Origin of the sequence: Streptomyces sp. NBC_01750, from assembly GCF_035918095.1 — a bacterium.
Classification (GTDB): Bacteria; Actinomycetota; Actinomycetes; order Streptomycetales; family Streptomycetaceae; genus Streptomyces.
In genome coordinates this window covers 1,373,099-1,428,995 of sequence record NZ_CP109137.1, presented here as the reverse complement: position 1 = coordinate 1,428,995, position 55,897 = coordinate 1,373,099, and the positions used below count along the sequence as shown (strand labels likewise).

The 55,897-nt window shown below is 70.4% G+C and carries 52 protein-coding genes, 1 pseudogene and 1 riboswitch (2 of these 54 cut by a window edge); of the genes and pseudogenes, 20 read left to right on the top strand and 33 right to left on the bottom strand.

Features of this window, described 5'->3' with window-relative positions:
• The 4 genes from OG966_RS06280 to fxsT form a co-directional block, all read left to right on the top strand.
• Positions 1 to 217, top strand: partial view of a YbaK/EbsC family protein gene (locus OG966_RS06280; protein ID WP_326648431.1) — the 3' end only. 338 nt of this gene lie to the left of the window's left edge; 217 of the gene's 555 nt are visible here — the last part of the coding sequence; its start codon lies off the left edge, out of view; it ends in the stop codon at positions 215 to 217.
• A 593-nt stretch (positions 218 to 810) separates the two neighbouring features.
• Complete coding sequence (locus OG966_RS06275; RefSeq protein ID WP_326648430.1) at positions 811 to 3,225, top strand: FxsB family cyclophane-forming radical SAM/SPASM peptide maturase; 2,415 nt, start codon at positions 811 to 813, stop codon at positions 3,223 to 3,225.
• A gap of 85 nt (positions 3,226 to 3,310) precedes the next feature.
• On the top strand, positions 3,311 to 4,645 hold the full coding sequence (locus OG966_RS06270) for a TIR-like protein FxsC (RefSeq protein ID WP_326648429.1): 1,335 nt from the start codon (positions 3,311 to 3,313) through the stop codon (positions 4,643 to 4,645).
• Positions 4,642 to 8,613, top strand: coding sequence for an FxSxx-COOH system tetratricopeptide repeat protein (gene fxsT, locus OG966_RS06265; protein ID WP_326648428.1), 3,972 nt, complete (start codon positions 4,642 to 4,644; stop codon positions 8,611 to 8,613). The genes OG966_RS06270 and fxsT overlap by 4 nt, the downstream gene beginning before the upstream one ends.
• A gap of 36 nt (positions 8,614 to 8,649) precedes the next feature.
• Here fxsT and OG966_RS06260 read toward each other — a convergent pair whose 3' ends face one another.
• The 3 genes from OG966_RS06260 to OG966_RS06250 all read right to left on the bottom strand — a co-directional run bounded on the left by OG966_RS06260 (position 8,650) and on the right by OG966_RS06250 (position 10,877).
• A complete protein-coding gene (locus OG966_RS06260; protein WP_326648427.1) occupies positions 8,650 to 9,513 on the bottom strand; it encodes an alpha/beta fold hydrolase in 864 nt (287 codons plus the stop codon).
• 106 nt (positions 9,514 to 9,619) lie between these two features.
• Complete coding sequence (locus OG966_RS06255; RefSeq protein WP_326648426.1) at positions 9,620 to 10,441, bottom strand: aminoglycoside N(3)-acetyltransferase; 822 nt, start codon at positions 10,439 to 10,441, stop codon at positions 9,620 to 9,622.
• A gap of 28 nt (positions 10,442 to 10,469) precedes the next feature.
• Positions 10,470 to 10,877, bottom strand: a complete 408-nt coding sequence (locus OG966_RS06250) for a CoA-binding protein (protein ID WP_326648425.1) — start codon at positions 10,875 to 10,877, stop codon at positions 10,470 to 10,472.
• A 62-nt stretch (positions 10,878 to 10,939) separates the two neighbouring features.
• Between OG966_RS06250 and OG966_RS06245 the strand changes: the two genes are divergently transcribed.
• From OG966_RS06245 to OG966_RS06235, 3 genes are read left to right on the top strand one after another with little or no spacing between them, the layout of a single operon-like run.
• The gene (locus tag OG966_RS06245; protein ID WP_326648424.1) at positions 10,940 to 11,566 is read left to right on the top strand and encodes a YigZ family protein; all 627 of its coding nucleotides are present in this window, start codon (positions 10,940 to 10,942) and stop codon (positions 11,564 to 11,566) included.
• A gap of 42 nt (positions 11,567 to 11,608) precedes the next feature.
• The gene (locus tag OG966_RS06240; protein WP_326648423.1) at positions 11,609 to 12,775 is read left to right on the top strand and encodes an exonuclease SbcCD subunit D; all 1,167 of its coding nucleotides are present in this window, start codon (positions 11,609 to 11,611) and stop codon (positions 12,773 to 12,775) included.
• Positions 12,772 to 16,143: an SMC family ATPase gene (locus OG966_RS06235; RefSeq protein WP_326648422.1), complete on the top strand. Its 3,372-nt coding sequence runs from the start codon at positions 12,772 to 12,774 to the stop codon at positions 16,141 to 16,143. Before OG966_RS06240 ends, OG966_RS06235 begins: the two co-directional genes overlap by 4 nt.
• Here the strand turns inward: OG966_RS06235 and OG966_RS06230 are convergent.
• The gene (locus OG966_RS06230; protein WP_326648421.1) at positions 16,133 to 16,579 is read right to left on the bottom strand and encodes an Lrp/AsnC family transcriptional regulator; all 447 of its coding nucleotides are present in this window, start codon (positions 16,577 to 16,579) and stop codon (positions 16,133 to 16,135) included. The two genes, OG966_RS06235 and OG966_RS06230, sit on opposite strands and share 11 nt — an antisense overlap.
• Positions 16,580 to 16,673: 94 nt before the next feature.
• On the opposite strand from OG966_RS06230, the gene OG966_RS06225 reads away from it, so the two are divergent.
• Positions 16,674 to 17,156 carry a rhodanese-like domain-containing protein gene (locus OG966_RS06225; protein ID WP_326648420.1) on the top strand — a complete coding sequence of 161 codons (483 nt, stop codon included), beginning with the start codon at positions 16,674 to 16,676 and terminating at the stop codon, positions 17,154 to 17,156.
• A gap of 210 nt (positions 17,157 to 17,366) precedes the next feature.
• Here the strand turns inward: OG966_RS06225 and OG966_RS06220 are convergent, their stop codons facing one another.
• Together OG966_RS06220 and OG966_RS06215 are read right to left on the bottom strand one after the other, a co-directional pair.
• Entirely contained in the window at positions 17,367 to 19,049 is a 1,683-nt protein-coding gene (locus OG966_RS06220; protein ID WP_326648419.1) for a DUF885 domain-containing protein, read from the bottom strand.
• Positions 19,050 to 19,130: 81 nt separating this feature from the next.
• Positions 19,131 to 19,625 (bottom strand): Lrp/AsnC family transcriptional regulator, encoded by a 495-nt coding sequence (locus tag OG966_RS06215; RefSeq protein WP_326648418.1) that lies wholly within the window; start codon positions 19,623 to 19,625, stop codon positions 19,131 to 19,133.
• A 59-nt stretch (positions 19,626 to 19,684) separates the two neighbouring features.
• Between OG966_RS06215 and OG966_RS06210 the strand changes: the two genes are divergently transcribed.
• Positions 19,685 to 20,884, top strand: a complete 1,200-nt coding sequence (locus OG966_RS06210) for a trans-sulfuration enzyme family protein (RefSeq protein ID WP_326648417.1) — start codon at positions 19,685 to 19,687, stop codon at positions 20,882 to 20,884.
• On the opposite strand, the gene OG966_RS06205 is transcribed toward OG966_RS06210, so the two are convergent.
• From OG966_RS06205 to OG966_RS40760, 6 genes are all read right to left on the bottom strand, one after another.
• Positions 20,820 to 22,232, bottom strand: coding sequence for a GNAT family N-acetyltransferase (locus tag OG966_RS06205; RefSeq protein WP_326648416.1), 1,413 nt, complete (start codon positions 22,230 to 22,232; stop codon positions 20,820 to 20,822). The genes OG966_RS06210 and OG966_RS06205 overlap by 65 nt on opposite strands.
• A gap of 286 nt (positions 22,233 to 22,518) precedes the next feature.
• The gene (locus tag OG966_RS06200) at positions 22,519 to 22,857 is read right to left on the bottom strand and encodes a winged helix-turn-helix domain-containing protein (RefSeq protein ID WP_326648415.1); all 339 of its coding nucleotides are present in this window, start codon (positions 22,855 to 22,857) and stop codon (positions 22,519 to 22,521) included.
• The gene (locus OG966_RS06195; RefSeq protein ID WP_326648414.1) at positions 22,854 to 23,276 is read right to left on the bottom strand and encodes a hypothetical protein; all 423 of its coding nucleotides are present in this window, start codon (positions 23,274 to 23,276) and stop codon (positions 22,854 to 22,856) included. Before OG966_RS06195 ends, OG966_RS06200 begins: the two co-directional genes overlap by 4 nt.
• Before the next feature lie 56 nt (positions 23,277 to 23,332).
• Complete coding sequence (locus OG966_RS06190) at positions 23,333 to 24,910, bottom strand: alkaline phosphatase D family protein (protein WP_326648413.1); 1,578 nt, start codon at positions 24,908 to 24,910, stop codon at positions 23,333 to 23,335.
• Between the two features lie 161 nt (positions 24,911 to 25,071).
• Complete coding sequence (gene pdxR / locus OG966_RS06185) at positions 25,072 to 26,526, bottom strand: MocR-like pyridoxine biosynthesis transcription factor PdxR (RefSeq protein ID WP_326648412.1); 1,455 nt, start codon at positions 26,524 to 26,526, stop codon at positions 25,072 to 25,074.
• 11 nt (positions 26,527 to 26,537) lie between these two features.
• Positions 26,538 to 27,161, bottom strand: a complete 624-nt coding sequence (locus OG966_RS40760) for a hypothetical protein (RefSeq protein ID WP_442806830.1) — start codon at positions 27,159 to 27,161, stop codon at positions 26,538 to 26,540.
• On the opposite strand from OG966_RS40760, the pseudogene OG966_RS40755 reads away from it, so the two are divergent.
• A pseudogene (locus OG966_RS40755) lies at positions 27,073 to 27,366 on the top strand (EamA family transporter); the annotation flags it as partial. The gene OG966_RS40760 and the pseudogene OG966_RS40755 overlap by 89 nt on opposite strands.
• Positions 27,367 to 27,450: 84 nt before the next feature.
• Here the strand turns inward: OG966_RS40755 and OG966_RS06175 are convergent.
• Positions 27,451 to 28,281: an alpha/beta fold hydrolase gene (locus OG966_RS06175; protein ID WP_326648410.1), complete on the bottom strand. Its 831-nt coding sequence runs from the start codon at positions 28,279 to 28,281 to the stop codon at positions 27,451 to 27,453.
• A 169-nt stretch (positions 28,282 to 28,450) separates the two neighbouring features.
• On the opposite strand from OG966_RS06175, the gene OG966_RS06170 reads away from it, so the two are divergent.
• Positions 28,451 to 29,335: an RNA polymerase sigma-70 factor gene (locus OG966_RS06170; protein WP_326648409.1), complete on the top strand. Its 885-nt coding sequence runs from the start codon at positions 28,451 to 28,453 to the stop codon at positions 29,333 to 29,335.
• A gap of 249 nt (positions 29,336 to 29,584) precedes the next feature.
• Positions 29,585 to 30,349, top strand: a complete 765-nt coding sequence (locus tag OG966_RS06165) for a GntR family transcriptional regulator (protein WP_326648408.1) — start codon at positions 29,585 to 29,587, stop codon at positions 30,347 to 30,349.
• Positions 30,350 to 30,468: 119 nt separating this feature from the next.
• Here OG966_RS06165 and OG966_RS06160 read toward each other — a convergent pair whose 3' ends face one another.
• Positions 30,469 to 31,626, bottom strand: a complete 1,158-nt coding sequence (locus OG966_RS06160) for an ROK family transcriptional regulator (protein WP_326648406.1) — start codon at positions 31,624 to 31,626, stop codon at positions 30,469 to 30,471.
• A gap of 91 nt (positions 31,627 to 31,717) precedes the next feature.
• Positions 31,718 to 33,007, bottom strand: a complete 1,290-nt coding sequence (locus tag OG966_RS06155; protein WP_326648405.1) for an ATP-binding protein — start codon at positions 33,005 to 33,007, stop codon at positions 31,718 to 31,720.
• Positions 33,008 to 33,216: 209 nt separating this feature from the next.
• Between OG966_RS06155 and OG966_RS06150 the strand changes: the two genes are divergently transcribed.
• Positions 33,217 to 33,636 (top strand): hypothetical protein, encoded by a 420-nt coding sequence (locus OG966_RS06150; RefSeq protein ID WP_326648404.1) that lies wholly within the window; start codon positions 33,217 to 33,219, stop codon positions 33,634 to 33,636.
• Here OG966_RS06150 and mug read toward each other — a convergent pair.
• From mug to OG966_RS06135, 3 genes are read right to left on the bottom strand one after another with little or no spacing between them, the layout of a single operon-like run.
• Positions 33,633 to 34,172: a G/U mismatch-specific DNA glycosylase gene (mug, locus tag OG966_RS06145; RefSeq protein ID WP_326655097.1), complete on the bottom strand. Its 540-nt coding sequence runs from the start codon at positions 34,170 to 34,172 to the stop codon at positions 33,633 to 33,635. The two genes, OG966_RS06150 and mug, sit on opposite strands and share 4 nt — an antisense overlap.
• Positions 34,169 to 35,611, bottom strand: coding sequence for an adenylosuccinate lyase (gene purB, locus OG966_RS06140; protein WP_326648403.1), 1,443 nt, complete (start codon positions 35,609 to 35,611; stop codon positions 34,169 to 34,171). The genes mug and purB overlap by 4 nt, the downstream gene beginning before the upstream one ends.
• 59 nt (positions 35,612 to 35,670) lie before the next feature.
• Positions 35,671 to 36,450: an SGNH/GDSL hydrolase family protein gene (locus OG966_RS06135; protein WP_326648402.1), complete on the bottom strand. Its 780-nt coding sequence runs from the start codon at positions 36,448 to 36,450 to the stop codon at positions 35,671 to 35,673.
• A gap of 58 nt (positions 36,451 to 36,508) precedes the next feature.
• Here OG966_RS06135 and OG966_RS06130 point away from each other — a divergent pair, with 58 nt between their 5' ends.
• Together OG966_RS06130 and OG966_RS06125 are read left to right on the top strand one after the other, a co-directional pair.
• On the top strand, positions 36,509 to 37,513 hold the full coding sequence (locus OG966_RS06130; RefSeq protein ID WP_326648401.1) for a maleylpyruvate isomerase family mycothiol-dependent enzyme: 1,005 nt from the start codon (positions 36,509 to 36,511) through the stop codon (positions 37,511 to 37,513).
• A 51-nt stretch (positions 37,514 to 37,564) separates the two neighbouring features.
• Positions 37,565 to 37,816 carry a holin gene (locus tag OG966_RS06125; RefSeq protein ID WP_326648400.1) on the top strand — a complete coding sequence of 84 codons (252 nt, stop codon included), beginning with the start codon at positions 37,565 to 37,567 and terminating at the stop codon, positions 37,814 to 37,816.
• Here OG966_RS06125 and OG966_RS06120 read toward each other — a convergent pair.
• The 5 genes from OG966_RS06120 to OG966_RS06100 all read right to left on the bottom strand — a co-directional run bounded on the left by OG966_RS06120 (position 37,813) and on the right by OG966_RS06100 (position 44,311).
• Positions 37,813 to 38,826: a hemolysin family protein gene (locus OG966_RS06120; RefSeq protein WP_326648399.1), complete on the bottom strand. Its 1,014-nt coding sequence runs from the start codon at positions 38,824 to 38,826 to the stop codon at positions 37,813 to 37,815. The two genes, OG966_RS06125 and OG966_RS06120, sit on opposite strands and share 4 nt — an antisense overlap.
• Positions 38,823 to 40,160: a hemolysin family protein gene (locus OG966_RS06115; RefSeq protein WP_326648397.1), complete on the bottom strand. Its 1,338-nt coding sequence runs from the start codon at positions 40,158 to 40,160 to the stop codon at positions 38,823 to 38,825. The genes OG966_RS06120 and OG966_RS06115 overlap by 4 nt, the downstream gene beginning before the upstream one ends.
• Positions 40,161 to 40,321: 161 nt before the next feature.
• Positions 40,322 to 40,744: a GNAT family N-acetyltransferase gene (locus OG966_RS06110; protein ID WP_326648395.1), complete on the bottom strand. Its 423-nt coding sequence runs from the start codon at positions 40,742 to 40,744 to the stop codon at positions 40,322 to 40,324.
• Positions 40,745 to 40,926: 182 nt separating this feature from the next.
• Positions 40,927 to 43,491, bottom strand: coding sequence for an ABC transporter permease (locus tag OG966_RS06105; RefSeq protein WP_326648394.1), 2,565 nt, complete (start codon positions 43,489 to 43,491; stop codon positions 40,927 to 40,929).
• Between the two features lie 7 nt (positions 43,492 to 43,498).
• Complete coding sequence (locus OG966_RS06100; protein WP_326648393.1) at positions 43,499 to 44,311, bottom strand: ABC transporter ATP-binding protein; 813 nt, start codon at positions 44,309 to 44,311, stop codon at positions 43,499 to 43,501.
• Between the two features lie 163 nt (positions 44,312 to 44,474).
• Here OG966_RS06100 and OG966_RS06095 point away from each other — a divergent pair, with 163 nt between their 5' ends.
• Together OG966_RS06095 and OG966_RS06090 are read left to right on the top strand one after the other, a co-directional pair.
• The gene (locus OG966_RS06095) at positions 44,475 to 44,765 is read left to right on the top strand and encodes an antitoxin (protein ID WP_326648392.1); all 291 of its coding nucleotides are present in this window, start codon (positions 44,475 to 44,477) and stop codon (positions 44,763 to 44,765) included.
• Positions 44,762 to 45,133 carry a fic family toxin-antitoxin system, toxin component gene (locus OG966_RS06090; RefSeq protein WP_326648391.1) on the top strand — a complete coding sequence of 124 codons (372 nt, stop codon included), beginning with the start codon at positions 44,762 to 44,764 and terminating at the stop codon, positions 45,131 to 45,133. The genes OG966_RS06095 and OG966_RS06090 overlap by 4 nt, the downstream gene beginning before the upstream one ends.
• A 19-nt stretch (positions 45,134 to 45,152) precedes the next feature.
• On the opposite strand, the gene OG966_RS06085 is transcribed toward OG966_RS06090, so the two are convergent.
• The 4 genes from OG966_RS06085 to bioB all read right to left on the bottom strand — a co-directional run bounded on the left by OG966_RS06085 (position 45,153) and on the right by bioB (position 49,383).
• A complete protein-coding gene (locus tag OG966_RS06085) occupies positions 45,153 to 45,824 on the bottom strand; it encodes a class I SAM-dependent methyltransferase (protein ID WP_326648390.1) in 672 nt (223 codons plus the stop codon).
• A 276-nt stretch (positions 45,825 to 46,100) separates the two neighbouring features.
• Complete coding sequence (bioD, locus tag OG966_RS06080) at positions 46,101 to 46,814, bottom strand: dethiobiotin synthase (protein WP_326648389.1); 714 nt, start codon at positions 46,812 to 46,814, stop codon at positions 46,101 to 46,103.
• A 129-nt stretch (positions 46,815 to 46,943) separates the two neighbouring features.
• Entirely contained in the window at positions 46,944 to 48,239 is a 1,296-nt protein-coding gene (locus OG966_RS06075; RefSeq protein ID WP_326648388.1) for an adenosylmethionine--8-amino-7-oxononanoate transaminase, read from the bottom strand.
• On the bottom strand, positions 48,232 to 49,383 hold the full coding sequence (bioB, locus tag OG966_RS06070; RefSeq protein ID WP_326648386.1) for a biotin synthase BioB: 1,152 nt from the start codon (positions 49,381 to 49,383) through the stop codon (positions 48,232 to 48,234). The genes OG966_RS06075 and bioB overlap by 8 nt, the downstream gene beginning before the upstream one ends.
• A gap of 146 nt (positions 49,384 to 49,529) precedes the next feature.
• On the opposite strand from bioB, the gene OG966_RS06065 reads away from it, so the two are divergent.
• Positions 49,530 to 50,675, top strand: a complete 1,146-nt coding sequence (locus OG966_RS06065; protein ID WP_326648384.1) for an 8-amino-7-oxononanoate synthase — start codon at positions 49,530 to 49,532, stop codon at positions 50,673 to 50,675.
• On the opposite strand, the gene OG966_RS06060 is transcribed toward OG966_RS06065, so the two are convergent.
• Together OG966_RS06060 and OG966_RS06055 are read right to left on the bottom strand one after the other, a co-directional pair.
• Positions 50,668 to 50,883 carry a DUF397 domain-containing protein gene (locus tag OG966_RS06060; RefSeq protein ID WP_326648382.1) on the bottom strand — a complete coding sequence of 72 codons (216 nt, stop codon included), beginning with the start codon at positions 50,881 to 50,883 and terminating at the stop codon, positions 50,668 to 50,670. The two genes, OG966_RS06065 and OG966_RS06060, sit on opposite strands and share 8 nt — an antisense overlap.
• Positions 50,884 to 50,894: 11 nt before the next feature.
• Positions 50,895 to 51,752: a helix-turn-helix domain-containing protein gene (locus OG966_RS06055; protein ID WP_326648381.1), complete on the bottom strand. Its 858-nt coding sequence runs from the start codon at positions 51,750 to 51,752 to the stop codon at positions 50,895 to 50,897.
• A gap of 277 nt (positions 51,753 to 52,029) precedes the next feature.
• Between OG966_RS06055 and OG966_RS06050 the strand changes: the two genes are divergently transcribed.
• A complete protein-coding gene (locus tag OG966_RS06050) occupies positions 52,030 to 52,461 on the top strand; it encodes an ATP-binding protein (protein ID WP_326648380.1) in 432 nt (143 codons plus the stop codon).
• Positions 52,462 to 52,479: 18 nt separating this feature from the next.
• Here the strand turns inward: OG966_RS06050 and OG966_RS06045 are convergent, their stop codons facing one another.
• Positions 52,480 to 53,391, bottom strand: a complete 912-nt coding sequence (locus tag OG966_RS06045) for a LysR family transcriptional regulator (RefSeq protein WP_326648378.1) — start codon at positions 53,389 to 53,391, stop codon at positions 52,480 to 52,482.
• 83 nt (positions 53,392 to 53,474) lie between these two features.
• On the opposite strand from OG966_RS06045, the gene OG966_RS06040 reads away from it, so the two are divergent.
• On the top strand, positions 53,475 to 54,104 hold the full coding sequence (locus OG966_RS06040; protein WP_326648377.1) for a LysE family translocator: 630 nt from the start codon (positions 53,475 to 53,477) through the stop codon (positions 54,102 to 54,104).
• 105 nt (positions 54,105 to 54,209) lie between these two features.
• On the opposite strand, the gene OG966_RS06035 is transcribed toward OG966_RS06040, so the two are convergent.
• The 3 genes from OG966_RS06035 to OG966_RS06025 form a co-directional block, all read right to left on the bottom strand.
• A complete protein-coding gene (locus OG966_RS06035; RefSeq protein ID WP_326648376.1) occupies positions 54,210 to 54,692 on the bottom strand; it encodes a C40 family peptidase in 483 nt (160 codons plus the stop codon).
• A gap of 3 nt (positions 54,693 to 54,695) precedes the next feature.
• Positions 54,696 to 54,851, bottom strand: a riboswitch (cyclic di-AMP (ydaO/yuaA leader).
• 345 nt (positions 54,852 to 55,196) lie between these two features.
• Positions 55,197 to 55,505 (bottom strand): hypothetical protein, encoded by a 309-nt coding sequence (locus tag OG966_RS06030; protein WP_326648375.1) that lies wholly within the window; start codon positions 55,503 to 55,505, stop codon positions 55,197 to 55,199.
• A gap of 7 nt (positions 55,506 to 55,512) precedes the next feature.
• Positions 55,513 to 55,897 carry the 3' portion of an ATP-dependent Clp protease proteolytic subunit gene (locus tag OG966_RS06025; protein ID WP_326648374.1) on the bottom strand. Its footprint extends 251 nt past the window's final position, so 385 of the gene's 636 nt are visible here — the last part of the coding sequence; its start codon lies beyond the right edge, outside the window; the stop codon is at positions 55,513 to 55,515.

The following is a 55,897-nucleotide window of genomic DNA, read 5'->3' as shown; positions in this document are numbered from 1 at the left end:
CTGCATGGACACAGCGACCGGGGCGACCGGTATGGAGTACGGCGGGATCACACCGATCGGGCTGCCGGCCGACTGGCCGCTGCTGGTGGACTCGGCCGTCGTCGATACCGAGTGGGTCCTGATCGGCAGTGGGCGGCGACGCGGCAAGTTGATCGTTCCCGGCAAGGCCTTCGCGGCGCTTCCGGGAGCGGTGGTTCTCGCGGGCTTGGGTGTCTAGCCGGCGCGGGAGGAGGGGCTGAAGATCTCGATCCAGCACCATTTTTTTGCCGAACTCGCCGAAGAGTAGCCATCCTTGACGAGCTCGAGGGATTCTGTCTACGGTCACCCATTCCCTGCTCTCGGCCCACCGGGCAGTGTGATTGAGTGGCGTACGCCGAATGCGACAGATGGGCCGGTTGGCGTCCGGACGGGTCGACCGAAAGGGTGGCTTGTGCGGGTGCCGGCGTACCTGAGACCGTCGACTTTCGTTCTGGCTCCGGGGGGATCGCGCGTAGGCAGTCCGCCCGAAAAGCCCGAATTTGTGCAAAATGGGATGGGTGGGTCGTATTTCCATGTCGGGCACTGGCGCCCGTCTATGTCACTCACCCGAAAAGGGGCTCAATGAACACCGCTCTTGTCTCCGCGGCCGGTAGGCCCGGGCCCGCACCCCTCCGGCAGGCGGCCTCTCGTGTGCCGCTGGCCAAGCGGGCCCCCGTCCACGGCAGGGAGCTGCCGGCGACTGTCAGTCGGTTGCTGTCGACCGGTACGGGGTCGAGTCCGGTGGTCGCGACCTTCCAGTCTTCGATCTGAGTGGCCGGATAGATCCACATCATGGACCGGCCATTGCCAGCTCTTACGCAGTTCGTACTCAAGGTGCACAGTCGATGCGACCTTGCATGTGACCACTGTTATGTGTACGAACACGCGGATACGAGCTGGCGTGGCCGGCCCAAGGCGGTGCCGGAAGCTGTTCTGGAGCAAGCGGCGGACCGGATCGCCGAACACGCCAGGGCTCACCGATTGCCGACGGTCCACGTGGTGCTCCATGGCGGGGAGCCGCTGCTCGCCGGTCCCGGCCGGCTGCGGAAGGCGGCGGAGGAGCTCCGGCGCGCGTTACGCGGTGTCAGCGCGCTCGACCTCAGGATTCACACGAACGGCGTCCTCCTCAATGAGCAGTTTTGTGATCTTTTTGTTGAATTAGGCATCAAGGTCGGCGTTTCCCTGGACGGTGACAAGGCCTCCAACGACCGTCATCGCCGCTATGCCGACGGCCGCAGCAGCCACCCGCAGGTGTTGCGTGCGGTCGCTCTGCTGAATCAGCCCCGATACAGACACCTGTTCGCCGGGCTGCTGTGCACGATCGATGTCGAGAATGATCCGGTGGCCGTGTACGACGCTCTGGTCGCTCTCGACCCACCGCGTCTCGACTTCCTCCTGCCGCACGCGACTTGGGACGCACCGCCGCCCCGCCCGGACGGATCGGCGACTCCCTACGCGGACTGGCTGGATGTCGTCTACCGGCGCTGGGACGACGCGGGCCGGCCGGTCCCCGTGCGGATCTTCGACTCCGTACTGCGCACGCTGCGCGGTGAAAGCAGTCTCACCGAATCCCTGGGGCTGGCGCCGGCGGATCTCGTGGTGATCGAGACGGACGGCACATTCGAGCAGGCCGACAGCCTCAAAACGGCCTACGACGGCGCCCCTGTGACGGGTATGGACGTCTTTGCGCACTCTCTTGACGAGGTTCTGCGCCACCCCGGAATGCTGGCCCGCCAGCAGGGAGCCGAGCAGCTGAGCCAGGAGTGCCGTGCCTGCCCGGTGGTCGAGTCCTGCGGCGGAGGCCTTTACGCCCATCGCTATCGAAGCGGCAGCGGCTTCGACAATCCCTCCGTGTTCTGCCCCGACCTGATGGAACTCATTATGAACATCCGTGACAGGGAAGCCTCCGCCCCGGCGCGGCCGGCGGACACCGGCCTCTCCGTTCACACCGGTGATCTCGACGAGCTGGCCGCCGGTTTCGGTGGCGAGGAGGTCGTGGGGCGGCTGGCGGCCGCTCAACTCGAGTTCAACGGCGATCTGCTGGCGGCCGTGCTGGAGCATGCCCCCCGGGCCGACCGCATCGCCGCGCAGGCCGGGGAGCTGCTGATCGAGCTTGATGCAGCCGCGCCCGACGCGCTGGACGCGGTGGTGGCTCATCCCTATCTGCGGCCATGGGCCCTGCGAATCCTGGAGGGTTCGGCACCGGCGACCGTCGTGCGCGGCCTTGCGGAGCTCGCCGCTGCCGCTGCGCTCCGGGCCCGGCGCGGCGACACTGTCGTCGTCCCGCTGCGTGAGGGAATGCTTCGCCTTCCCGGCCTCGGCTCGGTGTCACTCACCACACGTGCGGACCACGCCGAAGTCACCGCGGGCGCCCACGGTTTCTCCGTGCGGGCCGCGGGTCGTGAGCTGTGGATCGGGTGGGACGAAGGGGTGGACGGACTCACTCCGCACTGGCAGCCCGTACGACTGGTCGAACTGCCCGGCTGGACGGTGGCGTTGGAGGACACCGACCCACTGCGCGACTCCCATCAATGGCCCGTCGCGCCCCGCCTCTCCCCGGGGGAGGCCAAGATGTGGGCGGAGGACCTGACCGAGGCATGGTCGCTCATCCGGCGTGAACTGCCCGTGTACGCGCCGGGCGTGGCCGCCGGTCTCCGGGCCATCACACCGTTGCACTCACCGGACGGCAGCGATGTCAGTGCCGCTTCCAGAGAAGCCTTCGGCGCGGTCGGGGCGGCCCGGCCCGATTCCCCGGATCTGCTGGCGCTGCTCATCGTCCATGAATTCCAGCATGTGAAGCTGGGTGCGGTACTGGACAGTCACGATCTCTACGATCCCGCGGACACCCGGACGTTCTACGCCCCGTGGCGGGGCGATCCAAGACCGCTGGCCGGGCTGATCCAGGGGACGTACGCGCATATCGCGGTGACGGACTTCTGGCGCGTACGGCGGCACACGGCGCAGGGCGAAGCGGCGCGAACGGCGGAGGCGCAGTTCGCCCGCTGGCGGCAGCAGACCTCCGAGGCGGTCGAAGTGCTGGCCACGTCCGGTGTCCTGACGCCTCTCGGGGAGCGATTCGTGGCAGGGATGGCGAGCACGGCGCAGGGGTGGTCGGCGGAACCGGTCTCGGTTGACGCCCTGTCCGAGGCTCGGCGCGCGGCCGAGTCCCATCGCGCCGACTGGCAGGCCCGGAACGTGACCCCTTGAGGAGCAGGCGTGTTCGCGCTGTTCCGCCGAGTAATCGACGTTTCCTACACTGAGGATCCATCCACATGGACCGGGGGAGACGTTGGTGCTTGGAGCCATGGGGGCAGGGGGAGTTGGGGCGGAACCGTACTTCTTCCTCAGCTATGCGCATACGCCGAAGAATCATCCGAAGGACAAAGACCCGAACATCTGGGTGGAGAGGTTCTACCGTGATCTGTGCGCCCATGTGCTGCAGCTGACGTCGCTTCCGGCCGGGGTGCCGGCCGGTTTCATGGACCAGCAGATGCAGCCCGGCGAAGGATGGCAGGAGCGGCTTTCGGAGGCTCTGGCCTCCTGCAGGGTCTTTGTGCCGCTCTATTCGCCACGCTATTTCCTCAGTGAGCAGTGCGGCCGGGAATGGTTCGTGTTCTCGACGCGTGCGGCGCACCACCAGGCGCGGAGCAATGGCAGCTCGGTGAGCGGGATCGTTCCGGCGCTCTGGGTGCCGATACCGGCCAGGCAGCTGCCGCAGCCCGCGGAGCGGCTGCAGTTCAACCATGCGGCTTTCGGTGACGACTACGCCGACGAGGGGTTCTACGGGCTGATCAAGCTCAGATACCTCCGCGACCAGTACGAGCGCGCGGTCTACCTCCTGGCGAAGCGCATAGTCAGCGTGGCGGAGCAGACCCGTATCACCGAGGGCGACCCGCACCAGGACTACGGCGCGATGCCGAGCGCGTTCGGGCCGCCCGGACCGGCACGGGAGATGGAGGTCTCGGTACTCGCCTGCTCCCGGTCGGATCTCCCGGAGGACCGCGGCCCCGACTGCTACGGCCCGCGCCCGCGCGACTGGAATCCGTACCATCCGAAATCGTCCAGGCCGCTCGCCGACCACGCCGTCGATCTCGTCCGGAACCTGGACTACCGGGTGCGCGTCGGGGAGTTCGAGGCCGAGGCCGAGCGGCTGCTGGCCCCGGGCCCGCCGCAGGCGCCAGGACTGCTGCTGCTGGACCGCTGGGCCCTCGACTCCCCGCACCGCAGAGAACTGGTGCGGCGGCTGTGTGCCGAGGAGCGGCCGTGGATCAGCGTCATGATCCCCTGGAACCGCGAGGACCCGGTGTCCCGGCAGCGGGAGGACGAGTTACGTGCGGCGACCGAGGAGTCCCTGGCGCCCCGGCCGGAAGAGAGCGGCGGCCATCGGTCACCGGGTGGCGGTCTCCCCACACTGGAGGCCTTCAGCCAGGAGCTGCCGGGCGCGGTGAACGCGGCGGGCAGACACTACGCGGCTCATGCGCCGACCTATCCGCCGGAAGGCCCCAGCGATCCGATCCCACGCGTTCTTCCGTCGGGAATCGGCTACGGCTCCGGAGTTCGCGCATCCACCGCTCGTCCAGGTGACCAGGCAAAGGACAACGCCGACAACGGGGAGGGGTCGTCATGACGGAGAACCGTCAAGGGACCATTGTCACTTTCTACTCGTACAAGGGCGGCACGGGCCGCACCATGGCGCTGGCCAATGTCGCCTGGATCCTGGCGGCGAACGGCTATCGGGTACTGGCCGTCGACTGGGACCTGGAAGCACCGGGACTGCACCGCTTCTTCCACCCGTTCCTCGATCTTTCCGACCTGGAGGCCACTCCCGGGCTGATCAATCTGATCACCGAATACCAGGAGGAGGCCCGGCGGGCGGCGGAGCGTGAACCCGACTGGCACCGTGAATACGCGCGGGTCAGGCCACATGCGACCTCCCTCAACTGGGCCTTCCCGCAAGGCGGCAGCTTGGACTTCCTCTCCGCCGGCCGGCGCAATCGTGACTATTCGTCGACCGTCGGAAGGATGGACTGGGACGACTTCTACGAGCGTTTCGGAGGCGGCCAGTTCTTCGACGCCATGCGCGCGGACATGCGCCGGCACTACGACTACACCTTGATCGACAGCAGGACCGGACTCAGCGATATCGCCGATATCTGTACCGTTCAGATGCCGCAGGTCCTGGTGGTCTGCTTCACCCTGAGCGACCAGAGCATCGACGGTGCCTCAGCGGTGGCCCGGGACATCGAAGAGCGCTTCCACGACAAACGCATCCGCATTCTGCCGGTGCCGATGCGGATCGACGACGGCGAGAAGGAGAAGGCCGATGCCGGACGGGCGCTGGCCAGGGAGAGCTTTCCCGGGCTTCCCGCCGGACTGAGCAGAGACGAACTCGCCAACTACTGGGGATCGGTGGAGGTTCCGTACCGCCCGTTCTATGCCTACGAAGAGATTCTGGCGACCTTCGGAGACGCTCCGAACATCTCCAGCTCGATGCTCACCGCCTGCGAGCGGCTGGCCTCCGTGCTCACCGACGGGCTGGTGAGTACGCTGCCGCCGATCGACGAGGCGGAACGGCTCACACATGTCGCGGCCTATACGCGGCGACGGCCGGTGCCGCCGGCGAATGTGGTGGTGCCGTATGTGGCCGAGGACCAGATGTGGGCCGACTGGCTGGAATGGGTGCTCACCCGCGACGGAGTCCAGGTGATGTCCGTGGACGTCCGTTCGGCGGATCCGGCCCTGGTCGAAAGGGAATTCGCGTCGGGCGGGGCGTACCGCGTGCTCCCCGTGGTCTCGCAGGCCTTCCTCAGCTCGCGCCGGGCCGGGAACCTCTGGGAGTCGTTCATGAGCCTCGACTCCTCCGGCAGCCGCCGTCAGCTGCTCCCGATACGCGTCGGCGACGTACGGCTGAGTCTGCCCATCAGCAGCCGGGGAGTCGTCGACCTCGTGCGGCTGGACGAGGCCGACGCGGCCACGGCGCTGCTGTCCGCGCTGGACCGCGGGGATCGGGCCGGCTCGCCCCTGCCGACGGACACGGACTCCGGGGTGCGCTACCCCGGGGCCGTACCCAAGGTGTGGAATGTGCGGCCCCGCCATGCCTGGTTCACCGGCCGTGCTCCCGTACTGGACCGGCTGCGCGACCAGCTGCGCGGCGACACCCGCTCCGCCCGGCGGTTCCCCCAAGTCCTGTACGGGCTGGGCGGCGTGGGCAAGACGCAGGTGGCCAGAGAGTACGCGCACCGATTCCGCGCCGACTACGACCTTGTGTGGTGGGTGGAGGCGGAACAGCCCGACCGAGTGGTTTCGTCGCTTGCCGAGCTGGCCACCGAGCTGGATCTGCGGGCCGGCGATGTGGTCGCCGAGGCGGCCCAGGCGGCGCTGCTGGCACTGCGGCGCGGAGTGCCGTACTCCCGCTGGTTGTTGATCTTCGACAATGTGGAGGATCTCGACCGGGCGCTGGACCTGCTGCCCGAGGAGACCGGCCCGCTGTCCGACGGCGTCTACGGCCATATCCTCGCCACCTGCCGCAACAAGCCGGTGTCGACGCGGCTGGAACCGATGGAGGTGGAGGTCTTCACCCGCGCCGAGAGCGTGGAGCACCTGTGCCGAAGGGTGTCGAAACTGCCTGCCCGGGACGCCGACCGGGTCGCCGAGGCCGTCGGTGACCTCCCGCTGGCGGTGGAAGTGGCTGCCGCCTGGCTCGCCGAGACGGCCACTCCGGTGGACTCCTATGTGGAGCAGCTGAGGGAGCAGAGCACCAAAGTGCTGTCCCTCGGCGACCCCGAGGACCAGATCGGCGCGACCTGGAACATCTCCATCGCGCGGCTCCGCAAGGAGTCCAGGGCGGCGGTGCGGCTGCTGGAGCTCTGCTCCTTCTTCTCCGCGGAGCCGATCTCGATGAAGCTCATCGGCAGTGACTCCATGTTCCAGTCGCTCCTGCCCTACGACCCCGACCTTCGCGAAAGGTACATGCTGGGCAAGGTCATCCAGACGCTGAACCGGTTCGCACTGGCCAAGGTGGACCCGGCGGACAGCAGCATCCAGGTCCACCGGCTCGTGCAGGCGGCCGTCCGGGCCGGACTCACGCCGGAGGAACAGGATCTGGCCAAGCACGAAGTGCACCGCGTGCTCGCGGAGGCCCGCCCGGCGGAGGAGGTGGAACGGGACAATCCGGTGAACGACCCCAAGAGCTGGCCGAGTTTCGACCTGATCTGGCCCCATCTCGGTCCGTCCGGTATCGCGGACTGCGACGAGGAGAACGTACGGCAGCTGATGGTCGACCGAATCCGCTATCTGCTCAAGCGCGGTGAACTGGAGGGCGCCCGGCTGCTGGGGCTGCAGCTGAACAAGACCTGGACCCGTGAACTGGGAGAGAACGACCTCCAGACCCTGAACATCCGCTTCGAACTCGCCAACGCGCTGCGGGCACAGGGCAAGTACCAAGAGGCCCGCGAAATGGACGAGGACACACTCGCCCGGCAGACCCGTGTGCTCCACGACACCCACCCCAACGACGACCACCCGAGCATTCTGATCACCACGGGCAGCCTGGCCGCTGATCTGCGGGCCCTCGGGAGGTTCGACGAGGCGCTGGAACGGGACCAGCGGATCTACCGCGGATTACGCCGGATCTTCGGGGAGGACCATCCGCGGACCCTGATCGCGGCCAACAACCTCGCGATCGACTACCGGCTCACCGGCGACAGCGAGAGAGCGCGACGGCTGGACGAGGAAACGGTGGAGCGCCGCAGCGAGTTGCTGGGTGTGGACCATCCATTCACCCTGACGACCAAGGGGCATCTCGCCCGTGACCTGCGGGAGACCGGCGAGTACCAGTCCTCCGTGCAGGTCCTGCGGGAGGTGGTGGCCGCGTTCGAGCGGGTGCTGAACGCGGATGTGCCCGAGGTGCTGCGTACCGCCAAGAGCCTCGCGGTCTCCCTTCGCAAGGCCGGCTACCCGCACGAGGCGAAGCGCATCACCGAGGAGACGTACAGCCGCTACCGGGAGCGGTACGGAACGAAGGTGCCCGACGCCCTCGCCTGCGGTCTCAATCTGGCCGCCGACTACTCGGCGGTCGGCGACAAGCAGGCGGCCCTGGATCTCGCCCACCAGATCCTGGACGGGTACCGGGAGACGCTGGGCGAGGACCACCCCTTCACGCTGGCCTGCCGCAACAATGTGACCATCTACCAGCGCGGCCTCGGTGCGGCGGCAGAGGCGGCGGAATCCGGCGAACTCGTCCGTACCGCGCTCGAGGCAGCGCTGGGAGCGCGTCATCCCTTCACGTTGTGCACCGCGATCAACCTCGCCAACGCCTACGGCGACCTCGGTCAGCAGGACCGGGCCGAGCTGTGGGAACGCGCCGCACTGGAGGGACTGTTGCGGCGGTACAAGCCGACTCACCCGGATGTACTGGCCTGCCGGTCCAATCTCGCGATCACCCTGCGCTCGGCCGGCCGGGAGGAGGAGAGCAGGCAGCTGCGGGCTCAGGTTCTCGAGTTGACCGCCAAGCAGCTGGGCATCGAGCATCCGATCACCGAGGCGGCCCGCGCCTGGCGGCGCGTCAACCGCGACCTCGAACCACAGCCGGTCTGAGGGGCAGCCGGTCTGCGTCGAAGCGGGCCGGCCTGCTCACGAAGTGGCCCAGCTCAGTACGCGGGTGAGCACCCGCAGGGCCGCGAAGTGCGCCGCTCCGCGCTCCACCACCAACTGCGCACCCGGAATACGCTCGGCGAGCCACCGGGTGTGCTGCACCGGCGCGAAGACGTCGTCCTCGCCGTGCCAGAGCAGCACCGGTGCGCTGATGTCCTCGGGCCTGAACTCCCAGTCGGTACTGAACGCCATGACGTCATCGATCCAGCCGTCCGCGGAACTGCGCAGCCCCTCCGCGAAGTTGCGCACCAGCATGGCCCGGATGCCCGCGTCGGCGACGATCTCGCGGTCCGATTCCGGCAGTCCGCGGCGCATATCGGCGACCGAGCCCGTCGGGTCTGCCCGGATCGTCACCGTACGGAACTCCAGCGCGGCGGTCAGCTGGTGATGCCCGGCCGCCGCGTTGACGTACTCGCGGACATTGGACTCGGTCATGCCCTCGAACCAGTCGAGGCCCTGCGCGTCCCGCGGCGCCAGGCCGACGAGCGCCGCCGTCCGTACGGCGCGCTCCGGAATCAGGGCGGCACAGGCGAGTGCGTGCGGCGCGCCGCCGGACCGTCCGACGACGGCGAACTCACCGAACCCCAGCTCGTCGGCGATCGCCTCGACATCGGCCGCGACATGGGCCACCCGCCGCCCCGGTAAACGGTCCGAAGCGCCGTACCCAGGACGGTCGAAGGTGATCAGATGCACCCCCAGCCGGTACAGCACGGCACTGCGCGGAGCCGGTCCCAGCCGACTGCCCGGGGTGCCGTGCAACAGGAACACGGGTCTGCCGCGGGGATTACCGCGTTGCTCCACCGCGAGGTCGCGGCCGTCCCGGGTGCGAATCAGCTGGCCCAACTGGTGCCTCCCCCGTACGAGGACCGATGTGCGGCAAGTATGGGCGCACGCCGGGGGCTTGGTATACACCCCCCACAACCCCGATGGGGTTCCGCGGGCCCCCTGCTCAGCCCGTCGGCGGCACCGCCCGCGCCGTCCGGTGCTCCCGCAGCCAGCCCTGCGCGAAGTCGACGGCGTCGACCAGGCGCAGCAGTCGGCTGTGCGCCGAACCCACCGGACCCGTCCGTACGTCTGAGCCGCTCGGGCCGCGTTCGAAGTCCGCCCCGAGAGCCGCGAAATCGCTGTCGTCCAGATCCACGTCCTCGTACTCCCACCACCGGTGTCCGCCGTTCGCGGACACCACACAGCGGTAGCTGCGCATCGGCGGCCCCGGCAGCCGGTACTCGCCGAGATGAAAGGCGGTGCAGGTGTCGAATCCCGTACCCAGGAGCAGCACTTGGGCCCCCACGTCGTACAGCCGGGCCAGCGGCGACCGTTCGCCGAGATGGCAGTCCGCGTCGTGGTCGGCGACGATCCGCCCGGCGCGTGGGCCGAGCGCCGCGAACGATGTCTGCGGATGGCCGCTGCGCAGCGCCCCAGGAGACAGCCGGACCGTCTCGGCGAGCGCGCCCATCAGCGGTGCGGGCGTGGCCGCCCTGTCGAACGGCGGCATGCTCGCCCGTACGGCCGCCCGGTCCTTCTCGCCGAGACCGCGCACCCGCTCCCGGTAGCTGGGGGAGGTGTCGGAGTTCTCCGTGGTGAAGGAGGGCACCACCAGCGTGCCCTGCGGACCGAGGGCCGTGCGCAGGGCGTGGACCACAGCCACGGGACCACCCTCCACCGCGCCCACCGTGCGCAGCGAGGCGTGCACCATCAGGACGCCGCCCGGCTCGACACCCAGCCCGGCCAGTTGCGCGGCCAGCTGCCCGGCGCTGTGGATCGTGCTCAAATGCGGTTCCCCCTCCGCTGGTCGGCGCTCAGCCGAGCCGTGGGATCTCGATGGCCGGGCAGCGGTCCATGACCATGTCGAGACCGGCCGCGCGGGTGCGCTCGTACGCATCCTCGTCGATCACACCCAGCTGGAACCAGACCGCCTTCGCGCCGATCGCGGCGGCCTCGTCCGCGACCGGACCCGCCAGGCCGGAATTGACGAAGACATCGACCACATCGACCTCGAAGGGGATGTCGGCGAGCGCGGCGTAACCCTGCTCGCCATGGACCGTCTCGGCCTTGGGGTGCACCGGCACGATGCGCTTGCCGTAGCGCTGGAGGACGTCGGCGACCCCGTGTGCGGCCCGCGCCTCGTTGCTGGACAGGCCGACCACCGCCCAGGTGTCGCCCGTCGAGGTAAGGATTCTGCGGATCGTCTCTGCGTCTGCGTACATGCCCGGGACAACGGGCGGCCGGCGCGGAGCATTCCCCTCCGGGCGGCGCATAGGGTGGCGGAATGCAGGAGCAGTACCGGACGGTCGCCCGCGAGGGCGTGCACGAGACCGAGATCAACAGATCGCGCTTCATCTGCGCGCTCGCCCCGGCCGCCACCGAGGAGGAGGCGCAGGCCTTCGTCGCACGCATCCGCAAGGAGCACCCGACCGCCACCCACAACTGCTTCGCGTACGTCATCGGTGCCGACGCCGCCGTGCAGAAGGCGAGCGACGACGGTGAACCGGGCGGCACGGCGGGCGTACCCATGTTGCAGATGCTGCTGCGGCGAGAAGTCCGTTATGTCGTTGCTGTCGTCACTCGTTACTACGGCGGTGTGAAACTCGGCGCGGGCGGGCTGATCAGGGCATACGGCGGGGCGGTCGGCGAAGCCCTGGACGCGCTCGGCACCCTCACCAGGCAGCGCTTCCGGCTGGCCACCGTCACCGTCGACCACCAGCGGGCGGGCAAACTGGAGAACGATCTGCGGGCGACCGGGCGGGATGTGCGCGAGGTGCGGTATGGGGAGGCCGTCACCATCGAGATCGGGCTGCCCGACGCCGACATCGACGATTTCCGATCCTGGCTGGCCGATGCCACGGCGGGGACGGCGGGACTGGAGCTCGGCGGTGAAGCGTACGGAGATGCCTGAAGCCGCCTGTGATGTCCGACCTCACCACTACTCTCGAGGATCATGAGATTCCTGCATACGTCGGACTGGCACCTGGGGCGGGCGTTCCACCGGGTGAGCATGCTCGACGCCCAGGCCGCGTTCCTCGACCACCTGGTGGCGACGGTGCGCGAACGCGACGTGGACGCGGTGCTGGTCGCGGGAGATGTCTACGACCGGGCCGTGCCGCCGCTCGCGGCCGTCGAGCTCTTCGACGAGGCGCTGCACCGGCTGGCCGCCGCGGGCGTGCCGACCGTGATGATCTCCGGGAACCACGACTCGGCGCGCAGACTCGGCGTCGGCGCGGGGCTGATCGAGCGCGCCGGCATACATCTACGCACCGATCCGGCGGGGTGCGGGACCCCCGTGCTGCTGAGCGACGCACACGGCACGGTCGCCTGCTACGGACTGCCGTATCTCGAACCCTCCCTGGTGAAGGGGGAGTTCAGGACGGAGAAGGCGGCACACGAAGCCGTACTCGGTGCGGCGATGGAGCGCGTACGGGCCGATCTCTCGACGCGTGAGGAGGGCACCAGGTCCGTCGCCCTCGCGCATGCCTTTGTCGCGGGCGGTGAAGAGAGCGACAGTGAACGGGACATCACCGTCGGAGGGGTGTCCGCCGTCCCCTCCGCCGTGTTCCGCGGCGTCGACTATGTCGCGCTCGGGCATCTGCACGGTTGCCAGACCATCACGGAGCGCGTGCGCTACTCAGGATCCCCGCTCGCCTACTCCTTCTCGGAGACCCACCACCGCAAGACGATGTGGCTCATCGACCTCGGGGCGCAGGGTGAACTCAGCGCCGAGCGCGTCGACTGTCCCGTCCCGCGGGCCCTCGCCCGGCTGCGCGGCACCCTGGACGAACTGCTCGGCGAACCGGCGCTGGTCCGGCACGAGCAGTCGTTCGTGGAAGCGACCCTCACCGATCCGGTGCGCCCGGCCGAACCGATGGCGCGCCTCACCGAGCGGTTCCCGCACACCCTGAGTCTCGTCTTCGAGCCCGAGCGCTCCGACGAGGACACCGCCACTTCGTACGCACAGCGGCTGAAGGGACGCAGCGACCAGCAGATCGCGGAGGACTTCGTGGCTCATGTGCGCGGCGGCAGCGGACCCGACGACCGGGAACGCACCGTGCTGCGCGGAGCCTTCGAGGACGTACGGGTGGACGAGGGCGTGCGCGAGGTGGCCCGGTGAGACTGCACCAGCTGACCGTCACCGCCTTCGGCCCCTTCGGCTCCAGCCAGCAGATCGACTTCGACATGCTGTCCACCGCCGGGATCTTCCTGCTCCACGGACCGACCGGAGCCGGCAAGACCTCCGTCCTCGACGCGGTCTGCTTCGCCCTGTACGGCGCGGTGCCTGGCGCACGGCAGAGCCCCGGCGCCTCGCTGCGCAGCGACCACGCCCCGCCGGACACCTCCACCGAGGTGTGCCTCGAACTGACCGTGGGCGGACGGCGACTGGAGATCAAACGCCGTCCGGCCCAGCCCCGTCGCAAGAAGAACGGCAAAGGCTTCACCACCGAGCGGGCCCAGAGCTGGCTGCGCGAGTACGACGCCGGGACCGGAGAGTGGCAGGCGCTGAGCCGCTCGCACCAGGAGATCGGCGAGGAGATCACGCAGCTCGTCGGGATGAGCCGCGATCAGTTCTGCCAGGTGGTGCTGCTGCCCCAGGGAGACTTCGCGCGCTTCCTGCGCGCCGACGCCGAGGCGCGCGGCAGGCTGCTCGGACGGCTCTTCGACACCCGCCGTTTCGCCGCCGTCGAGGAACGCCTCGCCGAACAGCGGCGCGTGGCCGAGCAGCAGGTACGCGCCGGTGACGAGCGGCTGCTCGCGATCGCCCACCGGATGGAACAGGCCGCGGGCGCGGCGGCCGGCGACTGGCCGCTGCCGCAGCGGCAGCCGGGCGACCCCGGGCTCGCCGATGCCGTCCTCGCCTGGGCGGCCGTCGCCCGCGCGGGCGCGCGGGAAACGCTGGACATCGCCGACTGCGCGCTGGCCGCGACGGAGAGCCGGCAGGCCGCGGCCCGGCACGCCCTGGACGCCGAGCGTGAACTCGCCCGGCTGCAGCAGCGGTACGAGGACGCACGGCAGCGGGCCGAGGCGCTCGAAGCGCGGCGCCCCGAGCGGGAAGAACTGCAGACCCGGCTGGCGCGGGCCCGCAAGGCGGAGCTGGTGGAGCCCGCGCTGAGGCTGCGCGAAGACGCCGATCGGGAGCACCGCGGCGCCGACGCCGACCGGGAGCGCGCGCGATCCGCACTTCCGCCGGACCTCGCGGAGGCCGGCGCGGATCAGCTGGCCGGGCTCGAACGCAAGCTGCGCCAGGACCTGGGCGGCCTCGAAGCCGCCCGGCGCGCGGAGCGCCGGAGCGCGGAGATCACCCGAGAACGGACGGACCTGGACCGCCAGGCCCGCGCGGACGACGACATCATCCAGGACGCGGCGGGGTGGCTGTCCGGCTGGGAGGGCGTCCGGCGAAGCCACCAGGAGCGGATCGTGGCATCGCAGGAGGCCGCCACCCGCGCCGAAAGCCTGGCCGGGCGGCTCGAACCGGCCCGCCGGAGGCTGCGGGCGGCGAGCGAACGGGACCGGCTCGCGACGCGCACCGAGGAGGCCGAGGAGCAGCTGCGTACGGCCCGGGACCGCGCGAACAGCGCGCGCGAGAACTGGCTCGACCTGAAGGAGCGCCGACTGCGGGGCATCGCGGCGGAGTTGGCAGCCGGACTGGTGCCGGGCCTGCCGTGCGCCGTCTGCGGCTCGGCGGAACATCCTGCGCCGGCCCGCGCCGGGGACGGGCATGTCGACCGCGCGGCGGAAGAGGCGGCGTACCAGGACTCGGCACGGGCGGACGGGACGAAGGCGGACGCCGAGCGTGAACTGGCGGTGGTACGGGAGGCGTTCACGACGGCCCGGGACGCCGCACGGCTGACACCGACGGCGCCTGGGGCGCGGGGCGAAGCGGGGAGCCGGGCTGCCGGGGGACCTGAGGGCGCGGGGCCCGGCGACGCGATCGAGCGGGCGAACGCCGGGCGGGGGCCCGCCGATGGGGAGCTCGATACGAGGCGCGGCGGGGTGGGTCGGGCCGAATCCGTGACCGGCGACGGGCGGGACACGGCCGGCAGTTCTGCACGGCGTGCCGACATGGCCGCCGAGGACGACGCCGGGCGTCCGGGTGCCCCGCGCGGTGACGTCGGCCGCGGCGTGGAGAGCGCCGGTCTCGATGGCGCCATGGGGCCGGACCGTGCCGACAGCTCCGCGCCGTGTGCAGACGTGGCCGCTGAGGAGGATGATCCCGACGCAGGTCAACTGCGTACGCTCGTCGAGCAGATGGAGCGCGAGCACACCGAAGCGCACGGCCTCGCCGCCGGTATGCATGCCGCCCGCGAGACGCTCGACCGGGCCGAGCGGGAGCGTGAGGAGCGGCTGGGCGCGCAGCAGCAGGCGGAGCGGCGCGCCGCCGCTCGGACCTCGCGGCGGGAAGCGCTCGACCGCGAACAGGCCGCGCTGGAAAGCGAACTGGCCAGGGCCAGAGGCGGCGCGGGCAGCGTCGCCGAGCACGCCGCGCTGCTGGAGCGCCGGGTGCGGCTGCTCGCCGAGGCGGCCGAGGCCGTGCGGTCTGCCGAGGCCGGCGCGCAGCACCTGAAGGAGGCCGACGACCGGCTGGCCGACGCGGCGTTCCGGGCCGGGTTCGACACACCGCGCGCCGCGGCCGCCGCGCTGCTCGGCGACGCGCAGCAGCGTGACCTGCAGCACCGGATGGATGCCTGGCAGACCGAGGCCGCCGCGGTCGCCGACCGGCTGGCCGAATCGGACACCCGGAGCGCCGCCGAGCACACCGCTGCCGACCCCGAAGCCGCTCGGGCCGCCCATGACGCCGCCGAGCGTGCTCTGCGTGACGCCGCGTCCGGGCTCGCCGCCGCCCGCGACAGGTGCGCTGAGCTGGCCCGGCTCTCCCGGCAGGCTGTCGCGGAAGTCCGCAGGCTCGGCCCGCTGCGCGAGGAGTACGACCGGGTGGCCCGCCTCGCCGGCCTCACCGCGGGCACCTCCGCGGACAACGAACGCAAGATGCGGCTCGAGTCGTACGTCCTCGCGGCCCGCCTCGAACAGGTCGCGGCCGCCGCCACCGCACGGCTGCAACGCATGTCGTCCGGCCGTTACACCCTGGTGCACTCCGACGCCAGGGTCGGGGGCAAGCGCTCCGGGCTCGGACTCCATGTCGTCGACGCCTGGACCGGCAGCGAGCGCGACACCGCGACCCTCTCCGGCGGGGAGACCTTCTTCGCCTCGCTCGCGCTCGCGCTCGGTCTCGCCGACGTTGTCACCGACGAGGCCGGCGGCGTGCAGTTGGACACCCTCTTCATCGACGAGGGCTTCGGCAGCCTGGACGACCAGACCCTGGACGACGTGCTCGACGTGCTCGACTCGCTGCGCGAGCGGGACCGCAGCGTCGGCATCGTCAGCCATGTCGCCGATCTGCGCCGGCGGATCCCCGCCCAGCTGGAGGTCGTCAAGGACCGGCACGGATCGGCGGTGCGGCTGCGTGCCGCGCCGCTCAGCGGCTGATCGCCCGGCGCGGCAGTGGTGAGGAGTAGACGACGCTCGTCGTGACCGAGCCGAGCGCGCCGATCTTCCCGGAGACCTCCTCGAGATGGTTCATCGAGCGGGTGGCGACCCTGAGTACGAAGCAGTCGTCGCCCGTCACATGGTGGGCCTCGAGGATCTCGGGCGTGGTCTCCAGCAGATCGTGGAACGGCTTGTAATTGCCGTTCGGATAGCGGAGTCGCACGAACGCGAGGATCGGGAGCCCCAGCCGCTCCTGTTCCACCACCGCGGTGTACCCGGATATCACCCCGGCCTCCTCCAGCCTGCGGACCCGCTCGGTCACGGCGCTCGACGACATGGAGACGACCCTCGCCAGCTCGGCGAAGCTGGCCCGGCCCTGGCTCTGCAGGGCCTCGAGGATGCGCCAGTCCGTGGCGTCCGGTGAATATCCGGTCATGGTCGAGAGATAGCAGGGAAATCCACGGCCGATCAAGAGAGGTGCCGGGGAATCTCACTTCAGGGAATCGATCGGCGACCGTAGATTTTCAGTCGTGACTACGACGCAGCTCCACACCAACCCCGTCCTTCGTGGGTCGCCGGCCCCGCCCGCGGCCGCCGTCGCCTACTTCGCCGCCCACCTGGCCTTTCACGCTGATGTCTCCGATGTCGCCTCTGCGCTGGCGGCCGGCGGCGACCCGGGTTTCGTGGTCCTCGACTGCCGTTCCACCGAGTCCTGGGACCAGGGGCACGTGCCCGGTGCGGTCCATCTGCCGACCGCGCTGATCGCCGAGCAGGCGGGGCAGCTGCTGGACAGGTCGGTGCCGGTCGTCACGTACTGCTGGGGCCCCGGCTGCAACGGTGCGACCCGCGCGGCTCTGGCCCTCGCCGAACTCGGCTACCAGGTCAAGGAGATGCTCGGTGGTTTCGAGTACTGGGCCCGCGAGGGCTTCGAGTTCGAGACGTGGGAGGGCCGCCGCAAGCGCGACGTCGACCCGCTGACCGCGCCTCTCGGCACGGACGACTGCGGCTGCTGATCCGTATCCGCCGCCCGCTACCGCACGACGGGAGGGGGAGGGGTGCAGGAATTTCCTGCTGCGCCCGCCGCGGTGGTCCGGACGCTGCGGTGGTCCGGACGCTGTGGATTTTCGGGCGCTGCGGGTTTCCGGGCCGACGGCGGCCGGGCTCATGCCTCTCGGCTGAGCCCGGCCCCCGCGCAGGCCGTACACAAGTCCGGCCACCCGCGGTCAGAGCTTCGACAGCTCGTCGACCAGATCGTCCAGCCCCAGCGAGCCCTGCGACAGTGCCGCCATGTGCCAGGCCTTCGCGTCGAACGCGTCGCCATGTGCCTTGCGGGCGTTCTCCCGGCCCAGCAGCCACGCCCGCTCACCCAGTTTGTAGCCGATGGCCTGTGCCGGAACCGACAGATACCGCGTCAGCTCGCTCTCGACGAAGTCCGCCGGCCGGCCGCTGTGGCTGCCGAAGAACTCCTGCCCGAGAGCCGGTGTCCAGCGCTCACCCGGGTGGAACGGCGAGTCCGCCGGGATCTCCAGCTCCAGATGCATACCGATGTCCACGATCACCCGGCAGGCCCGCATCATCTGCGCGTCCAGGTAGCCCAGCCTGCGCTCCGGGTCGGGCAGGAAGCCCAGTTCGTCCATCAGCCGCTCCGCGTACAGCGCCCAGCCCTCGGCGTTGGCGCTGACCCCGCCGATCGTCGCCTGGTAGCGGGAGAGCTGGTCCGCGACATGCACCCACTGCGCGATCTGCAGGTGGTGGCCGGGAACGCCCTCGTGGTACCAGGTCGACACCAGGTCGTACACAGGGAATCGGGTGGCGCCCATGGTCGGCAGCCAGGTACAGCCGGGGCGGCTGAAGTCCTCGGACGGGCCGGTGTAGTACGGCGCCGCCGCGCCACCCGGCGGAGCGATCCGGGACTCCACCTTCCGTACCCGCTCGGCCAGTTCGAAGTGCGTCCCGTCCAGCGCCTCGATCGCCTCGTCCATGATCGTCTGCAGCCACACCCGCACCTCCTCGACGCCTTCGATGTGCTCGCCGTGCTCGTCGAGGTGTGCGAGCGCTTCCCAGGGCGCCGCGCCTGGAAGGATCTTGTCGGCCTCGGCCCTCATCTCGGCCAGCAGCCGGTGATATTCGGACCAGCCGTACGCGTAGGCTTCGTCGAGGTCGAGGTCGGTGCCATTGAAATAGCGCGACCAGCGGGCGTATCGCTCGCGGCCCACCGTGTCGGGGGCGTCCGCGACGGCGGGGGCGTAGACGTCGCGCATCCAGTCCCGCAGCTCCGCGAGCGCTCCGGTCGCACTGCGGGCCGCCTCGTCGAGTTCGGTGCGGAGCGTGAGGGGGCCGCCCGCCGCGAACTCCTGGAACCAGCTGCGGTCCGTGCCGAGCCACTCCGTCATCTGGTCGATATTGGTCCGGGTCGCGCGCGGGCCGCCCAGCAGCTTCCGCTCGAGTCCCAGCGCCAGCGAGGCGCGGTAGCCCTCCAGCGCCCGCGGCACCGCTCGCAGCCGCTGCGCCACGGCTGCCCAGTCCTCATCGGTCTGAGTCGGCGTCACGGTGAACACCTCGCGCACCGTGTGCACCGGGGAGCGCATATTGCTCACCGTGCGCAGCCCCTCATCCGTTTCGTGCACGGCGAGTTCGGCTGTCAGACGCTCTCGCAACAGCCGGCCGCAGCGCCGTTCCGCATCGCTCTCCGCGGCCGGCTGTTTCTCGGCGGCGTCGAGCCTGGCGAGTGTCTCGCGGGCGAGTTCGGCGAAAGCCTCCTGACCGGCAGGTGAGTAGTCGGGAAGGAGGCCCGAGCTCTCCTTGAGTCCCAGATACGTGCCGATGGTCGGGTCGAGTTCGATGAGTGCGTCGACGTAGGAGTCGGCGACCTGTCGTGGCAGCGCGCTGCTGGAAGAGACTGGCATGCGCACATCCTCATACGACTGGGGCCTCCGCGTCACCATCATTGGATCTCAGTCGCCTGTCAGTGGCCTGACAGTGGCCTGTCAAGCATCCTGGGTGCAGTCCGGCGCCGGAGGCAGCAGCGGGCCGCAGTCCCACTGCTGGAAGATCAGTCGCGTCTCGACCCTGGCGACTTCTCGCCGTGAGGTGAACTCGTCCACCACCAGACGCTGCAGATCGGCCGTGTCCGCCACGGCCACGTGCACCAGATAGTCGTCGGGACCGGTGAGATGGAACAGCGCCCGGGACTCGGGCAGCGCGCGGATCCGTTCCACGAACGGGCCGATGAGCTCGCGCCGGTGCGGCCGGACCTGCACGGAGAGGAGCGCCTGCAGCCCGCGCCCCAGCCGGGCAGGATCCAGGGCCAGCCGATGCCCGAGGATCACGCCGGAGCGGCGCAGCCTCGCCACCCGGTCCAGGCAGGTGGAAGCCGCTACTCCGACCTCCGCGGCCAGCTCGCGATAGGTGGTCCGGGCGTCGTTCTGCAACAGGCGGAGTATGTGCAGATCTACCGGGTCGAGTGCGACAGATTCAGCCATTCGCCGAACGTAACACGGCCTTTGGCCATTACTTTCCGGTAGGTGTTCACAGTGCGGGCATGGAGAACGCAGCCTCGGTCACTCCCGCACCCCGGGCCCTGGCCACCGAAGCAGTACACGCCGGACGCGAGGACCTCGCGGAGCTCGGCGTGCACGCCCCGCCGCTGGACCTGTCCACCACCTACCCGTCGTACGACGCCGCAGGTGAGGCCGCCCGTATCGACGCCTTCGCCGCCACCGGCGCGCGACTGGACGGACCGCCGGTCTACGCCCGGCTCGACAACCCGACCACGGCCCGTTTCGAGACAGCGCTCGCCAGGCTGGAGGGTGCCGAGAGCGCGGTCGCGTTCGCCAGCGGGATGGCCGCGCTCACTGCCGTACTGCTGGTGCGGGCGAGTATGGGACTGCGCCACGTGGTCGCTGTCCGGCCGTTGTACGGGTGCAGCGACCATCTGCTGAACGCGGGGCTGCTCGGGACCGAGGTGACCTGGACCGACCCCGCGGGCATCGCGGAGGCGATCCGGCCGGAAACAGGCCTTGTGATGGTGGAGACGCCCGCCAACCCGACGCTCGCCGAGGTCGATCTACGAGCCGTCCGGCACGCCTGCGGCTCCGTGCCGCTGCTTGTCGACAACACCTTCGCCACGCCCGTGCTGCAGCGGCCGGTGGAGCACGGGGCGCGGATCGTGCTGCACAGCGCGACCAAGTACCTGGGCGGGCACGGCGATGTGATGGGCGGCGTGGTGGCCTGCGACGAGGAGTTCGCCCGCAGCCTCCGGCAGGTGCGGTTCGCGACCGGCGGCGTCCTCCATCCGATGGCCGGATATCTGCTGCTGCGCGGACTGTCCACACTGCCGGTACGGGTACGGGCCGCATCCACCACCGCGGCCGACCTGGCCCGCCGACTGGGCGCCGACCCGCGGATCGCCCGGGTGCACTACCCGAGTGTGGGCGGGGCGATGGTCTCCTTCGAGGTGTACGGGGACCCGCGCAGCGTGATCTCGGCCGTACGGCTGATCACGCCGGCGGTCAGTCTCGGCAGTGTCGACAGCCTGATCCAGCACCCGGCCTCCATCAGCCATCGCATCGTGGCTGAGGGAGACCGGCGCTCGGCGGGCGTCAGCGACCGGCTGCTGCGGATGTCGGTCGGTCTTGAGGACGTCGAGGATCTATGGCGTGATCTGACCGAGGCCCTCAGCGCTCAGCCTGTTCGTACGGAAAGAGCGGGCGTACGGGAGTCGCGTCGAGTCGGGCGGTGATGACCAGCGTGCCTTCCTCGATCTGGTAGTCGAGCGGCAGGCTCAGGCCGCGCATGGCGGCCACCATCGCGGTGTTCGAGGAGCGGGTGACGGCGTAGACGCTGCTGCAGCCCGCCTCGACAGCGAGGGCGACCAGTCGGCCGAGGAGCTCCGAGCCGATGCCGCGGCCCTGCCATTCGTCCTCGACGAGCAGTGCGACCTCGGTCTCGTCCCCGTCCCAGAGGAGATGTCCGAGGCCGACGAGACGGCCGGAGGCGGTCTGGACGGCGAGGGTGCGGCCGAAGCGCGGGCTGAGCAGGTGGTTGAGGTAGCGGTCGGCGTCGCCGACCGGGCCGTGGTAGCGCAGGCTCAGGGTGCGGTCGGAGCAGCGGTCGTGCATGGCCACGGCGGCTTCGACGTCACTCTGGTCGACGCGGCGCACGGTGATCTCGTTTCCCTCGGGGAGGGTGAGGACGTCCTGGCTGCGGGGGATACGGGGGCCGAGGCGCGCGTCCAGTTCCACCAGGGCGCGGGCCCGTGCGAACTCGGTGGGAGTGAACGGAAGGTAGGGCCGCTCGATGGTGATCGCGCCACCGCTCGGGTCGCGCAGCCTCATCACCGTCTCCTCCAGCACGCCTTCCACCGGCGGGATCTCTCCCGTGGGCCGGCCCGTCAGCGAGACCGCGGGCAGCGAGTGGATTGTGCAGCGGCCCAGCAACTGGCGCAGTGCGAGCGGCAGTTCGGCTGCGTCAAGGGCGGTACGGGTGGCGAGGCCGAGCACCCGGGTAGGTGTGTCGACGAGATCGTGGGCGTCGGCCCGCTCGATCCAGGTGCTGCTGCCGCCCGCCCGGGAGATCTCCCGGGTGAGCTGCTGCGCCTGCAGGGACACGGGGGCGCGCAGCAGGAACTCGTCCACCGTGCCTTCGGCCAGCGGATGGGTCTGGAGGGTGAGGATGTCGACCCGGTGTCGTGCCAGGGCGATGCACAGCGCGGCCAGGCTGCCGGGTGTGTCCCGCACGGTGGTCCGCATCCGCCACAGCGCCGTCTCGTACAGCTCGCCGGGCGCCGCGAGCCTGGTCGCGGGGGACACCGTCACCCCGGCGTCCGCGGTGACGTCGGCGCTGTTCCGGGTGGGGGCCGCCGGTGGGGCATGACTGTGGCGTCGTGCCCACCATGTGTGGAAGGCGGCCGTGCTGACGAGGGCCACGGCCGAGGCGACGAGCAGAAACGGGCCGTCCGGTCCGTGCCCGATCATGTTCGCGATGGCGTCGGCGACCGCGACGGCGGTGAACATGGCTGCCAGTTCGACGAGATCCCGCCGCCAGTGGTGTGGACGGCGGGCACTCTTCGCAGAAGTCACATCTGTCATGCCAACACTGTGACCGAACGGTGTTGCGTGATCACGAACGGCTTGTGACTGACGGGTTAAGCGTCATTGTGGACGGCTATCGGTTGTTTTTAGCCGTTTTTTGGCGTGGAGTGATCGCTTCCCTGACGCAACGCGGCCGACGGCCGGGACCCGCCGGTGCCCCGGCGGTCAGCGGTCCCGGCGGGTGCGGCGGCCTGGACGGGCCGGGGCCGTCGCGTACGCACCGGCCGCGGCGGTCGCATGCGCGGACCCGGCCGGGCCGATCGCGCCTCACCGTGCCGAGCTGTCAGGCGCCGGCTATGGCCCGTAGCGCGTCCAGATGCCGCCGGTAGACAGCGCGCCCCTCGTCCGTCAGAGACAGCCAGGTCCGCGTCCGCCGTCCCACCCTGCCCTTGTCCACCCCGACCCAGCCGGCTTCCTCGAGGGCCGCGACCTGCTTGGACAGCGCCGAGTCGGTGACCTCGACCAGGTCGCGCACACAACCGAACTCGGCCTTGTCCAGCGGTGCCAGGGCCGCCACGATCGACAGCCGGACGGGCGAGGTGAGCAGCGGGGCGAGCGCATGGCGCGGATGCGTACCCGACTCCTTCCCGGCCTGCCCGGTCTGCTGCGCTCTCTCCGTCATGCCGACCGCCGCGTCTCCTGCCAGGCGCCGACCGCCGGCGGCAGCGCGCACCACACGGCACCGACCACGGCGAAGACCGCGCTGCCCCTGAAGGCGGAGACGCTGAGCGCGACCGTGAGGGAGTAGGCCACCGCCCAGCTGCCGATGAGAGTGCCGTGCCGGGCGCCGAACCCCCGGCGGATGACGCGCTGCCGGGCGGCGTACATGCTGAGCCCCCCGACGAGTACGGCATTGATGACCGCGAAGACGAGTGCCGCGGATCTCCCTTGCCAGAGCACCGCCATCGGTACCAGGAGCAGCTGACCGGCGGCGAAGACGACGAGATACCGCGCGTACCAACCGCTGCCGCGGCGGCGTGTGGCGCTCTCCGCGAGGTTCGCGCGCTTCAACGCTGCCGCGGCATCCGTCTGTTCACTCATGCTTGCGAGAGTGGCATGTACTTTCCATGGTGGCAAGTAAGTGCTGGGCGCGTGTCCTACTGCCCCACACGCCCGGGCTGCAGCACCTTGCTGAACAGGACCGTTCCGCCCTCCGCCCGCAGCCGGACAGTCAATTCGCCACTGCCGCCGTCGATGTCGACCTCTCCGAAGTACTGCGGCGACTCCATCGGCGAGACATTGGCGCGTTCCGGCGCCCGGACGAAGACGCGCGCAGGGCCGAAGGTGGCGTCGAGCGCGTTGGCGGGGAAGCCGCCGGCGGCCAGCGGCCCCGAGACGAATTCCCAGAAGGGTGCGAAGTCCTTGAAAGTCGCGCGCGACGGGTCGTAGTGCTGCGCCGAGGTGTGGTGCACATCAGCGGTCAGCCACACCGTGCCCGTGATCCGGCGGTGCTTGATGTACCGCAGCAGCTCGGCGATCTGCAGCTCGCGCCCGAGCGGCGCCCCCGGATCGCCCTGCGCGACGGCCTCGAAGTTCGCCGTCCCGTCCGCTACGACCAGCCCGAGCGGCATGTCCGAGGCGATCACCTTCCACACCGCGCGCGACCGCGACAGCTCACGCTTGAGCCAGGCCAGCTGCTCGGCTCCGAGGATGCCCTGTGTGTCGTCGGGCTGCCGGCCGGGGGAGTTGGCATTGCGGTACGAGCGCATGTCGAGGACGAACACATCGAGCAGCGGTCCGTGGCGCACCACCCGGTGCACACGGCCTTCGCACCCGGCGGCGGTGAGCGTCGAGATGGGGAAGTACTCGCCGAAGGCGCGGCGCGAGCGCTCCGCGAGCACATTCACGTTCTTCTCGGTGTAGCGCGGGTCGTCGAGGATCTGGCCCGGGTACCAGTTGTTGCGTACCTCGTGATCGTCCCACTGCACGACCGTGGGTACCTGAGCGTTGAAGCGCCGGACGTTCTCGTCGAGCAGGTTGTAGCGGAAATTTCCGCGGAAGTCCGCCAAGGTCTGCGCCACCCTGGACTTCTCCTCGGTGGTGATGTTGCGCCAGATCCGGCCGTCCGGCAGCGTCACGCTCGGTTCGATCACGCCGTCCGCGTAGATCGTGTCCCCGCTGCAGAGGAAGAAGTCCGGGTCGAGGCGGCGCATCTCGTCGTACGCGCGATAGCCGCCGATGTCCGGGTTGATGCCCCAGCCCTGCCCCGCTATGTCGCCCGACCACAGAAAGCGCACTCCCTCACGGCGCTTCGCGGGCGCCGTACGGAAGGTCCCGTAGACCGGTTCCCCGGTGCGGCGGGGGTCTTCCGGGTCGGCGAGCGTGACCCGGTAGTGCACCTGCTCACCGGCGGGCAGTCCGCGCAGCGCCGTCCGTCCGGTGAAGTCCGTGTCGGCGCCGACCATCGGGCCGTGCCATCTGTGCGCATTCCGGAAGGACTCCGTTGCGGACGTCTCCACGATCATCCGGGCGGGCCGGTCGGAGCGCACCCACACCAGACCGGACGAGGAGGTCACATCGCCGGTCTGCACACCCCATGCGGCCCGCGGGCGGCCGGACAGCGCCAGGGCGGGCGCCGCTGTCATCGTGGGCAGAGCCAGTGCCGCCGAGGCGGCGACCGTGCCGCGCAGCACGGAACGGCGGTCGGGGGAGGGTATCCGCGGGCTGTGTGACATCGCTGTGCCTCCAGGGCAACTCGGGCCGGTGTGCCGTGCCATGCCTACTGCCCGGCTGCGGCGGCCACGCGAACCCCGAGTGAACAACCGGCCCTGCGCGGCGTGCGAGGACTGTCCGCGGCGTACGAGGACAGTCCAACGGTCCGCAGACGCGGGGCACTTCACGGCGTCTTCCGCACCGCCTCCGCCATCAGCCGCACGCCGCGCTCGATTTCGGTCGGCGCCAGATGCGCGTATCCGAGGACCAGCCGCACTCCGGCGTCCCCCACGTCGGCCATCATGTAGTCGGCCAGCGGACGCACGGCCACCCCGGACCGCGCCGCCAGATCCAGGAAGCGCGGCTCGGGACCGCACCGTTCGGGCAACCGCGCGATGATGTGCAGACCGGCAGCGATACCGCTGACCTCCGTGCCGGGGAAGTGGTCGGTGAGGGCCCCGACGAGTGCGTCGCGCCGCTCCCGGTAGGCGCGCTGGCAGCGGCGCAGCTGGCGGTCGTACCCGCCCCGGTCGATGAAGTCGGCAAGGAGCGCCTGGTCCAGGGCCGGGTTGCCGAGATCCATGGTGCGTTTGCGCTCGACGACCTCGTCGGCCAGGCGGGACGGCACGAGCAGCCAGCCCAGTCGCAGCCCCGGTGCGAGTGACTTGCTCACCGACCCGGTGTACACGACGCGATCCGGGTCGAGACCCTGCAGGGCGCCGACGGGAGCCCTGTCGTAGCGGAAGTCGCCGTCGTAGTCGTCCTCCACGATCAGACCGTCCACGGCGCGCGCCCAGTCGAGGAGTTCGGTGCGACGCTGCGCGGAGTAGGCGATTCCGGTCGGGAACTGGTGGGCCGGTGTCGTCACCACCGCACGTATGCCGGTGCCCTCGAGCGACCCGGTCGCCAGCCCCTCTGCGTCGAGCGGCAACGCGGTCATGTCCAGCCCGGCCGCCGAGAACAGCGCTCCGTGCTCATGGCTCCCGGGGTCCTCGACCCCCACCGTCCGCAATCCGTGCCCGTGCAGTACGAAACCGAGCAGCGTCATCGCCTGCGCCACGCCCGAACACACCACCAGGCATTCCGGATCGGCCACGACGCCGCGCCGCCGGGTCAGCAACGAGGCCAGCGCGGTGCGCAGTTCCGGCAGCCCACGCGGATCGGGATAGCCGAGCGCACGGTGCGGCAGCCGCGCGAGTACGGATTTGTGCGCGGCGGCCCACGCGGCGCGCGGGAAGAGCGAGAGATCGGGCGTCCCGGGGCGGAAGTCCACGCGCGCGCCGGGAGCGCGCGGCGCCAGGTCCCGCACCCCGAGCGCGGCGGTGCGCGCCGCACCCCCGACCCAGGTACCGGAGCCCCGGCCGCTGCGCAGATACCCCTCCGCCGTCAACTGCTCGTACGCCTCGGTGACCAGACCGCGCGAGACGCCCAGATCGGCGGCGAGCTCACGGCTGGAGGGCAGTCGCGTGCCCGCGACCAGCCGTCCCGATCTGACCGCCTCGCGCAGCGCCGACTGCAACGCCCGTCCGCGCTGCCGGGCCGGAGCGGCGGCCGCGGGCAGCAGCAGTTCCCAGGCGGCGTTCCACGAGTCACCTCGAGACGGCTCGCCCGTCGCCGGATTGGTCCCCGATGGCGTCATGGAAGTGGACCTTAAGCCGGACCGCCTCGCTCCCTAGCGTCGCCCCCATGAACGTGAACTCGCTGCGCGCGGCGCTGCTCGTCGCCATGGCCTATCTCCTCGTGGGCGCCTCCTTCACCGCCAACAGCGTCCTCGGCGACTATCCCGGTGCCGGCGGCCAGGCGCTGCGCTACGCCCTCGCCTGCCTGCTCCTCCTGCCGCTGCTCGGCGGCCGCCCGGGCCTGGCGCCGCTGCGCGCCCTCCTCCTGCCGCAGTGGGTCCGGCTCGCCCTGCTCGCCGTCGTCGGCATGGTCGGTTTCAATCTGGCGATCCTGGCCGCGGAACGCACCTCGGAACCCGCCGTTCCCGGTGTGTTCGTCGGCTGCGCCCCGGTCATCGTCGCCGTCCTCGTACCGCTCCTGGACGGCCGTCGGCCCGCTCGGCCCGTGCTGTACGGAGCCCTGTTCGTCGCGGCCGGCGCCTTCGCCGTCCAGGGGTGGGGCCGTACCGGCCCGGCGGGCATCGCCTGGTCGACAGCTGCGCTGCGCGGGCGAGGTCGGCTTCGCCGTGCTGGCCGTACCCGTGCTGCGACCGCTCGGCCCCAAGCTGCTCACCGCCACCGTCTGTGGCATCGCTGCCGTCGAGTCCACGGTCATCGGCCTCGTCCTCGACGGCTCGGGCTTTGTGCGCACGCCCACTCAGGCCGAGACCCTGGCGCTGCTGTGGCAGGCGGCCGTCGTCACCGTCGTCGGCTTCGTCTGGTGGTACATGGGCGTGCAGCGCATCGGCGCCGAGCGCGCCACGCTCTTCTCCGGACTGATCCCCCTCTGCGCCGCGCTGACCGCGCCCCTCGTGGGTACGGGGACGTTCGGCCCGGCCCAGGCGGCGGGCGGTGTGCTGGTCGGAGCGGGCGCGGCGCTCGGCTCGGGAGTGTTCAGGCGGCGGTCAGCGGCTGCCGTCCAGGATGACGCGTGCGACGAGCGCGGGGTCGTCGTTCATGGGGACATGGCCGCAGCCGGGCAGCCGCACGAGCCGCGCCCCCGGGATGGCGTGCTTGGCTCTGATGCCCTGACGGCGCAGCAACAGCCGGTCCTTCGTTCCCCAGCCGATGGTGACCGGCACATCGGGCACGTCGTCGGTGAACAGGACGTGGCGGCCGGCGGCGAGCGTCTGATGAAAGCCGGTGGCGTCGCGGAGGGCGAGAGTCTCGGCGACGGCCGCCTCGGGTGAGCGCCGGCCGGGCCTGGCGTAGATGCTGCTGGTCAGCGCCGTCCGCCCGGCGGCCGTCCGGGACAGCCGCTCGATCAGTGGCAGCGGCATCGACTGCGCCCCGAGACGCATCGCGCGCAGCGTCGCGAAGGCATAGCGCCGCTCGCGCTCGCTCCAGAAGCCGGCGGGCGAGAGCGCCGTCACCGACCGTACGAGCTTCTCGCGTCCCAACTCCAGGGCCAGCAGTCCGCCGAGGGAGTTCCCCACGACATGCGGGCGCTCGATCTCCAGCTTCTCGCAGAGCGCGCCGAGCACCGAGCCCACGGTGCTGAGGTCGTAGGACACGCCGTCCGGCAGCGCCGGCGAAGAGCCGAAGCCGGGCAGGTCGACGGCGATGACATCGCGTTCGGCTGCCAGGATGCCCAGCACCGGCTCCCATGCCTGCCAGTGGTGCCCGATGCCGTGGAGCAGCAGCAGCGGTTCACCCGCCCCGGTGCGCTCGTACGCGACGGACAGCGTGCGGCTGCCCCGGGGGAACTTGATGGAGAATGAGATCTCTGCGGCCATGCTGCTGCTCCCTGTTGTAGCCCGGTCGCCTGTTTTAGACAGCCCGTCAGTAACAATTACCGTTCAGTAGCTTCCAGTTCAAGTGGGCAGGCTGGGCGGACGCGGACTGTGCCGCACGGCGCACCCCAACCGGCTGGACACCCGGCGCGAGGTCGGTTGGGATGGAGGGGTGGCAGCAGACACCGCGACTGACGTATTCGAAGAGCACCGGCCCGTTCTGACCGGTGTGGCCTACCGCATGCTCGGCCGGGTGGCCGATGCCGAGGACGTGGTGCAGGAGACATGGCTGCGCTGGACCGCCGACGAGCGCGGCGACGTCCTGGAGCCACGCGGCTATCTCGTCAGGATCACCACCCGCCTCGCCATCGACCGGCTGCGGCACGTCCGGTCTCGGCGGGAGGCGTACGTCGGCCCATGGCTGCCGGAGCCGATCGCCACCGACTTCGGGCCCACCGTCCCGGACACCGCCGAGCAGGCCGTCCTGGCCGACTCCGTATCACTGGCCGTCCTGGTCGTCCTGGAGACGCTGTCGCCGCTGGAGCGCGCGGTCTTCGTACTGCGCGAGGCCTTCGGATTCCCTTATGGCGAGATTGCGACCACGCTCGACCGGACCGAGGCGGCGGTGCGGCAGCTCGCCGGCCGGGCGCGCAAGCATGTCGAGGAGCGCAAGGCCCGCTACGACGTCGACCCCGCCGAATGCCGCGATCTCACCGAGCGCTTCCTGAGCGCCGCGGCCGGTGGCGATCTGGAGGTACTGCTGTCCCTGCTGGCGCCCGATGTGCGCCTCGTCGGCGACAGCGGCGGCAAGGCCAAGGCGCCGCTGCGCGTCCTGCAGAGCGCGGACAAGGTCGGGCGCTTCCTCGTCGCCGTGGCGCAGCAACCGATCCAGGAGATGGAGTTCCGCTTCGTCGAGCTCAATGGAGCCCCGGCGCTGCTCGTCCTGTCCGCCGGACAGCCCGACAGCGTTTTCCAGCTGGAAGTTCTGGACGGACGGATCCAATGCGTCTACGTCATCCGCAACCCTGACAAACTTGGCTCGCTGGCCTCTTCCTAGAACCGTCGCGTCCCACGTCAGACCCCGTGTCCGGCCCGGACGCGGGGTCTTGTGCTGCGCGCGTTTCACAGGGCGACGAACGTCCTGTGAACGCTCTGCGAATCCGGTTCGTTCCCCTGCGTAACCGGCGCAGGATTGGTCTTGACCAAGGGGGTGCGCCGTCCTATGGTCGCAGAGATAGTGCAGGAACCTTTAATAAACAAGGGCGCGGAATAGCCGCTTCTGACACGGCGATTGCGGAGGATCAGGGTGGGGACCACGCAGCTGGAAACAGTGCCGGAGCCTAAGTACTGGCATCTCAAGACCGTGATCGGCGAAGCGCTCGACTCGGACTTCGCAGTCGGGGAGATCCTTCCGAACGAGCGTGATCTCGCCGCTCGCTTCGGAGTCGCCCGCGCCACGCTCCGGCAGGCGCTCGAACAGCTCGAGCTGGAAGGCCGGTTGCAGCGACGCCGCGGCGTCGGCACGACCGTCGCACCGCCGCGCATGGGCGTCGACGTCTCCACCACCGAGCCCGCGTGGCCCAGCACCGGACAGGACGCCTGGGAGTCCGTCGACTGCACGACAACGGTGCCGCCCCAGGCGGTGGCGCGTCTGCTCGAGACGGCTGCGGGCGAAGAGATGTACACGGTGCGCAGGCTGCGCGTCACCCGCGGCCAGTCCGTCGCGGCCGAGCTGCTGTATGTGCCGGCCTCGTCCGTGCCCGAGCTCTCGGCGATCGACACGCCGTCCGGACCCGCTCGCGCGCGCGGCGTACTGCGTGAACTCCAACGCCTCGACCTCGAGGGCCAGGACCGCGCGGTGGAGCTGGGTTCGGCGCGTGCCGACGACGCCAAGGAGCTCGACCGGCTGCCGGGCGCGCCCGTACTGGTCGTCACCACCCGCTACTTCTCCGAGGGCAGGACGGCGGCCGTATCGGTGGCCACCTACCGGGCCGACACCTGCCGGCTCACCTTTGGAGACTCCGGCGATCTGGAGATAAGCCACGACGAACAGGAACGCCGCGCTTCCTGAGTCCCACTTCTCCGCATGGCAGGTCGCTTCGTACTGCCGGTCGCCATGTACGGCCCGGCTTCATCCGGCCCGGCTTCATCCGGCCCGTCTTCATCCGGCCCGTCGCACCGAGCTCGCGCTCAGCGGCGGGCCGTCACCGTTCGTTCGACGGCGAAGAGCTGCTCCTCGACATGGTCCAGCGCCAGGCGCAGCGCGCCGGTCGCCACGGCCGCCTCGCCGAGCAGCGAGAGCGCCACCCGCGGTGGCCGCAGACAGTATCGGGACAACTCGTCGCGCAACGGGTCCAGTACGCCGTCGAGTCCGGCCGCCCAGCCACCGATCACCACCAGCTCCGGATCGAGCGCCAGTACCAGCGCCGCCACATCGTGCACCAGACGCTGGATGAACCGTTCGACCGCTGCCTGCGCGCGGGATTCGCCCTGCCTGGCCAGGGCGAAGACATCGGCGACGGCCTGCTCGTCGAGTGGATGGAGCGGCTCGTCCGTCGTGGACAGGAGTTTCTCCGGGGTCACTTCGCGGCCCAGCAGATGGAGTGCCCCGATCTCGCCGGCCGCGCCGCCGAAGCCCCGGTGCAGCCGTCCGCCGATCAATGAACCGGCGCCCGGGCTGAGCCCCGCCAGCACGAAGACGATGTCGTCGGACTCGGTCGCGGCTCCCTTCCAGTGCTCGGCGACCGCGGCGGCATTGGCGTCGTTCTCCACCAGCACAGGACAGCGGAACGACCTGCGCAGCCGCTCGCCGAGGGCCAGGCCGGTCCAGCCCGGCAGCGCGGTCCCCAGCCGTACGGTGCCGTCGGCCTCCACGATGCCCGGGGAGCCGACCCCGACCGCCCGCAGACTGCCGCGTGCGACACCGGCGCGCCGCAGTACGTCGGCGACGACGAGCCGCACCCGCTCCAGCCGTTCGTCCTCGGATGCCTTCTCGGAGACATCCCGGGAACCGGCCCCGATGACCCGCCCGTCCAGACCCGACAGCAGCGCCGCCACCCGGTGCGATCCGATTTCGACACCCAGCAGATGACCGGCCTCGGCCCGGAACCTGAACCGCCGGGCCGGACGCCCCTGACGGCGCGCGCCACCCTCCTCGAGGACGCTCTCGACGACCAGCCCGGTCTCCATGAGTCCCTCGACGACACCTTCGACCGTCGGCCGGGAAAGGCCCGTGATGCGGGTCAGGTCTGTGAGCGTGGGGGAGTCGGCACCCCGCAGTGCATGGAGTACCACCGCGGAGTTGATTCGCCGCAGCAGCGACGGATCTCCGCCGGTCAGCCGCCCCACCGTGTGTCCTCCCAGCTCGAGCGCGTGTCTGGCCGGATCGTACTCGTTGACAGCAGAGGCGGCGAGTGGTGCAGGGGGCGGAGGATTCGCCTCAGAACCGGGCGTGGGCGGTGATGTCGGCGCCGAACTGCTCGATCATCGCCGGCGTCACGGTCGGCCGGCACTGGCCGATGGCCTCCAGATAGTCCTCGGTGCTTGCGCCGAGCGCCCGTTGATCGCCCGTACCGCTTCCGATCGTCTCCAGATCCCGCTCGAACGCGCACTGGGCGGCGATCCGGGCCGCATGCTCGATGTCCGCCGGAGTGAACAGTTCGGTGGCTCTCACCAGCACCGCCACATCCACGTCGGAGCGTCCGTCCGCGTAGCGGGACCAGATCGCCGCCCGCGCCGCCTCGTCCGGAGTGCCGATCGGGATCAGGTAGTCGAACCTGCCGGGCCGCAGGAACGCCGGGTCGAGCGAGCGGATGGAGTTGGTGGCGCACACCAGCAGACGCTCGTCCCGTTCCCGGAAGCCCGGGATGAGCTTGAGCAGTTCATTGGTCACACCGTGCATCCCGCCGGGCTGTGCGGGCTCCGCGCGGACCGGCGCGATCTCCTCGACCTCGTCGATGAAGACGAGCACCCGCTCGAGCTCGGCGATCCGCGCGAACGCGCTGCGCAATGCCGCCGCGAGATTTCCCTCGTCGGCCAGCCGGGAAGGCAGCAGTTCCACGAACGGCCAGCCGAGTTTGGAGGCGATGCCCCGGGCGAACGTGGTCTTCCCGGTTCCGGGCGGACCGAACAACGCGATGGCGCGCGGCGGCCGCACCCCGTGCCGGGCGGCGCGCTCCGGCTGCGCCAGCGGCAGCACGACGCGACGCTCGATCAGGTCCTTCTCCGCCTCCATGCCGGCCACCTTGGCCCACAGGTCGTTCGGCAGGAACCGTCCGCCGAGGTCCTCCAGCAGACTGGCCGCGGGGCCGTGCAGCGGCTCCACCTTCTCGAAGTAGGCCACGGCCGGCCGGCGCGTGTAGCCGGCGTTGAGCAGCCCCTCGCCGAGCAGCTCCTCCTCGGGCAGCACATAGGCGATACGGCCCACCCGGGCGGCGATGAGCCGTCGTTCGAGTTCCACCAGGAGCGCGCTGGCCAGGCCACGGCCGCGCCACGCCGAGGAGATGGCGATGCGCATCACCCAGGCACGCTCACCGGCCACACAGGCGAGCGCCGCCCCGATGGGGACGCCCTGGTGAACGGCGACGACGGCGGGCTGCCGGGACGTGAGCGCACCGATGCATTCGGCAAGGGAGAAGACGGACTCCTGGCCGAGTTCGGCCGTGGTGTCGATCAGGTGGACCACTGCCGCGAGATCGCTCTCGCGGTAGTCGTGGATGAGCCAGTTCATCGCTGCCGCCCCTCGTTCGTGCTGTTCCGGTGAGGCTAGGGGCGACGATGCGACGGGTCTTGCGCCACTGTGCACAAACCCGGCCGGGAAACTCGACGTTACGTCTCTGGCCGTGGCCGTACCCGTCGGTGGCCGGATCACGCCCCATGGCTCCCTTGTGGCGGCCTGACGGACTGTCAGTTGTCAGTGCATGCCGGTTTACTGGGGGCATGACCGCGGCACAGCACCTCGACACGATCGACTTGCTGCGCTCCCGGGGGTTCCCCGCGGAGCCCGGCCCCTCGGATGTCGGCACCGAAGGTCCGGGGTTCCACATCGCGGAGCTGAACGGGCAGGTCGCAGACGGCGCGGAGAGCGACGCGGATGCGGAGACGGACGCGGAGCAGCGCGCAGCCGAACACGAGGCGCTGCTGGTCCGGCTCACCGAACGCTGGAACGAGCCGGACCACTTCAGTCTCGCCGGTACCGGATTGCGCGCCGACGCGGACGAGGACGTTCCGGAACCGTGGCTCCGGCTCAGTGCGCTGCTCCCGTATCTGCACCTGTGGCGTATCGACGACCGATGGATCGCGATAGGCGCCTCCGAGACACAACTGCTCGCGGTCGTGACCGAGACAGATCCGTTCTAGGAGGCCTCGGCGGCAGCACGCAGCCTGCCGAACTCCTCAGCCATCGTCTGCGCGGTCCAGTGGGCGTTGAGCCCGCTCGGGTTGGGCAGCGCCCAGATCCTCGTCTCGCCGATCATGCGCACCTGCCGCCCGATCTGTGCCTTCCTGTCGCCGAAAGCCGTGCGGTAGGCCGTGACGCCGACGACCGCCAGCCACCGCGGCCGCAGCCGCTCCACCTTGGCGGTGAGCAGCTGTCCGCCCTCGCGGAACTCCTCGTCGCTCAGCTCGTCGGCGCGCGCCGTCGCCCGCGCGACGACGTTGGTGATGCCGAGACGGTGGCCGAGCAGCTTCTCCTGCTCCGCGGGCCTGAACTGATACGGCGTGAACCCCGACAGATGCAGCACCGGCCAGAACCGGTTGCCGGGCCGGGCGAAGTGATGGCCCGTCGCGGCCGTCATCAGGCCGGGGTTGATACCGCAGAAGAGCACGGACAGGCCACCCGCGACCACATCCGGAACGATGCGGTCGCGGGCGGCCTCGAGCTCGTCGGGGGTCAGAGGATCGACCCCGGGGTGTAGCCGGCGGCCGCCGGGTGCTGCTTGACGATCTCCTCGATCCGGCAGATCACCGCCGCTACCTGATCCGCGGCCGCGCCGGTGAACGACAGCTTGTCGGCCATCAGCTCGTCCAGCTGCACGCGGTCCAGCGGGATCCGCGGGTCAGCGGCGAGCTTGTCGAGCAGCTCGTTGCGCTCGACGCCCTGCTCGCGCATCGCCAGCGCCGAGGCGACCGCGTTCTCCTTGATGGCCTCGTGCGCCACCTCGCGGCCCACCCCGGCGCGCACCGCGGCCATCAGGACCTTGGTCGTCGCGAGGAACGGGAGGTACCGGTCCAGCTCACGGGCGACGACGGCGGGGAACGCGCCGAATTCGTCGAGCACCGTCAGGAACGTCTCCAGCAGTCCGTCGAAGGCGAAGAACGCGTCGGGCAGCGCCACCCGGCGCACCACCGAGCAGGAGACGTCGCCCTCGTTCCACTGGTCGCCCGCCAGCTCGCCCGTCATCGACGCATAGCCGCGCAGGATGACCATCAGGCCGTTGACGCGCTCGCAGGAGCGGGTGTTCATCTTGTGCGGCATCGCGGAGGAGCCGACCTGGCCGGGCTTGAAGCCCTCGGTGACCAGCTCGTGTCCGGCCATCAGCCGGATCGTCCTGGCGACGGAGGACGGCGCCGCGGCGAGCTGCACCAGTGCGGAGACGACGTCGTAGTCGAGCGAGCGGGGGTAGACCTGTCCGACCGAGGTGAAGGCGTGCGCGAAGCCGAGGTGCCCGGCGATGCGCTGCTCGAGCTCCGCGAGCTTCGCGGTGTCCCCGCCCAGCAGGTCGAGCATGTCCTGCGCAGTGCCGACCGGGCCCTTGATCCCGCGCAGCGGGTAGCGGCCGAGGAGGTCCTCGAGTCGTCCGTACGCCACCAGCAGCTCGTCGGCCGCGGTCGCGAAGCGCTTGCCGAGCGTCGTGGCCTGCGCGGCGACATTGTGCGAGCGCCCGGCCATGACCAGCTCGGCGTACTCACCGGCAAGCCTGCCCAGCCGCGCCAGCACCGCGACGGTGCGGTCGCGCATCAGTTCCAGGGAGAGCCGGATCTGCAGCTGCTCGACGTTCTCGGTCAGATCGCGGGAGGTCATGCCCTTGTGGACCTGCTCATGGCCCGCGAGCGCGTTGAACTCCTCGATCCGGGCCTTCACGTCGTGGCGGGTGACCTTCTCGCGCTCGGCGATCGACGCCAGGTCGACCTGGTCGAGCACCCGCTCGTAGTCGGCGAGCGCGGCCTCGGGCACCTCGATGCCGAGGTCCTTCTGGGCGCGCAGCACCGCGAGCCAGAGCTGACGCTCCAGCTTCACCTTCTGCTCGGGGGACCACAGGACGGCCAGCTCCGCAGAGGCGTAGCGGCCGGCCAGGACATTGGGGATGCGAGGCTTCGCAGACAGAGCAGTCACGCAACCAGATTCTACTGGCGGTTTCTGCAGGCCAGCGCCGCGGCCCCGGTTGTACGTTGCTACGAGAGCGGCGGCTCGTACGGCAGCAGCTCGGTCCGCTTCGCCGGCCGGCCGTCACCCGAGGAGCGTCCTGTCAGCCGCCGCCCTATCCACGGCCCCAAGTACTGGCGCGCGAACCGCAGATCGCCGACCCGCCGCGATGCCCAGCCGGTCCGCAGTGCGGGCGGCAGCAACGACTGCCAGTCGTCCTCCGCCTCCAGGCCCAGCTTCTGCCAGACGGCCTCGGCGACCCGCCGGTGCCCCTCGGCCGTCAGATGCAGCCGGTCCACGTCCCACAGCCGCTGGTCGCCGAGCACCTCGGAGCCATACAGATCCACCACCAGCGCACCGTGCCGGGCCGCCAGGCCGTCGATGAAGCCGAACAGCTCCTCCATACGGGGGCGGAACCGTTCCATCACCGGTCCGGTGCGGCCGGGGCTGCGCATCAGGACCAGCCGGCCGCAGGACGGCGCCAGCTTCTCGACGGCCTCCTCCAGGAGCCCGTGCACCCGTCCCATGTCGTACTTGGGCCGCAGCGTGTCATTGAGCCCGCCCACCAGCGTGACCACGTCCGCCTGCATGGCGGCCGCCACGTCGACCTGCTCGTCGAGGATCTGCCCGATGAGCTTTCCGCGTACGGCGAGATTCGCGTACCGGAATCCCGGGCTGCGTGCGGCCAGCCGGCCCGCGAGCAGATCCGCCCAGCCGCGGTACGAGCCGTCGGGCAACAGGTCGGACATGCCCTCGGTGAAGGAGTCACCGAGGGCGACAAAACTGGTGTAGTTGGCATTCATCTCCATGGCGGAGAGATCGTACCGCGCGGTAAGGTCCCCCGGTTCCGTACCCGGAGGGAGCCCTGTGAGTGACGCGCTGCTGAACGCGCTGGCCGAGGCGCTGGCCGACGTTGTGACCACGATCGACACCTGCGACGACGATGTGCTCGACCCGGACACCGCGGTGAAATGGCTGGAGACGACCGGGTATCTGCTCGACCGGCTCTCGCCCGCCGACCGCCGTGCCCTCTCCGCACTCATGCGCGGGGCGGCAGCGCGGCAGCCCGACGGGGCCTGGCGGGAGGACCTGCTGCGGATACCCGAGGGTTTCGGTCTCGACGACGATCAGTACGAGCTGTACTGCGACGCCGTCGAGCAGCTGACGCGCCGGTTCGTCGAGACCGTACGGGACGTGGACCCGGCCACGCCCGTGCCCAGCTGCCCCGGCTGGACCTTCGCCGACCTCGTCAGGCACCACGGCGCCACGCACCGCTGGATGGAACATCTCGTACGGACCCGGGCCGCCGAGCGCGTCTGGTCGCGGGATGTGCCTCTCGAGCTGCCCGACGACCCGAAGGAGTACCCGCAGTGGCTGGCCCGCAGTGCCGAGGCCACGCTGCGCACCCTGCGGTCCGTCGATCCCGAGACGCCGATGTGGTCCCACGGCGCCGACCGGCGTGTGCGTTTCTTCCCGCGCCGGCTGCACTTCGAGGCCGTCGTCCATCTCGCCGACGCCGAACTGGCCCTGGGTCTCGAACCCCGTGTCCCGGCGGGCACGGCGGCCGACGGTATTGAGGAATTCCTGGAGAACCTGCCGTACTTCTCCTGGCTCGCCGAGCCCGTCGGCCTCCTGGCGGACGGCTCGGTCCGGCTGTCTGCCGCGGACACCGGCGCCGGCTGGACGATCACCTTCGGGCAGGCCGGTTTCGGCTGGACGAAGAGCGCGGCTGAGGCTGACGTCGGTGTCGAGGCCACGGCCGGCGATCTGCTGTTGCTCCTCCACGGGCGTCACCGCGCGGACGACGAGCGCTTCAGCGTCGTCGGCGATCGCGCGGTTCTCGACGCCTGGCTGGGCGCGACCGCGCTCTAGATCTGCCGCGAGGGCTGTCGGTACGGCGCGTTCCGCAGTATGTGCCAGAGCATGTTCACCTCAGACTTCTGGAAGGCCACGGCGGAACGCGCCGTCCGCACCTTCGCCCAGTCCTTCGGCGCAGTCCTGATGGCAGGCGCGACGAACCTCTTCGACGTCGACTGGCTCGACGCCCTCGCCACGGCGGGCCTGGCCACCCTCCTCGCCGTCCTTACCGCGATCGGCGCCGCCAAAGCGGGACGGCCCGGCCCGGGTCTCACCGAGACCACGGAACGGGCCGCCACCACCACAGAGGCGCGCTAGCGGGGCCGGCCTACCAGCTCGCGCAGTACGTCCTCCATCGTCACCAGGCCCTCGGGCCTGCCGCTCTCGTCGACGACGGCCGCCAGGTGGGTACGGCTGCGACGCATCGCGGTCAGTACATCGTCGAGCGGCGTCGTCGCGCGCACCCGCGCGATCGGCCGCATCGCCGTGACCGGGAACGGAACATCGCGCGGAGCGGCGTCCAGAGCGTCCTTCACATGGAGATAGCCAAGGATCCGGTTGCCCGAGTCCACCACCGGGAAGCGGGAGAACCCGGATTCCGCCGCCAGCCGCTCCAGCTGCTCGGGCGTGGTCCCGACCAGGGCGTACACGACCCGCTCCACCGGCACCACGACGTCCCGCACCGGCCTGCGCCCGAGCTCCAGCGCATCGCGCAGCCGTTCGGCCGAGCGGTCGTCGAGCAGCCCGGCATCGCCGGCGTCGCGCACCAGCCGCGCCAGTTCGTCGTCCGAGTAGGTGGCGGCCACCTCCCCCTTCGCCTCGACCCGCAAGAGTTTGAGCAGACCGTTGGCGAAGGCGTTGACGGTGAAGATCACCGGGCGCAGTGTCCGGGCCAGCGTGACGAGCGGCGGGCCGAGCAGCAGCGCGGTGCGCTTGGGCTCGGCCAGTGCGATGTTCTTCGGCACCATCTCGCCGAGGAGCATGTGCAGATACGTCGCCAGGGTCAGCGCGATCACGAACGAGATCGGGTGGATCAGGCCGTGCGGCACACCCACCGCGTTGAACACCGGCTCCAGCAGATTCGCGATGGCGGGCTCGGCGACGATACCGAGTACCAGGGTGCAGAGCGTGATGCCGAGCTGAGCGGCCGCCAGCAGGGCCGAGACATGTTCGAGACCCCAGATGACGCTGCGCGCCCGCCGGTCCCCGGCCTCCGCCTCCGGCTCGACCTGGCTGCGGCGCACGGAGATCAGGGCGAACTCCGCGCCGACGAAGAAGGCGTTGACCACCAGGGTCAGCAAGCCGATGAGGAGCTGGATCGCGGTCATCGTCCGGCCTCCTGGGCGTCGTCGTCCGACGGGAGCGGCGCGTGCATCAGCACCCGCGCCGCCCGCCGCCCGGAGGCGTCGACGACATCGAGCCGCCAGTCCTCGAGTTCGATCCGGTCGCCCTCCTTGGGGATGCGCCCCAGTTTGGTGGCGATCAGGCCGGCGAGGGTCTCGTACGGTCCTTCCGGCACCCGGAGTCCGACCCGCTCCAGCTGGTCGGTGCGCGCCGCGCCGTCCGCCGACCAGAGCGCGCGCCCGTCCTCGTCCTCGCCCGCCGGAGCCAGGTCCGGCGTCTCGTGCGGATCGTGCTCGTCGCGCACTTCGCCGACGACCTCCTCGACGATGTCCTCCAGTGTCACCACACCGGCCGTGCCGCCGTACTCGTCGATGACGACGGCCATCGTGTTCTTGCCGGACAGCCGGTCCAGCAGCCGGTCCACCGTCAGCGACTCGGGCACCAGCAGCGGCTCACGCATCAGCTCGGAGACGGGGTGACGAATACGCTCTTCGGCCGGAACCGCAAGGACGTCCTTGATGTGCGCTATGCCGACGACGGTGTCCAGGTTGCCCCGGTAGACCGGGAAGCGGGACAGGCCGGTCGCGCGTGTGGCATTGGCGACGTCCTCGGCGGTGGCCTGCACTTCGAGGGCCGTGACCTGGACCCTGGGGGTCATCACGTTCTCGGCGGTCAGCTCGGCCAGCTTGAGGGTGCGTACGAACAGCTCGGCGGTGTCCGCCTCCAGCGCTCCCTCCTTGGCGGAGTGACGGGCCAGGGCGACCAGTTCCTGCGGGCTGCGGGCGGAGGCCAGCTCTTCGGTCGGCTCCATGCCGAGCCGGCGCAGGATGCGGTTGGCGGTGTTGTTGAGATGGCTGATGAAGGGCTTGAAGGCGGCGGTGAAGACCCGCTGCGGGGTGGCCACCACCTTCGCAACAGCGAGCGGCGACGAGATGGCCCAGTTCTTCGGGACCAGTTCGCCGACGACCATCAGCACGATGGTGGACAGCGCGGTACCGATGACCAGGGCCGCCGACGAGGCCACGGAGGGGGAGAAGCCGATTGCCTCCAGCGGTCCGCGGATCAGCCTGGCGATCGACGGCTCGGAGAGCATGCCGACGACCAGGTTGGTGACGGTGATGCCGAGCTGGGCGCCGGAGAGCTGGAAGGTGAGGCTGCGTACGGCCCTGAGGGCGCTCGCCGCCCCCCGCTCGCCGCGCTCGACGGCCCCTTCGAGGTCGCCGCGTTCGACCGTGGTGAGGGAGAACTCCGCCGCGACGAAGGCTCCACAGGCGAGCGAGAGCAGCACCGCCACGAGGAGCAGGAGCACTTCGGTCATCGGTTCACCTCCGTCCCATGATCGGGCAGGGGCAGGATGAACGCGCGATGTCGGCTACTGGGAGGCTCGCCCATGGACGGACGCTCACACCTTTCGTACGGGGGTGAATGGTTCACCCATGGTAAAGGACCGGCAAAGTGGCTCGGCACGGTGACGACCGGCTACGCGAACGGCTTCACCCAGCGGCGCCAGTGGTCCTCGCGGTGGTAGCCGGCCGCGGCCCACGCCCCCCGGGCACGCTCGTTCGCCTCCAGCACCATGGCGTCGCCGCGCCTGCCGCCCACGGCCAGGAAACGCTCCTCGGCCGCTTCGAGCAGTGCCGTCGAGATTCCCCGGCGGCGGTGGGAGGGCAGCACGGCCAGCCGGTACAGCGAACAGCGCCAGCCGTCGTACCCGGCGATCACCGAGCCGACCAGCGCGCCGTCGGACTCCGCCAGGATCAGTGCCTCCGGGTCGCGCTCGATGAGCCGGGTGAGCCCCTCCACGTCGTCCGTGATGCTCGTGCCCTCCGCCGCCTCCTTCCAGAAGGCGAGGATGGTCTGCGCTTCGTCCGCCGCCGCGGTGCGGATATGCACGTCGTTCATGGGCCGGAGCCAAGCACGGCAGGTGCGGGCCTGTCACCGGCTTTCGGCGTTCGCGACGGGTCGCCGCGATGCCGCCGGCCGGTTGCCGCCGGTCACCTCCGCAATTCTCCGGTCACCGGGCCGGACGTCCCCCGGATACGGGTCGAGGACGGCGAGGTGGGTGACTCCCCTCCAGAAGCTGCCTACTCGTGCGCGATGGCGGCCAGCACATTCATCCGCGAGGCGCGCAGAGCCGGCAGCACCGCCGCCGCGAGCCCGACCACCACCGAGCCGATCACGACCGCCACGACCGTGCCCCACGGCACGGCGAACGCCTTCAGTCCCTCCAGTGCCAGCACTTGCTGTATCGAAACGCCCCACACCATGCCCAGCACCAGCCCGAGCAATGCTCCGAAGACCGCGATCACCACGGACTCCAGCCGGATCATCCGTCGAAGCTGGACCCGGGAGAGCCCGATGGCGCGCAGCAGCCCGATCTCGCGGGTCCGCTCCACCACCGAGAGCGCGAGGGTGTTGACCACACCCAGCACCGCGATGACGATCGCCAGACCCAGCAGCGCATACACCAGATACAGCATCACGGCGATCTGCTGCCGGATCAGCTCCTTGTAGTCGGCCTGATCCCTGACCTGTACCTGCGGATAGCGGTCGAGCGCCGTTTCCAGGCCCTTGCGCAGTTCCTTCGCGTCGCTGCCGCTCGCGGCGTTGACGTACAGCGCGGCGTCCTGCCCGCCCGGCAGGTACTTCTCCACGGTGGAGAGCCCCATGAACAGGCCGCCCTCCATTCCGGGGCCGCCGCTCTGGTCCATGTCGGTGAGCGCCCCGACGCTCAGCCGGGCCTTCTGCCCGCCGGGGAACTCGGCCGGCAGCACGGACCCGATACGCACCCGGTGGGCCGCCGCGTACTCCCGGTCCATGGCGATTCTGCCCGGTGCCAGCGCGGCGGCCGTGTCCCCGCTCGCGTAGGTGATCCTGGCAGCGTCGTCCAGCTGCGGGTCGTAGCCCGACGCTGTCGACTCCAACCGCTTCCCGTCCGGAAGAATCAGCGCGACCGGCGCGAAGCGCTGCCGAACGACCGTGCCCGCGCTTTCGACGCCCTGCACTTTCTCCGTGATCTCCTGCGGGAACGGCATGAAGTTGCTGTTCTGCACGACGAAGTCGGCACCCAGCGTCTTGTCGATCTGGTCGTCGAAGGACTTGGTCATCGAGGCGCTGGCGATCGAGAGCCCGCCCACCAGCGCAAGGCCCACCATCAGCGCGGCGGCGGTGGCGCCGGTACGCCGCGGATTGCGCAGCGCGTTGCGCTGGCTCATCCGGCCGACCGATCCGAAGATCTTGGGGAACGCGCCGCCCAGCACCCGGATCACCGGCCGTACCAGCAGCGGCCCCGCAACCACCGTGGCGATCAGGGTCAGCACCACGCCGAGCCCCAGCAGCGAGGACGCGGTGGCGGTCCGCTCGCTCACCGCGCATCCGGCGAGCGCGGCCGCGCCCGCCGCGGCGACCACCGTCCCCACGATGGCCCGGACCCTCAACGGCCGCCCCACACCGGCGACTTCCGCATCCGCGAGCGCGGCCATGGGGGAGACCCGGGCCGCCCGCCGGGCCGGCAGATACGCGGCCACGAAGGTGACACCCACGCCGACCGCGTACGCGGACACCGGCGTCGCCACGCCCACCACCATCTCGGCGGCGCTCAGATTCATCCCGAGCAGACCCATCAGCTCGATCAGCCCTGCCGCGAGCCCGATCCCGGCGGCCAGTCCGAGCGTCGAGCCGACCAGCCCGAGCAGCAGCGCCTCGGTGAGGACCGACCGGCGCACCTGGCGGCGGTCGGCGCCGAGCGCCCGCAGCAGACCCAGCTCACGGGTGCGCTGCGCGATCAGCATGGAGAAGGTGTTGACGATCAGGAAGATGCCGACGAGGACCGCGACACCGGCGAAGCCGAGCATCACCCACTTGATGACATCGAGGAATCCGCCGAGTTGCGCGGCGGCCGACTTGGCCTGCTCGTCCGCGGTCTTGAGCTCGTAGGCATCACCCAGCTCGGCCGCGATCCGCTGCTTGAGCGTCGCGTCGCTCACCCCGTCCTCGGCGTCCACCGAGAGCGAGGAGGCCACCCCGGCCTTGCCCAGCAGTTTGGTCTGGGCCGTCGGAGTGTCCAGGAAGACCAGGGCGGCGCCGGGGTTGGTGGTGGTGAAGGTCGCGATGCCGACGATTTCGACCTTGAAGGAGCCGGGCTGTGCGAGCACCGTGAGGGTGTCCCCGATGCGTACCTTCTTCTTGTCGGCGGTGTCCTTGTCGAGCAGCGCCTCGCCCGGCCCCTTCGGCTCGCGCCCACTGGTCAGCTTCACCGGACTGCGTTCGGTGACGTACCAGTTGGTGGCGATGGTGGGTGCGCCGGTCGTCGGACCGACCGCCTTGTTCGTGGAGTCGACAACGGTGATGTTCTCCACGGCCGCGTCGATGTGGGTGGCCCTGACTCCGTCGACCGAGCCGATACGGTCCGCGAGCCCGGCCGGGACCGTCCGTACGACTCCGGTCGGCAGGCGCTCGTCGAGGCCCTCCTTCGCCGCGACGGTCACATCCGCCGATGTGGAGGCGAAGAGCCGGTCGAAGGTACGGGAGACGGTGTCCGAGAAGATCAGACTGCCGCTGACGAAGGCCACCGACAGGAGTACCGCCAGTGCCGACAGCAGCAGCCGCCCCTTGTGTGCGAAGAAACTCCGCAGCGTCGCCTTCAGCATCGTGGCCTCAGCTCTTGCGCAGGGCGTCGGGGCCCGGGGTCTGCGGGGATCCCCCGGAGAAGAGGCGCATGCGCTCCAGCACCGCCTCGGCGGTCGGATCCGGCATGACATCCACGATCCGTCCGTCCGCGAGGAACAGCACCAGATCCGAATGGGCGGCGGCGCCGGGATCGTGCGTCACCATCACCACCGTCTGGTCCAGCCGGTCGACGGCCTCGCGCAGGAAGGCGAGCACCTCGGCGCCCGCGCGCGAGTCGAGATTGCCGGTCGGTTCGTCCGCGAAGATCAGCTCGGGGCGGGAGGCGAGCGCGCGGGCACAGGCCACCCGCTGCTGCTGCCCGCCGGAGAGCTCGGCAGGCCGGTGCTTGAGGCGGTCCCGCAGCCCGAGTGTGTCGATGACCTGATCCACCCACTGGCGGTCGGGTTTGCGCCCGGCGATATCCATGGGGAGGGTGATGTTCTCGGCGGCGGTGAGGGTGGGCAGCAGATTGAACGCCTGGAACATAAAGCCGATCCGGTCCCTGCGCAGCCGGGTGAGTTCACGCTCCTTCAGGCCGGTGATCTCCGTTTCGCCCAGCCAGACCTGACCGGCCGAGACGGTATCGAGGCCGGCCAGGCAGTGCATCAGCGTGGACTTGCCGGAGCCGGACGGGCCCATGACGGCGGTGAACCGGCCGCGCGCGATGTCGACATCGACCGCGTCCAGGGCGCGCACGGTCGTCTCGCCCGTGCCGTACGCCTTGGTCAGAGCCCGCGCCCGGGCGGCGAGCGGCAGATCCGCGGTGTGGTCGTGGGTGGGTGCAGTGGCAGATGTGGACAAGGCTGCCTCCCGGCTTGTGGCGCTCCGACTCCCGTACAGGAGGCGAGAGTAGAGGGGGGTGTGCGGGTGTCGGTATCCCTCGGAGGTTTGGTCCTCAGGGTCCGTGTAAGGGGCACTTGACGGACCCCTTGTCGTTGCTAGCGCCCTGGCGCTAGCGTGAGGTGTGGCGAAAACTCAGTTGAACGTACGCGTGGATGAGACCACCGCCGAGGCAGCGCGCCAGCGGGCCCTTCAGCGCGGGATGAGCGTGAACCGCTACATCGAGGAACTCGTCAAGCAGGACGCGGGCGAGGTGGGACGTACCTTTGTCGAGGCGGCGGCCGATTTCATGAAGCAGTACGAGTCCGTGTTCGCGGAGGAGTTCGGCGAGTTCGGTACGGGCGAAGACGCCGGTAAAGGCGCGAGTACGGGCAAGGGCAAGGGCACGGGCACCGGCCGCGAAGGCAAGCGTTGAACCTGTCGATCGACCTCGCCTGGCTGCTCATGGTCGCCGAGCACAAGACCCCCGGCGATCCACAGGTCACCGACTGGGGTGCGCTCGTCGCCGCTGTCAGCCGTCATGAGGCGGAGATATTCGGTATCGCCGTCTACAGCGACCCGTATGCCAGGGCCGCCGCGCTGCTCCAGCTGCTGCTCCATGTGCCCGCGCTCGAGCACTCCAATGCCATGTTCGCCTCGGCCGTCGCCTACGGGTATCTCGTCGCCAGCGGGCTCAAGGTGGTGACCTCGGCGGAGCAGGTGCGGGACCTGGCACAGCTGGTCAAGCAGGGCAAGGCGGACGTCAGGACCATCGCCGGCGAGCTGCGGCAGTGGAGCGGGTGAGCGCCTGACCCGGCCTGGCTCAATCACCGGGCCGCCTCGCCACGCCGAGGACGCAGGGGGAAGCGGGCGTCATCGGCCCCTTCTCCGGCACCCGTAGCCTGCGGTACACCCCGAGATCGAAGCCGGCGGCCTCGATCTCGGCGATGGTGTCCCGCGCGGTGTGACACCCGCCGAAGAACAGCGGCCAGACGGTACGGTCCAGGGCGCGCTGGGTCTTCGCCATGGTCCGGCCGTCGGCCAGCCCGTGCTCGAAGAACCTCAGCTCACCACCGGGCCGCAGGACCCGTCTGATCTCGGAGAGCGCCCGCCGTACATCCCGTACGGAGCACAGCACCAGGGAGACCACGGCCGCGTCGAAAGCTTCGCTCTTGACCGGCAGTGCCTCGGCCGCGCCCGGCACCACATCCACCGGGACATCGGCCCGCTGCCCGGCGTCCACCGCCAACTTCCGCAAGGTGCGCTCGGGTTCGATCGCCACCACCTCGGAGACGGCCGACGGATAGTGCGCGAAGTTCAGACCGTTGCCCGCGCCGATCTCGATCACCCGGCCCGAGAGACCGGACAGCAGCTCACGGCGGTAGGTGGCGACTCCCGCTCTGATGTCCGCCGGCACACTGAATCTGGCGTAGACACGCGCGAAAACCGGATGGTGGACGGCGTCCCGGGGCACATTGGTGCTGCGCACACGCATCGCGGGCCTCCTTGGGACGGGCGAGCCGGTCACACCGCCATTCTCCCCCGGTACGGCGTCAGTCAGCCGCTCGAGCCGCAGACAGTTCTCTGACGGCCTTGCCCTCGGGGACGCGCGGGATGGCGGCCGCCCTTACGAGACCGGGCGGACCGGTGTACGACCGGTCGGCGCCGCGGTCGGCCGGATCGCCGCCCGGCAGCGCCGCCCGGAAGCGTACGGGTCGCGCCGGGTCATGGCAGCCGGAGACGATCTCGCCGATCCGTGCCCGTACGGCGGTCAGCGTACGGCGGCGCCGAACGCGTCGGCGTTCCAGGATCCACCGAGGCGTGGCGCGAGCCAACTCGCCGCCCGCGCCCGGAACTCGGTGGGAGCCAGCGCGCCCACCCCCTGGGGCACCGCACCGAGCAGGGGCCCGCCGGCAGCCTCGGGCAGGTCGGCGAGATTGCACCGGGCAGCCAGGTCGGGCTCGGCGGGCCAGCTCCCGATCACCACGCCGAGCTGCTCCAACTCCCGCGCGCGCAGAGCCTCGGCGGTCAGCGCGGTGGTGTTGAGCGTTCCCAGCCCGGCGGGCACGACGACCAGCACGGGCGCGCCGAGCAGCCGGGCGACATCGGCGAGGGTCGCGCCGTCGTCGTCGAACCGCACGAGCAGCCCGCCTGCGCCCTCCACGATGACGAGATCGTGCGCGCCGGCCAGCTTCTCGACGGCCTCGACGACCTGCTCGGGCCTTACCGGCTCCATCCCCACCCGCAGTGCGGCGGTCGCGGGCGCGAGAGGCTCGGGGAACCGCGCGAGCTCGACGCCCTCGACATCCCCTGCCAGCCGCATCACCTCATCCACGTCACCGGCCTCGCCGGCCCCGACCCCGGTCTGCGCAGGCTTGACGACGGCAACGGACCGCCCTTGCGCCCGTGCCGCCGCGGCAACGGCGGCCGTGACGACGGTCTTCCCGACCTCGGTCCCGGTCCCGGTGACGACGATGACTGACATTGCTGTTCACTGACCTTTCTGTGTTCGTGTGCGCGGTGAGGCACATGGCCCCCGCCCCCGGGAGCGGAGCTGTCCGCCGGAGCGAACGGGGGAAGGGAAGGGCGGGCAGAGGAAGGCAACAGTCCTCGCTCAGCCCGCCCGCGCCGCCGCCAGTACCGCCCCGCACACCCGCGCCACATCCCCGTCGCCCGTCACATACGGCGGCATCGTGTACAGCAAGTCGCGGAACGGCCGCAGCCACACGCCCTCCCGTACCGCCGCCTCCGTCGCCGCCGCCATGTCCACCTCGTGGTCGAGCTGTACGACGCCGATCGCGCCCAGCACGCGCACTTCCTTCACGCCCGGCAGCGCCTCGGCCCCGGCCAGCCCGTCCCGCAGGCCTGACTCAAGCCGTTTGACCTCCTGCTGCCAGTCCTGGCCGAGCAGCAGGTCGATCGACGCGCACGCGACTGCCGAGGCCAGCGGGTTGCCCATGAACGTCGGGCCGTGCGCCAGGACCGGGACCTCGCCCTGTGAGATGCCCTCGGCCACCCGCGAGGTGCACAGCGTCGCCGCCATCGTGAGATAGCCGCCGGTCAGCGCTTTGCCCAGGCACATCACATCCGGCGAGACCCCGGCGTGCTCAGCCGCGAACAGCGCACCCGTGCGTCCGAACCCCGTCGCGATCTCGTCGAAGATCAGCAGCACCCCGTGCTCGTCGCAGGCCTCCCGCAGCACCCGCAGATACTCGGGGGAGTGGAACCGCATCCCGCCCGCGCCCTGCACCACCGGCTCCACGATCACCGCGGCGAGCTCGTCCGCGTGCCGCGCGACAAGTTCCCGCAGGTCCGCCGCGTACGACTCCTCGAACTGCGCCGGCGGCGCCTCCGCGAAGATCTGCCGCGGCAGCACCCCCGACCACAGCCCGTGCATCCCACCCTCGGGGTCGCACACGGACATCGGCTGCCAGGTGTCCCCGTGGTAGCCGCCGCGCCAGGTCAGCAGCCTCTGCTTGGCCGGACGGCCGGTCGAGCGCCAGTACTGCAGGCACATCTTGACCGCGACCTCGACCGAGACGGAGCCAGAGTCGCAGAGGAAGACATGCCGCAGTGGCCCGGGCGTGATCTCGACCAGCCGGGTGGCCAGCCGCACGGCGGGCTCATGGGTGAGCCCGCCGAACATCACATGGCTCATCCGCTCCAGCTGGCCGTGCGCCGCCTCGTTGAGGACCGGGTGGTTGTAGCCGTGGATCGCCGACCACCAGGACGACATGCCGTCGATCAACTCGCGCTGCCCGTGCACCGGTTCGGCCAGTCGCAGCCGTACGCCGGACGCGGACTCCACGATCAGCGGGTCCGTACGGCCCGGCATGGGGCCGTACGGATGCCAGACATGGGCCCGGTCCAGCGCCAGCAGCTCGCGGGCGTCGTAGGCGGACTCAGGCATTGGGCGCGAGATCCGTGCCGGCGCCCCGGCGGCGTACCGCGACCAGATCCGTACGCGCTGCCGGGACCTCGGGCGAGGTCTCCGCCGGAGTGCCGGTGGCAGCGGCGTCACCGCCCCCGCACACCGACGCGCAGCCCCCGCCCCGGTGCTCCGGCAGCGTCGTCGTGTCCGTGCCCTCCACCTCGAAGCCCGCGTCCGCGATCATGTCGAGGTCGGTCTTGCCCGCCTGGCCCTCGCTGGTCAGATAGTCGCCGAGGAAGATCGAGTTGACCAGGTTCAGCGCCAGCGGCTGCATCGAGCGCAGATGCACCTCGCGGCCGCCCGCGAGCCGTACCTCGACGTCCGGGCAGACGAATCGCGTCATCGCGAGAATCCGCAGGCAGCGCTGCGGGGTGAGGTTCCACTCCTTGGCCAGCGGCGTGCCCTCGAAGGGAATCAGGAAGTTGACCGGCACCGAGTCCGGATCGAGCTCGCGCAGTGAGAAGACGACGTCGACCAGGTCCGCGTCGCTCTCGCCCATGCCCGCGATCAGCCCGGAGCACGCGGACAGACCCGCGGCCTGCGCCTGGTGCACCGTGTCCACCCGGTCGGCGTACGTGTGGGTGGTGGTGATGTCCCCGTATGTCCCCTCGGACGTATTGAGGTTGTGGTTGTACGCGTCGGCGCCCGCGTCCCGCAGCCGCTCCGCCTGTCCGTCGGAGAGCAGCCCGAGACAGGCGCAGACCTCGACGCCCTCGTTCTGCTCCTTGATCGCCTCGATGGTCTTCGAGACCCGGTCGACATCCCGGTCCGTCGGGCCACGGCCGCTCGCGACCAGGCAGACCCGCTTCGCGCCCCCGGCGACACCGGCTGCCGCCGCCTGTGAGGCCTCGTCGGGCTTCAGCCAGGTGTACTTGAGGATCTCCGCCTTGGACCCGAGCCGCTGCGAGCAGTACGAGCAGTCCTCGGGGCACAGCCCCGACTTCAGATTGACGAGATAGTTCAGTTTCACCCGTCGCCCGAACCACTGACGGCGCACCTTTCCGGCCGCGGCCACCACTTCGAGCAGATCGTCGTCGGAGGTCGCCAGAACGGCGAGCGCTTCTTCACGGGTCGGCAGCTCGCGCCGCAGCCCCTTCTCCACCAGCGTGTTCAGCAGGTCCATGGCCCAGATCCTGACGTACGGCACACGCCTCGGCCAAGGAGGAACTCCACAACAGAGCATGTTTGAGGTGTGTGCATGGCCACATCCGTTTCCTGGAGCCGCTCCGGTTAGGGTCTGTGCGCTGCCTACAAAAGGACCGGACCACCATGCCCCAGGATCCTTTCGAGTGGATCGACGACGAGTCGCGCCGCCGTGAGCGCGCCGGCCTCGTGCGTACGCTCCGGCCGCGCGTGGCGGACTCCGAGCTGCTGGATCTCGCCAGCAACGACTATCTGGGTCTGACCCGCCGCCCCGAGGTCACCGAGGCGGCGGCCGAGGCCGCCCGCCGCTGGGGCGCGGGGGCCACCGGCTCCCGGCTGGTCACGGGCAGCACCGCGCTCCATGCCGAGCTCGAGCGTGAACTGGCTGCCTTCTGCGGATTCGAGGCCGCCCTCGTCCTGTCCTCCGGGTATGCCGCCAACCTCGCCGCCGTGACCGCGCTGAGCGGCCGCGGCTCACTGATCGTTTCCGACGCGGGCAACCACGCCTCGATCGTCGACGGCTGCCGGCTCTCCCGCGCGGAGACCGCGGTCGTGACGCACGCCGATGTCGATGCCGTACGCAAGACACTCGACGCGCACTGCGGGCAGCGGGCCCTCGCGGTCACCGACTCGGTCTTCTCGGTGGACGGCGACGCCGCGCCACTGCCCGGCCTCGCCGAAGCCTGCGGGGAGTACGGTGCCGCGCTGCTCGTCGACGACGCGCACGGTCTTGGCGTACTCGGCGAAGGCGGCCGCGGAGCGCTGGACGCCGCATGTATCGCGGGCCACAGTGGCGTCGTCGCCACGATGACCCTGTCCAAATCCCTCGGCAGCCAGGGCGGGGCGGTCCTCGGCCCGGCCCGGGTCATCGACCACCTGATCAACACCGCGCGCACCTTCATCTTCGACACGGGCCTGGCTCCGGCCGCGGCGGGAGCCGCCCTGGCGAGCCTGCGGCTGCTGGGCCGCGAACCCGAGCTGGCCGGCCGGGCCCGCGCGGTCGCCGGGACGCTGCACCGCAGACTGACGGACGCCGGTCTGACCGCCGCACGCCCGGACGCGGCCGTCGTCTCCGTGCGGGCGCCGTCACCGGAGGCCGCTCTGCGCTGGGCCGCCGACTGCCGTACCGCCGGGCTTGTCGTGGGCTGCTTCCGGCCGCCGTCGGTGCCGGACGGCATCTCCAGGATCAGGCTCACGGCACGGGCCGATCTGACGGATCAACAGGTCGAATCGGCGATTGCCACGATCACCGGGACCGCGCCGGTCAGTTGACGCTCCCTTCGTGGAGCGCGCCGAGGACGCCGAGGAATTGCGACCAGGCTGCCGGGGAGAAGCGCAGCGCCGGACGCGCGACGTTCTTCGAGTCCCGTACGGCGAGTGTGTCGTCGGGCAGCCGGGCCGCCTCGACGCAGTTGTTCATTCCCGTGCTGCGGCTGCTGCGCCGCCACGTCAAGCCGTCCTGTGCGAGGCAGTCGGACATGGGGGTGCCTCCTACGAGCCATCACTGATCCGTGCGATGAGATCCAATGAGTCCTCGGGTGCAAGGGCCCGCGCCTGCATCGCGTGGAAGGCGGCGCAGTACACCTCAAGGTCTTCTTTCCGCTCGAGGTAGAGGCTACTCGTCAAGTGGTCGAGAACAACCACGTCCAGATCAGAAGTGTTCGGAAAAGAGAAAATAACGAAAGGTCCCGTGAGGCCGACATAGCCGCCGACCGAGAACGGCAGTACCTGGAGCCGCACATGGGGCAGTTGAGCCGTCTCCGCCAGCCCCCGCAACTGGTCCCGCATCACCCGCCGGCCGCCCACCTCGCGCCGTAGCACCGCCTCGTCGAGCACCGCGCACAGCTCCAACGGCTTCTCCGCCCGGAGCACCGACTGGCGGGTCAGCCTCACCTCCACCAGCGAGTTCACCGTGGCGGCGGGCAGATCCACCAGCGCCGCCCGGGTCACCGCGCGGGCATAGTCCGGCGTCTGCAGCAGTCCCGGCACCACCGAAGTCTCCAGCGTCCGCGCGGCGCATGCCTGGTCCTCCAGACTGATGAAGTCCCGGTACTCGGGAGGGATCAGTCCGCGGTACGCATGCCACCACCGGCTGCCCATACCGTCGGCCGCACCGGCCAAGGTCTCGAGCAGCGCGCGCAGTTGAGGATCGGCTACCGTGTACACATCCAGCAGCAGAGTGACGTCCGACGTCCTGACCCCGCTGATTCCGGTCTCGATGCGGCTCACCTTCGACTGGTGCCACCCGGCGAGCCGTGCGGCGTCCCTGCTGGTGAGGCCCGCGGCCAGCCGCAGCCTCCGCAACTCCTCGCCGAGCTTGCGGCGGCGTACCGCGGGACCCTGCTGCATCGCCCGCTCTCCCTTCCCGTCCTTCCGGCCGTCTCTCCGGCTGTGCTTCCGTCGCATTGATCTTCCGGTCGTGACCAAGGTGTGAGTCTGTGCCCAAATACGGTCTCGCGTAGCAGAGTTCACTGCTTTGAGCGACAGATATATGCATATCTTGGTGGATCGCCGTCCCTGACGGCACGATCGGTGGCACTCTGGCGCGAAGCGCAATCCGTGGCCGTCCTCGCATTTCATCCGCTACGAGTCGGAGCCGGCCCGGTGGGAAAGGGACAGCGTCGCCATGGCCGACCATCAGGAAGCCTCCGTCACCTTGCCGAGCGATCCCGCCTCGGTCTCCGCCGCCCGGAGATACGCCACAGACGTCATCGCCGAATGGGGTCTGCCCATCGAGACCGAGGCCGTCGACACAGTGCGGCTGATCGTTTCCGAACTCGCCACCAACGCCATCCAGCACACCTTCGGCCAGTCGCCGACCTTCACCGTCGACCTTCGTCTCGACCGTGACGAGCAGCTTCGCATCGGCGTCACCGACAGTCACCCGCGCTGGCCGCAGCGGCTGCCCGCGGCCGTACGCCAGGACAACGGCCGCGGCATGGTCATCATCCGCAGCCTGACCGCCGAGTGCGGTGGACAACTCTCCGTCGCACCGACCCCCGAGGGCGGCAAGACCGTCTGGATCGCCCTGCCCTGGATCGTTCCGGTCCAGAGCTGATAACCACTGTCTCTGCCGTCAGTTCCCTGCGCGGCCGAACGCGCCGCGCAGCAGAGCCCGCAGAGACTCGGCCGCTGGCGAGGATTCCTCGCCCCGGTGTGCGACCGAAATCGTCCGCCGGAAGTCCGCCGGTTCCAACTGCCGTACACCGAGCGGCGTCGCGGCCATCGCGGCGACCATCTCCGGCACCACCGCCACGCCGAGCCCCGCACTGACCAGTGCGCACACCAGCGCATAGCCCGGCGACTCGACCGCCACGGCAGGAGTAGCGCCGGCCCGCGCCAAGGCTCCTTCCACGCCCTTGCGCGGCGGATGCGAGGCTGCGCTGCTGACCAGCGGCTGCCCGGCGAGATCGGCCACCGGCAGCCTGCCCGAGCCGCCCGCCAGCGCGTGACCGGGTGCCGTCACCAGCACCAACTCCTCCACGAGCAGCGGTTCCAGAGCCACTCCCGCCGGAGGTGGAGCCGGCTCGGCCGGTTCGTACGTATGGGTCAGCGCCAGATCCACCTCGCCGGCCGCCACCGCCAGGACCCCGCCCGGCGGCTCGTACTCCGCGACGGTCAGTTCCACGTCCGGGTGCGCCCGGCGGAAGGCGCTCAGAACCGGCGGCAGCAGATGGATACCGGCCGTGGTGAAGGTGCCGACGCGCAGCCGCCCGCCGGAAAGACCGGCCAGCCGGGCCAGTTCGTGCCGTGCCTGGTCCATCTCGTCCAGCACTCGGCGGGCCCGTGCCGCCAGCAGCTCGCCCGCGGCCGTCAGCCGGGCCCCGCGGTGGTGCCGCACCAGCAGGGGCGCCCCCGCCTCCCGCTCGAGCTTGGCCATCTGCTGGGAGAGCGCGGGTGCGGTGTAGCCCAGTCGGGCGGCGGCGCGGGTGATCGAACCGGCCTCCGCGACCGCCACCAGCGCCGCCAGCCGTGTCGGGTCGTACATGGCATCACCTTAAGCATTGCTTTAGGCGGACCCTGAAGATTGCAAGTACAAGCTAAGGCCGGTGCGGGTCCAGGATGGCGGGTATGGACGCACAACTGGTCGCCTTCACGGGGGTCGCAGCCGGCATGGTCGCGATGCCGGGCGCGGATTTCACCGTCGTCGTACGCAACGCCCTCGCCTCCCGGCGTGCGGGGGTGGCCTGCGCCGTCGGGGTCGCCGGGGGACTGCTGGTGCACACCGCGCTGGCGGTCGCCGGGCTCGCGGCTGTGTTGGTCGCCGTGCCGGTGCTGTACCGGACGCTGCAGATCGCGGGCGGGGTCTATGTGCTCCATCTGGGTGTACGGGCGGTGCGCGGCGCGCTGCGTCCGCCGCTCGCCGCGCGGGATCCGGAGGGGCAGCCGGCCGGCGGCACGGGGCGCAGTCTGCGGCAGGGCTTCCTCACCAACGTCCTCAATCCGAAGGCGCCGGTGCTCTTCCTCAGCCTGCTACCGCAGTTCGTGCCGGACGGTGCTCCGGTGCTGCCGCGCACTCTGCTGCTCGCCGCCGTCGTCGTCGCACTGGCTCTGCTCTGGTTCCCGCTGGTGGCGCTGCTGGTGGACCGGCTCGGGCAGTGGCTGCGCCGCCCGGGCACGACCCGGGCCGTGGAAGGCGTCACCGGTGGGGCGCTGACCGCGCTGGGTGTGACGCTGCTGGCCGAGCCGCTGGCGCGCTGAGCCTCCGGGCCGCCCGGTCCGCCGGTCACCGACAACCGTCGGCGACCGGCGGACCGTGAGCGACTGGCCGAGAGCGTCGAGACGCGGGCGGTGAGCCGCGGGCCGTCAGCGCACCCGGCCGTACCAGACGCTCTTCGTCCAGATCTTCTCCAGCCGCACCACGGTGCCGCTCTTGGGCGAATGCCAGATCTTGCCGCCGCCGGCATAGATCCCCACGTGGTAGACGTAGCTTCCGGAGTGGAAGAAGACCAGGTCCCCGCGCTGCCGGGAGGCGGCCGAGACATGCTTGGTCCTGTTGTACTGCTGCTGGGCGGTGCGTGGCAGCTTCTTGCCCGCGTTCTTGTACGAGTAGAGCGTCAGGCCCGAGCAGTCGAAGCGGTGCGGGCCCGTGGCGCCGTACCGGTACGGCGATCCTTTCTTCGATGCGGCCACCTTGAGCGCCTTGCTCGCGTAGGCCGTAGCCGCGTGAGCCTCGGAAGTGGTGCCCGGCGCCAGCAGGGTGCCGCCGACGGCGGCAAGTGTCAGGGCCGATACGGCACTCGCCCGGGACATCAGAGTCAGAGACGGGACATGAATCTGCGCAGTCATGCGCAACCCTTCGTCAACCGCCTGTGAAGGATGACCTGTCGGGTTCGGACGGACGAAGATGCCCGGCCGCTGATGCGGCTTCACCCCTAGGGACGACCGGACTGCCCGGTCACCCCGTCACGATTGGGTCCTCCACTCCTGCCGATGCACTCCTGTCGACCAGACATCCGGAGCGGCGGCAGGACTCAGCGTCCGCCCGGACCGCCCCGCCGAGGTGGCGGGGGCTTGTCGTCCCAGGGATCTTGACTCATGCCGTGCCGGATTTCCGAGTCGAAACGACGGTTTGTGAGGCTCGTCACCCCTGACCTGTTCGGGTGGACAGGGCCGTTTTAGTGACCGGCCCGCGACCCCTGAGGAACGCCGCACCAGCAGCGGAACGCCTCATTCCGCCAGATCGGTAGTCGGGTTGTGCAAGTTGTGCGGTACCGCGGTCGGGATCGTGACTACACCGAATGGGGGAGGCTGCCCGATACCCCGTTGGCGTAGACGAATGTGGCGGATTCGTCAACTCGGGGAAGCGGGCGGCATCGTCACCCGGCCCGCCCTGCGTTCGCCGTCGAGCACCCTGAGGGCTTCGGCGAGGGTCGCCGCGTGTACTTCGCTCTCGCCGCGCACATGCATCAGCGTCAGGGCGTCCTTGAGTGCGGCCGCCTTGCCGAGCAGGGCCTGCGCCGCGCGCAGTGCGCCGTAGGTGTGCGTGGCGCGGGCCGGGTTGATCCGCCCCAGCAGATCGACGACTTCGAGATAGCTGTCGATGAATTCGGCCTCGGCGCGGGTCAGCGCGGGCAGCGGCGGCAGTTCGGGTGGCAGCATCGGGCGCTCACGGGGCACTGGTGTCGGCGAGCGACGCCTTGCGGTTCCTGATCACGTGGTCCACCAAGCCGTATGTCTTGGCGCCCTCGGCATCGAAGATCTTGTCGCGCTCCAGATCCGCGGCGATCCGCTCCGGGGTCTGGCCGGTGTGGCGTACAAGCATCTCGGCGAGTTGGGCGCGCAGCCGCAGCAACTCCTGTGCCTGGATATCCAGATCGGACAGCTGGCCCTGCAACCCCTCCTCGGTGGCGGGCTGCTGGACGACGATCCGGGCGCCCGGCAGCGCCATCCGCTTGCCCGGGGCGCCGGCGGCGAGCAGCAGCGCGGCGGTCGATGCGGCCTGGCCCAGGCAGGTCGTCTCCACGTCGCAGGTGACGATCTGCATCGTGTCG

Bases quoted from the DNA above. Each gene is read 5' to 3' on its own strand.
- OG966_RS06275 (WP_326648430.1), top strand. From the start codon at position 811: ATGGACCGGCCATTGCCAGCTCTTACGCAGTTCGTACTCAAGGTGCAC.
- fxsT (WP_326648428.1), top strand. From the start codon at position 4,642: ATGACGGAGAACCGTCAAGGGACCATTGTCACTTTCTACTCGTACAAG.
- OG966_RS06250 (WP_326648425.1), bottom strand. From the start codon at position 10,877: ATGTACGCAGACGCAGAGACGATCCGCAGAATCCTTACCTCGACGGGC.
- OG966_RS06245 (WP_326648424.1), top strand. From the start codon at position 10,940: ATGCAGGAGCAGTACCGGACGGTCGCCCGCGAGGGCGTGCACGAGACC.
- OG966_RS06240 (WP_326648423.1), top strand. From the start codon at position 11,609: ATGAGATTCCTGCATACGTCGGACTGGCACCTGGGGCGGGCGTTCCAC.
- OG966_RS06230 (WP_326648421.1), bottom strand. From the start codon at position 16,579: ATGACCGGATATTCACCGGACGCCACGGACTGGCGCATCCTCGAGGCC.
- OG966_RS06220 (WP_326648419.1), bottom strand. From the start codon at position 19,049: ATGCCAGTCTCTTCCAGCAGCGCGCTGCCACGACAGGTCGCCGACTCC.
- OG966_RS06215 (WP_326648418.1), bottom strand. From the start codon at position 19,625: ATGGCTGAATCTGTCGCACTCGACCCGGTAGATCTGCACATACTCCGC.
- OG966_RS06210 (WP_326648417.1), top strand. From the start codon at position 19,685: ATGGAGAACGCAGCCTCGGTCACTCCCGCACCCCGGGCCCTGGCCACC.
- OG966_RS06205 (WP_326648416.1), bottom strand. From the start codon at position 22,232: ATGACAGATGTGACTTCTGCGAAGAGTGCCCGCCGTCCACACCACTGG.
- OG966_RS06200 (WP_326648415.1), bottom strand. From the start codon at position 22,857: ATGACGGAGAGAGCGCAGCAGACCGGGCAGGCCGGGAAGGAGTCGGGT.
- OG966_RS06195 (WP_326648414.1), bottom strand. From the start codon at position 23,276: ATGAGTGAACAGACGGATGCCGCGGCAGCGTTGAAGCGCGCGAACCTC.
- OG966_RS06190 (WP_326648413.1), bottom strand. From the start codon at position 24,910: ATGTCACACAGCCCGCGGATACCCTCCCCCGACCGCCGTTCCGTGCTG.
- pdxR (WP_326648412.1), bottom strand. From the start codon at position 26,526: ATGACGCCATCGGGGACCAATCCGGCGACGGGCGAGCCGTCTCGAGGT.
- OG966_RS40760 (WP_442806830.1), bottom strand. From the start codon at position 27,161: ATGACCGTGGACTCGACGGCAGCGATGCCACAGACGGTGGCGGTGAGC.
- OG966_RS06175 (WP_326648410.1), bottom strand. From the start codon at position 28,281: ATGGCCGCAGAGATCTCATTCTCCATCAAGTTCCCCCGGGGCAGCCGC.
- OG966_RS06155 (WP_326648405.1), bottom strand. From the start codon at position 33,007: ATGAACTGGCTCATCCACGACTACCGCGAGAGCGATCTCGCGGCAGTG.
- OG966_RS06150 (WP_326648404.1), top strand. From the start codon at position 33,217: ATGACCGCGGCACAGCACCTCGACACGATCGACTTGCTGCGCTCCCGG.
- OG966_RS06135 (WP_326648402.1), bottom strand. From the start codon at position 36,450: ATGGAGATGAATGCCAACTACACCAGTTTTGTCGCCCTCGGTGACTCC.
- OG966_RS06125 (WP_326648400.1), top strand. From the start codon at position 37,565: ATGTTCACCTCAGACTTCTGGAAGGCCACGGCGGAACGCGCCGTCCGC.
- OG966_RS06120 (WP_326648399.1), bottom strand. From the start codon at position 38,826: ATGACCGCGATCCAGCTCCTCATCGGCTTGCTGACCCTGGTGGTCAAC.
- OG966_RS06115 (WP_326648397.1), bottom strand. From the start codon at position 40,160: ATGACCGAAGTGCTCCTGCTCCTCGTGGCGGTGCTGCTCTCGCTCGCC.
- OG966_RS06110 (WP_326648395.1), bottom strand. From the start codon at position 40,744: ATGAACGACGTGCATATCCGCACCGCGGCGGCGGACGAAGCGCAGACC.
- OG966_RS06105 (WP_326648394.1), bottom strand. From the start codon at position 43,491: ATGCTGAAGGCGACGCTGCGGAGTTTCTTCGCACACAAGGGGCGGCTG.
- OG966_RS06085 (WP_326648390.1), bottom strand. From the start codon at position 45,824: ATGCGTGTGCGCAGCACCAATGTGCCCCGGGACGCCGTCCACCATCCG.
- bioD (WP_326648389.1), bottom strand. From the start codon at position 46,814: ATGTCAGTCATCGTCGTCACCGGGACCGGGACCGAGGTCGGGAAGACC.
- OG966_RS06075 (WP_326648388.1), bottom strand. From the start codon at position 48,239: ATGCCTGAGTCCGCCTACGACGCCCGCGAGCTGCTGGCGCTGGACCGG.
- bioB (WP_326648386.1), bottom strand. From the start codon at position 49,383: ATGGACCTGCTGAACACGCTGGTGGAGAAGGGGCTGCGGCGCGAGCTG.
- OG966_RS06065 (WP_326648384.1), top strand. From the start codon at position 49,530: ATGCCCCAGGATCCTTTCGAGTGGATCGACGACGAGTCGCGCCGCCGT.
- OG966_RS06060 (WP_326648382.1), bottom strand. From the start codon at position 50,883: ATGTCCGACTGCCTCGCACAGGACGGCTTGACGTGGCGGCGCAGCAGC.
- OG966_RS06055 (WP_326648381.1), bottom strand. From the start codon at position 51,752: ATGCAGCAGGGTCCCGCGGTACGCCGCCGCAAGCTCGGCGAGGAGTTG.
- OG966_RS06050 (WP_326648380.1), top strand. From the start codon at position 52,030: ATGGCCGACCATCAGGAAGCCTCCGTCACCTTGCCGAGCGATCCCGCC.
- OG966_RS06045 (WP_326648378.1), bottom strand. From the start codon at position 53,391: ATGTACGACCCGACACGGCTGGCGGCGCTGGTGGCGGTCGCGGAGGCC.
- OG966_RS06040 (WP_326648377.1), top strand. From the start codon at position 53,475: ATGGACGCACAACTGGTCGCCTTCACGGGGGTCGCAGCCGGCATGGTC.
- OG966_RS06035 (WP_326648376.1), bottom strand. From the start codon at position 54,692: ATGACTGCGCAGATTCATGTCCCGTCTCTGACTCTGATGTCCCGGGCG.
- OG966_RS06030 (WP_326648375.1), bottom strand. From the start codon at position 55,505: ATGCTGCCACCCGAACTGCCGCCGCTGCCCGCGCTGACCCGCGCCGAG.